The sequence below is a fragment of the Phytohabitans sp. LJ34 genome (assembly GCF_052068095.1).
In the GTDB taxonomy this organism is placed as follows: domain Bacteria; phylum Actinomycetota; class Actinomycetes; order Mycobacteriales; family Micromonosporaceae; genus Phytohabitans.
Genome location: NZ_JBQHDG010000019.1, coordinates 1 through 56,787, shown reverse-complemented (window position 1 = coordinate 56,787; position 56,787 = coordinate 1). Strand labels below are relative to the sequence as shown.

Sequence of the window (56,787 nt, the reverse complement as noted above, 5' to 3'; positions counted from 1 at the left end):
GCCCGCGACGTCGCCAGGCCGGGCGGCGACGACCGCGAGGTGGCCGAGTCGCTGCTCGGCCCGGTGTACGACTGGGTGCCCGACCTGGCCGAGCAGATACGCAAGCTTGCCGAGGTGCCGCGCCAGCCGCTGCGGCTCACCCCGCGGACGATCGCCGTCTTCTCGTTCTCCGGATCGCCGCTCGACGAGATCGACGGGGTGATCACCGCGACCCGGCACGCGATCCGCGAGTGCCGGGACTGGTCGGAGAGCCTGGCGTTCCGGATGAACCTCGCGGAGGCACAGCACCTCCGCTTCGGCCGCAGCGGTGACCTCGCCGACCTCACCGAGGCGATCACGACCGCCCGTGCGGTGATCGCGGAGACGGCGGCGTTCGACCCCAGGTACACCAACCGGCTCAGCACGCTCGGCGGCTTCCTCCAGGCACGCTTCGTGTCCACTATGGACACTGAAGACCTCGACGCGTCGATCCGGTCGTACCAGACGGCGCTGGCGGCCGCGCCCGGCGACCACGAAGACCGCCCGATGTACCTGTGCAACCTCGGGCAGACCCGGCTCTTGCGGTACGCGTACGTGTCGCAGGATCCCGCCGAGTTGGACGCGGCGCTAACGGAGATCAAGACCTCGGTGGACACGACCGCGCCGGACGACCCCGCCCTCGGCACCCGGCTGAGCGCACTGCACCAGGCACACCGCGGCCGCTACGAGGTCACCGGCGACGAAGCCGACCTGGCGGCGGCGCTGCGCGCGGCCCACGCGGCGGTCGAGGCGACCGCGCCCGATCACATGGACTACCTCGAGCGGATCCTCGACGTCGGCGCGATCCACCTGGCCCGATACGAGCGGACCGGCGACGAGGGAGACGCCACCGCGGCGACCGAGATCGCGCGGAGCATCCTGCGCGCGGCACCACCGGATCACCCGCTCCACGGGCTGGCCGCCGACGTGCTCGACCGCGCCCGCGGTCGCGCCCCGAACGCCTGATCGATCGCGAGCTATCGTCGGACCGTGCGCACCCCTCAGCAGATCCTGGCGGAATCCGCGGTCATCGCGGTGGTCGGGGCGTCCCGCGACCCCGAAAAGCCGGCACACACCGTGCCGCTCCAGATACAACGCCACGGCTGGCGGATCATCCCGGTCAACCCGTACGCGGACGAGCTGTTCGGCGAGAAGGTGTACCGGTCACTGGCGGACATCCCGGAGAAGGTCGATCTCGTCGACGTGTTTCGCCCGGCCGACGACGCGGTCGAGGTGGTCCGGGAGGCGGTCGCCGTCGGTGCGCTGGCGGTGTGGCTCCAGCTCGACATCGTCTCGCCCGAGGCGCGGCGGATCGCCACGGATGCCGGCATCGACTACGTGGAGGATCGCTGCATCGCGGTCGAGCGCGCCGTGGGCAATCTCACCCGCCACCCGGCCGCCTGAGTGGCGCCGGCGTCGCACAAAACCGGACTCGCGCCGGACGAAAGGTTTCCATACCCTGCCAAGCATGACCGTCCCGGCGAACCCACCACCCGGTCCGGAGCTCACGTGACCCGACACGTCCGTGAGGATCTGACCACCAGCGTGAGCAACGTCCAGGCCACGGCGCTGCTTCTGGGCATCGGCGCGTTCGCGCTGCGGGTGATCGTGGAGTTCGGCATCGAGCCGATGTCGTGGCGGCTGAGCTTCATGCCGGCGTTCGCGGTCTACGCGGCCGGCGCGGTGACGGCACTGGCCGTTCCCCTGCTGGCCTTCACCCGCCTGTGTCCGCGGCCGCGACCGGCCCCGCGGGCGCTGTTGCTCGCCATGGACCATGGCCGGCCGGCGTTCGTGACGCCGACGTCGCCATGGATGGTGGGGCCGTTCGTCATCATGCTGATGTTTCTGGCCGGCAACGGCCTGGCGACCGAGCGCGCGCCCGACGGTGAGGTGAGCATCTCGGCGGCCGGCTGGGTGCAGACGTTCGTGACCGTAGCGGTGATCTTCACGGTCGCGGGTTGGACGCTCTTCCGCGGACCGCGCGTGGAGCTGCGACCGGGCGGGCTGCTCGTGCGCACCGTGCGCACCCGGCTCGTGCGCTGGGAGTCGGTGCTTGCGAGCGGGCCACCGGCACCGGTGGAAAAGCCGCGCCAGATCTCGATCCTGGTCCGCCGGCGGCCCCCGGACTACGGCGCTTTCGTGGTACGCATCATGCACCGCTGGCTCGCCGTCGATGCCGCTTTCCTCGCCGGCGCGATCCGCCACTACGTCGACAATCCCCAGCACAGGGCCGATATCGGCACCCGCCAAGAGCTTGATCGCCTGGTCACCGTCCTGGATCTCTAGACAAGGTATCGATCGAGTTTCGGACACCAGAGTGGTGTATCGGCCCCCATCTGTGCCGTAGGTACATGTAAGACTCTTCGGGTGACGTTTCCGCCCCTCGACGAGCCGTCGCAGCAGCGACGCGCGGTTGTCTACGGGCGGGGAAACCAGGCGTCCGCGCACTACCGGCCGCTTCGCAAGGGCCGGCCGGTGCCCGAGCCCGCGGCCGACTCGGCCCCGACCGGTCGCGCCGCCAGGTTCGCCAACAAGCGGCGCTTCGTGCTCTTCGTGATGGCGTTGATCGTCGCGATCGCGGCTGGCACGGCGATCTTCGGCGTGGTGCTCGCCAACCCGGCGCATCAGGCGCAGTCGCCCGAGGTGCCCGCGCGCGTGGCGCCCGAGCCGGCGGTCCAGCCGCCACCGACGACGGGCCGAGGTGCGCCGGCCGAGCACGCGCCGCCGCCCGCCGGCAAGTCCGGGTCACCGCCGAGCACCGCGACGCCGCGCCGCAGCAGTGCCACCACCAAGCCGGCGGCGGATGCCGGCGGCGACGCGACAAAGCCCGCCCCGCCGTCGACGGCCTCGACGGTGTACTACCAGAACTGCAACAAGGCCGAACGGGCTGGCGCCGCGCCGCTCTACCCCGGCGATCCCGGCTACCGCGACAAGCTCGACAAGGACGGCAACGGCATCGCCTGCGACGAGAAAACGAAAGACAAGGGCTAGCACAGCGACGACTCGGGCTCCGTGGCCGGCCAAGCCCAAATTCCAAGATTTGAGCTACCGCGATGTCCGTCGTGGTCCATGCCGTTGCTCCCGCTGCCTCACCCATCCGCCGTTGGTCGCGCCCACCCACCGCTGCGTTCGACAGGCGCGGACGCGGGCAAATCAGCCGCCGCGACGGGCGTAACCCGCGGATCCAGAATCTCTTGAGAGCTTTCGCGGTCGGGGTGGGTGCGCTTGGCCACAATGCACGGTCAAATCCGAGACAGGACTTTTCCCAGGTCCATGTCAGCGGTAGACCGCATGCTCCCGCGGGCACCGCTCCCGGCCGGCGGCTCGCCCTGGCGAGCCGAGATCCCCGGCCGTCCACTGCCAGCTCCGCGCGACAAGCCCCACCACCGCCAGCATCCTGACACAGCGTCACCAGCTGCGGGGTCGGCCTTCGAGATCTAGAACGCTTAGGGTTGAAATAGCGCCCTAACTCTCCAAGATCTCGCACCGGACACCGTCCACGCCACCGCGGCGGTTACCCGCGGTGACAGCGCCTCTGTCCGGTCTGTTGCCCGTCGCTTCGGCATGGGGCATTGGGGACAAACGGACCACGCGCGGGGTGAGCGTGACCAGCGGCGGACGGGTGAGGCCGCGGGAAATGCACCCCAAGAAAACGCTCCGCTGCGCTCCACGTTTCCCCCGGGGGCCCCGCGCAGCGGTCGGGACCACGACGGAAATCGCGGTAGCCGAAATCTGCCTTTGAATCGAGCCCGAGACCGCGGCGACCCTGATCCCGAAAGGTCTCTAGGCGCGGTACTCCTTGAGCAGGCCGCGCGAGATGATCGTCTTCTGGATCTCCGAGGTGCCCTCGCCGATCAAGAGGAACGGCGCCTCGCGCATGAGCCGCTCGATCTCGTACTCCTTGGAGTAGCCGTAGCCGCCGTGGATGCGAAACGCCTCCTGCACCACCTCGGCGCAGTACTCCGACGCGAGCAGCTTGGCCATGCCGGCCTCGACGTCGTTGCGGGCGCCGGAGTCCTTGAGGCGAGCGGCGTTGACCATGAGGGCGTGCGCCGCCTCGATCTTCGTGCCCATCTCGGCGAGCTTGAACGCGATCGCCTGGTGGCCGGTCAGGGGTGTGCCGAAGGTCTGGCGCTGCTGGGCGTACGCGATCGCGAGCTCGAAGGCGCGGATGGAGATGCCGCAGGCGCGCGCCGCGACGTTGACCCGGCCGACTTCGATGCCGTCCATCATCTGGTAGAAGCCGCGGCCGACGCCGGCCTCGCCACCGAGCACAGTGGACGGTGGCACGCGCACGCCGTCGAGGATCATCTCGGTCGTCTCGACGCCCTTGTAGCCCATCTTCTCGATCTTCCCGGGGATGGTGAGCCCGGGCGCGGTCTCGCCGAAGCCCGGCTCCTTCTCCAGCAGGAAGGTCGTCATGTTGCCGTACACCGACTCCGCGCCGGTGTCGGTCTTGACCAGCGTGGCGACCACCGAGGAGTACGCGCCGTTGGTCAGCCACATCTTCTGTCCATTGAGGACATAGTCGGCGCCGTCGCGGATGGCCTTGGAGCGGATGGCCGCCACGTCCGAGCCGCACCCCGGCTCCGACATCGAGAACGCGCCGCGCACCTCGCCGGTCGCCATCCGGGGCAGCAGGCTGGCCTTCTGCTCGGGCGTGCCGTGCTGGGAGATCAGGTAGGCGACGATGAAGTGCGTGTTGACGATCCCGGAGATCGACATCCAGCCACGGGACAGCTCCTCGACCACGAGGGCGTACGTGAGCAGCGACTCGCCCAGCCCGCCGTGCTCCTCGGCGATGGTGAGCCCGAAGAGTCCCATCTCCCGCATGCCGTCGACGATGTCCGCCGGGTACTCGTCGGCGTGCTCCAGCCGCTGCGCGTGCGGGATGATCTCCTTGTCGGCGAACTCCCGCACGGTTTCCAGGATCGACCGCTGGACGTCGGTCAGACCGGGCGTCTGGGCGAGGCGGGCCATGGGTCCTCCCGGGTTCCTGTTCATTACCGGCAGGTAACTAAACGCTTGCTCAGTATGCTCCCATGGTCGGTCGCGCGGGACGTGTGTGAAAAGGTTCACCGGGCCTAGTAGCGTGCCGGGGGACAAGGAGGCAAACAGAATGACCGACCCATACCAGCCGCAGCAGCCTTACGACCCCAATCAGCCGCAGCAGCCGTACTCGGATCCGTACGGCACGCCGCAGCCCGGGTCGGGCGCGCCGTACGGCAGCCAGCCTGGGTCGCCGGGGCCGTCCTACGGGAGCCAGCCCGGTTCGCCCGCCTCGCCGTACAGCGGCCAGCCGTACACCGGGCAGGAGTACGGGGGCCAGCAGCCCTACGGCGGGCAGTACAGCACGCCGCAGTACGGCGCGCAGGGCTACGGCACTCCCCAGTACGCCGCCGGCGGATACCCGCCCCAGTCGAGCAGCACCAACGTCATGGCGATCCTGTCGCTGGTGTTCGCGTTCATCTTCGCACCGGTGGGCATCGTGCTCGGCCACATCGCGAAGAAGCAGATCAAGGAGCGCGGCGAGCAGGGCAGCGGCCTGGCCACCGCCGGGCTCGTGCTCAGCTACATCTTCACCGGTCTCACGCTGGCCTTCTGCTGCATCGGCGTGATCGCCGCGATCGCCACCGACGGCAGCGGCACCACCTACTGAGCCCGGGGCGCGGGCGCCGGCCTACCGAAACTGCGCCTCGCGCACGCTGTTGCCGCCGTCGACCACGAGCATCTGCCCGGTGATGTACGAAGCAGCCGGCGAGCAGAGGAACGTGATCGCGGCGGCGACCTCGTCCGGCGTGCCCGGCCGCCCGATCGGCGTGCCCAGACCCTGCTTGAGCTCGGCCACGGTGGACGCCGCGGTGTAGATCGTGCCGGGCGCGACGGCGTTGACGGTCACGCCGTCGGCGACCATCTCCATCGCCAGCGCGCGGGTGAGCCCGACGACGCCCGCCTTGGCAGCCGCGTAGGCCGCCTCGGTGGGCAGCGCGTTGATCGGGCCGGCGGTGGCGGCCAGGTTGACGATGCGCCCCCAGCCGCGCTCGGCCATGCCGCCGATGAACGCCCGGCTGCACAGGAACGCCGTGGTCAGGTTGCGGTCGATCTCGGCCCGCCACTCGTCGAACGTGAGCTGCGCGACCGGCCGCAACACCTCCGGGCTGGTGCGGCTCGCCAGGCCGGCATTGTTGACCAGCACCTCGACGTCGCCGAGCTGCTCGGCGATCGCGTCGGCCAGCGCGCCCACCTCGGACTCGTCGGTCAAATCGGCGACGAACCCGATGGCGCCGAGCTCCGACGCGCGCTCGTGGATGCGGCGGGTGGTGGACACGATCGCCACCCGGGCGCCGAGGTCGACCAGCCGGCGGGCGGTCGCGTAGCCGATGCCGTCGGAGCTGCCGGCGCCGGTGACCAGCGCCACCCGGCCGTCGAGGCGGAGCGAACCGTAGTCGGGCACGGTAGTGGTCGCGTCGTCGTCCATGCCCGCGATCCTGCCCGGTCCGCCCGGCGTGGGCAACGACGGGGTACCCCAACGGGTGGCCCCGGGCCGCTACCCTGACGGCCACCCTCTAACACGGAGATCGTCATGACGCACCCGCAGTCCGGCAACTGGAGCGACCCCTCCTGGCCGCCGCAGCCCGGCCAGCAGGACCCGGGCTACCCGGTGAGCGGCCAGCCGATCCCGGAGGGCTACGCGGCGCCGATGTATCCGGGGTACCCGCCCTACCAGCCCGCGCCGCCCACCAACGGGCTGGCGATCGCGGCGCTGGTCTGCTCGCTCGCCGGCCTCGCGACGTGCATCAGCGCACCGGTGGGCGCGATCCTGGGCCACGTCGCCCGCAAGCAGATCCGCGAGCGGGGCGAGGGCGGCGACGGCCTGGCGCTGGCCGGCATCATCGTCGGCTGGATCCTGACCGCCCTGCTGGTGCTGCTCATCGCGTTCTACGTCGTGATCATCATCATCGCGGTCAACAACGGCAACAGCAGCACGTACTAGATCACGATCCAGGCAGATTTCCCCGGTCCGCGTCAGCCGCGGACCGTATGCTCCCGCGGGCAACGCTCCGGTCGGCGGCTCGCGGGGCGAGCCGAAACCCCCGACCTCCGCTGCCGGGTCCGCGGGACAAGACCGGACCCCACGCCACTCAGCTGAGTTGATCGAGGCGCACGGGTGACAGGACCGGCAAGGGCCCCGCGGCACCGCGACCAGACGCGGGGGTGGGCGCGACCAGCGGCGGACGGGTGAGGCCGCGGGAGCAACGGTCCGGACCACGGCGGACGTCGCGGTAGCTCTCTGGATTCAGCTCTCGGGTGGGGTGAAGGTGGTCGTGCGGCGCATGCCCGCCGCGCGGCCCTTGGCGGCGACCACCAGCGCCATCTTGCGCGACGCCTCGTCGATCATCTCGTCGCCGAGCATCACCGCGCCCAGCCGCCCGCCCGCCTCGGAGGTGTAGTACTCGTACGCGTCGAGGATCAGCTCGGCGTGGTCGTAGTCGTCCTGGGCCGGGGAGTACACCTCGTTGGCCGCGTCGATCTGGCCCGGGTGCAGCACCCACTTGCCGTCGAAGCCGAGCGCCGCCGACCGCTTGGCCACCTCGCGAAAGCCGTCGACGTCACGGATCTGGAGGAACGGCCCGTCGATGGCCTGCTTGTCGTGCATGCGCGCGGCCATCAGGATGCGCATCAGGATGTAGTGGTACGGGTCGCCCGGGTAGTCCGGGATCAGCGCGCCGACCACGAGCGACCGCATGTTGATGCTGGCCATGAAGTCGGCCGGGCCGAAGATGATCGTCTCGACGCGGGGCGAGGCGACCGCGATCGCGTCCACGTTGACCAGACCGGCGGCGTTTTCGATCTGCGCCTCGATGCCGATCCGCCCGACCTCGAGGCCGAGTGTCTTCTCGATCTGGGTGAGCGTGAGGTCGAGCCACTCCACATGGGACGCCGACTGCACCTTCGGCAGCATCACGCAGTCGAGGTTGGCGCCGGCGCCTTCGACCACCTCGACCACGTCGCGGTACGTCCACGGCGTGGTCAGGTCGTTGACCCGGACCACCCTGGTCTTACGGCCCCAGTCGCCCTCGTTGAGCGCGGCCACGATGTTCTTGCGGGCATCCGGCTTGGCCAGCGGGGCCACCGCGTCTTCAAGGTCGAGGAAGACCTGGTCAGCCGGGAGTCCACGGGCCTTGTCGAGCATCTTGAGGCTCGATCCGGGCACCGCTAGGCAGGAGCGGCGCGGGCGTCCAACTGCCACCATCGAGGCTCCTTAGCGATCGGTAAGGCGCAGAACTACCCAACGGTAACCTCGCGCGCCGATCGGCGAGAACCAACCTGTGGAAGATGTCACGCCGGCTGTGGAGGCACCCGCCGGCTGGCCCGGGCGCCACCCACGACGACCACCGCGACGCCCACCACCAGCAGCGCCAGCCCGGGGTAGGCCGCGGCGCGCGGGACCTGCTCCAGCCACAGCCAGGCGATCAACGCCGAGCCCGGCACCTCGAGCAGGATCAGCATGCTGACCGTGGTCGCGGAGACCTTGTGCAGCGCGTAGTTGAACATCGAGTGGCCGAGCAGCTGGGCGCCCACCACGAGGCCCACGATCGCCAGCCAGGTGGTGTGGCCGTACCCGCCGAGGCGCACACCGCCCACGAGGCAGACCACCAGCAGCGCGGCGGCGCATACCGAGTAGCAGACAAGCGTGTACGTGGTGGTGCTGAGCGCCGCGCGGGCCCGTTCACCGAGGTCGGTGTAGACGGCGACCGCCACGGCGCCGGCCAGCGCCAGCAGGTCGCCGGCGATGGCACGGCCGGAGGTGCCGAGGTCGGCGCCGGTCGCGATCACCGCACCGGCCACCGCGATGCCGATGCCCACCCACATGACCGGCCGCAGCCGCCGACCCTGCGCGAGCGCGAGCAGGCCCTGCCACACCGGCTGGGTGGCGACCAGCGCGGTCGCGGTCGCCACCGAGGTGAGCTGGGCGCTCGGCATCCAGGTGGCGAAGTGGGCGGCGAGGGCGAGCCCGGCCAGCACGCTGTACCGGGCCTCGCGGCGGCGGTCGCCGGTGACCAGTGCCCGCAGCTCGTCGCGGCGGCGTACCAGGGCGGCCGGCCCCAACACGCCGAGCGCGAGGAAGTTGCGCCAGAACGCGATGGCCAGGGCGGGCGCGGCGGCGTACGCGATCAGGGGCGCCGATGACGACACCGAGACCACCGCCAGCCCGATCGCCGCCAGCGTGAGGGGATCTAGGCGGTGATGCACGGTGGTTTATCCTCACACGTAACTTCTTGCAGTTAACTGATTACCAACAGTGGCTGACAGTTCATACGTCGTGATCCCTATAAGCTCGCCCGATCCGTGCCTGGAGCACGGAAGGAGGCTGACCTATCGTGCCCGCGTACCGTGCGGTGCTTTTTGATTTTTTCGGCACTTTGACGCTCTCCGTGCGCCGCGGGCCGGCGCATACCGCCGTCGCCCAGGCGCTCGGCTGCGATCCGGATGCGCTGGTCGCCGTGCTCGACAGCTCGTTCTACGACCGGGCCCGCGGCGAGTACGGCTCGGCGGAGGAGACGATGCGGTGGCTGGCCGAACAGGTCGGCGTGCGCCCCTCGCGCCGCGCGCTCCGGGCCGCGCTGGCCGCCCGGCTTCTGGCGATGCGCACCGACACGAGACTGCGCCCGGACGCGGTGGCCACGCTCCGCGCGCTGCGCCGCCGCGGCCTGGCCACAGCCGTGGTGAGCGACTGCACGCACGAGCTGCCCCAGCTCCTGCCCACGATGCGGGTGGCCGGCTTGCTCGACGCCCGCGTGTACTCCGTCGAGATCGGACAGTGCAAGCCGCACCACGCGATCTACCTGGAGGCCTGCGTGCGGCTCGGTGTCCCGCCGAGCGACTGCCTCTACGTCGGCGACGGCGGCAGCCGCGAGCTGACCGGTGCCGCCCAGCTCGGCATGACGGCGGTGCGGCTCGCCGCCCCGGACCTCACCCACCACCTCGTCTTCAACGCCGAGCCCGGCTGGAACGGCCCCACGGTGACCAGGCTGTTCGAGCTGGTCCGCATGGTCGATCTGGCGCCGGTGCCGGTCGGTTGAGGCATGATGCCTCCATGGCGGATCCGGTGAACGATTTTCGACCTGAAGCCAGCGCTGCGGCGACTCCGACCGCGACCGGCGGCCAGGAGGGTCCCGGAGGACGGGTCGAAAAAAGTTCATTGGTGACGGAGGCGTTGAAGAAGGCGGCCGTCGCGTGGGTGTCGGTCGACGGCGGCCCGGCCCTCGCGCTGTGGTGCCTCCCGCTCGACGACGCGCTGTACATCGTGAGCGGCCCCGGCGAGCAGGCCGCGCCCGGCCTCGCGTACGCGGACGAGGCGCGCGTGAGCCTCCGCGGCGATCACGGTGGACGGATCGTGACCTGGCCGGCCGAGGTGACCCGGATCGACCCGCGCAGCGAGGAGTGGGCCACCGTGGTGCCCCAGCTCGCCGCCAAGCGGCTCAACGCGCCCGGCTCGGCCACCGCCCTGGCCGAGCGTTGGGCTGCCGAGTGCACGGTCAACCGGCTGGCGCCCGACGGCGACCCGGAAGCGCCGGGAGACGCGTCCGAGGCCGCGCCGCCGCGCGAGTCGCCCGCCGCCCGGCCCGCCAAGCGCCCCTTCCGCCTGCACCGGGTGCGTGGCGCTAAGGGACGTTGATCCGGCCCTCCGCCACCGGCACCACCTGGCCCGTCACGGTCGCGCGCACGGCCACGCCGCCGGCCGCCGTCACGGTGCAGTCCAGTGTGGACGGGCGCTGGATCTCGGCGCCCTGGCGCACCGAGTACGGCGACTCGCCCTCACCCGGCAGCAGGCCGCTCGCCACCAGCCACACCCCGAGACCGAGCGCGGCCGAGCCGGTGGCCGGGTCTTCCGCCACGCCGACGCCGGGGCCGAACATCCGCACGTGCGCGACGCTCGTGGTCGCGTCCCACCCCACGATCGTCACCACGTCGACGCCCTCACGGGCGGCCGCGCCGTGGTCCAGCGCCGCGCGGGCCACCGCCTCCGGCCGCACGGACAGGTACGGGAAGTCGATGCCGCAGCCCGCCAACCGCGGCGGCGGGCCGGCGAAATCGGCCGCGGTCAGACCGGCCGCCGCCAGCAGGGGCGCGGGGTCCAGCTCGGCGCCGACCGACGGGGTACCGCCGGTCAGCGTGGCCCGGCCGTCCCCGGTCACCTCGATCGGGAGCAAGCCCGCCCCGCACTCCTGGATGACCCGGCCGGGGCCGCCCGCCTGGACGACCGCCGCACCGACGCTGGGATGGCCGGCGAAGGGCAGCTCCACCCTCGGCGTGAAGATCCGCGCCCGGTACGTGGCCGCCGCCGGATCGGTGGGCGGCAGGATGAACACCGTCTCCGAGAGGTTGAACTCCCGCGCGATCGCCAGCAGCTGCTCGGTGGTGAGCTCTTGAGCGCCGAACACCACCGCGAGGGGGTTGCCGGCGAACGCGCGATCGGTGAAGACGTCAACGATCTGGTAGTCCAAGGTCGACATGCCTCCGCAGCCTATGGCACTACGCTGAGCTGGTGACCACGGCGACCAGGGTGTACGTCGCCCGGCTCGCCGGGCTCCCCGTGTTCGACCCGAACGGCGACCACGTCGGCCGGGTCCGGGACGCGGTCGTGCGGCTGCGCACCACCAACCGCCCGCCCCAGGTGGTCGGGCTGGTGGCGGAGATGCCGCTGCGCCGGCGGATCTTCCTACCGATGGGCCGCGTCACCTCGATCGACACCGACGCGGTGGTGCTCGGCACCGGCACGCTCAACCTCCGCCGGTTCGAAAAGCGTCCCAACGAGCTCCTGGTACTCGAAGACCTGCTGGACCGGCGGGTCACGATCGAGCCGGACGAGGTGCCGGGCGTCGTCGTCGACGTGGCGATGGAGCCCAACCGGCTCGGTGAGTGGTCGCTCGTCCGGGTCGCCGTCCGCGAGCACACCGGCCGCCTCGCCCGCCGCGGCCACCTCCGCGAGGTCGACTGGGTGCGGGCGCGCGGCCTCATCGGCGTACCGGACACGCAGGGCACCGCCAACCTGCTCGCCCTCCTGGAGGGCATGCGCCCGGCCGACCTGGCCAACGCGCTACAGGACATGACCGACGAGCGGCGCAACGAGGTGGCCGCCGCCCTCGACGACGAGCGCCTCGCCGACGTGCTCGGCGAGCTGCCCGAGCACGACCAGGTGGAGATCCTGGCCGCGCTCGACCGCGAGCGGGCGGCCGACGTCCTCGAGGAGATGGACCCGGACGACGCGGCCGACCTGCTCGCCGAGCTGCCCCGCGCCGAGCAGGAGGTGCTCTTCGAGCTGATGGAGCCGGAGGAGGCCGACCCGGTCCGCCAGCTGATGAAGTACCAGAAAGGGACGGCCGGCAGCATGATGACCTCCGAGCCGGTGATCCTCACGCCGGATACCACGGTGGCCGAGGCGCTGGCCCGGATCCGCGAGCCGCAGCTGCCGCCCGCGGTGGCCGCGCAGGTCTTCGTCGCCCGCGCGCCGATGGCCACACCCACCGGGCGATACCTGGGCATCGTGCACTTCCAGCGGCTGCTCCGGGAGCCGCCGGCCGAGATCCTCGGCGGCGTGCTCGACAGCGGCATCGACCCGCTGCGGCCGGAGACGCCGATGGTCGAGGTGACCCGGCGCATGGCGACCTACGACCTCGTCGCCCTGCCGGTCGTCGACGGCTCCAACCGCCTGGTCGGCGCGGTGACGGTCGACGACCTCCTCGACCACTCGCTGCCACCGGACTGGCGCGACCGGGATACCGCTTCGGGAGGTGTGAGTGGCTGAGACACGTCGCCCGGACCGGCTGGACCAGCCACGCGAGCCACGTCGGGTCCGCCTGCCGCGCTTCAACCCGGAGGCCTTCGGGCAGTGGTCGGAGGCCATCGCCCGCTACATGGGCACGGCGAAGTTCCTGGTCTACATGACCGTGGTGATCCTGCTGTGGATCGGCTGGAACGCGCTGGCGCCGGCCAACCTGCGCTTCGACCCGTACACGTTCACGTTCCTGACGCTGATGCTCTCGCTGCAAGCCTCGTACGCCGCCCCGCTGATCCTGCTCGCGCAAAACCGGCAGGCCGACCGGGATCGCTTGGGCCTGGAGCACGACCGCCGGCGGGCGGATGCGCAGAAGGCGGACACCGAGTACCTGGCGCGGGAGATCGCGGCCCTGCGGATCGCGCTCGGCGAGGTGGCGACGCGCGACTTCGTCCGTTCCGAGCTCCAGCGGCTGAGCGAGGAGATCGCGGAGTCCCAGAAACGGGCCCGCAAAGCCAAGAAGAAAGTCCCGTCCGAGCCCTACGACGAGCTGGACACCGACGGCCCTTAGGCGCCCGGGCGCTTGGAAAGGGTGGCGCCGCGCGCCCGCACTGGGAGCGCTGTGGCCAGGCGCGCGGCGTTCTACGCACAGGCCTTGGAAAGGGTGGCGCCGCGCGCCCGCACTGGGAGCGCTGTGGCCGGGCGCGCGGCGTTCTACGCACAGGCCTTGGAAAGGGTGGCGCCGCGCGCCCCAAGGGGCCAGGCGCGCGGCGTTCTACAACGATCGTCGCACCTCAGGGGGTACGGAGTCCAGCCGGAAACCGACAATATCCAAAAAGACCACACAGGCCCGACGAGTGACCTAAAATGCACACCCCGCCCGCCGAGGCCCGCGATCCGGCGGTATCGCCCGACGTAGCATGGCGTACATGTCCGCACCGGTAAGCACCATCGAGGAAGCGGTGCAGGCCGCTCTCGCCACCGTCGACGACCCGGAGATCCGCCGGCCGATCACCGATCTCGGCATGGTCCGCTCCGCTACGGTCGACGACGCCGGCGCGGTGAAGGTCGAGCTGCTCCTCACGGTCGCCGGCTGCCCGCTGCGCGACAAGCTCCGCACGGACATCACGGCCGCGGTGAGCGCGGTGCCGGGCGTGACGGCCGTCGAGATCGACTTCGGCGTGATGAGCACGGAGCAGCGGCAGGAGCTACAGACGCGGCTGCGCGGCGGCGCCACACCCGAGCCGGTGATCCCGTTCGCCCAGCCCGGCGCGCGCACCCGGGTGTACGCGGTGGCCAGCGGCAAGGGCGGCGTCGGCAAGTCCAGCGTGACGGTCAACCTGGCGGCCGCGCTGGCCGCCCGCGGCCTCTCGGTCGGCGTGGTCGACGCCGACATCTACGGGCACTCGGTGCCTCGCATGCTCGGCGCGGACGGCAAGCCCACCCGCGTGGAAGACATGATCATGCCGCCCCAGGCACATGGGGTGAAGGTCATCTCAATTGGCATGTTCACCTCGGGCAACGCCGCAGTGGTGTGGCGCGGGCCGATGCTCCACCGGGCGCTCCAGCAGTTCCTCGCCGACGTGTACTGGGGCGACCTCGACGTGCTGCTGCTCGACCTGCCCCCGGGCACCGGCGACGTGGCGATCTCGCTCGCCCAGCTGTTGCCCAACGCCGAGATCCTGGTGGTGACCACCCCGCAGACCGCGGCCGCCGAGGTGGCGGAGCGGGCCGGTGCGATCGCCCTTCAGACCCACCAGCGCCTCGTCGGCGTGGTGGAAAACATGTCCTGGCTGGAGCTGCCCAACGGAGAGCGGATGGAGATATTCGGCGCGGGCGGCGGTGCCACCGTGGCCGAGTCGCTCACCCGCGTGGTGGGGGCCGAGGTGCCGCTGCTGGGCCAGGTGCCGCTCGACACCCGGGTGCGGGAGGCGGGCGACGCCGGGCGGCCGATCGTGCTTGACGCGCCGGAAGCGCCGGCCTCGATCGCACTGCGGCAGGTGGCCGACCGCTTGGCCGTGCGCCGCGAGTCGCTGGTCGGCAAGCCGCTCGGCCTGCGCCCGTCCCGCTAGGCCCAGGTCGCGCCGACCGGCCCGTCTCGCTAGCGCCTCAGGTCGCGCACTCGCTAGCGCCTCAGGCCGCGCGCTCGCTGGGGCCTGAGGCCGCGGTCGCTGGGGCCTCAGGTCGCGTCGACGTCGAAGCGGCGCGGCCGGGTGGCGGGGGTCGAAGCCGGCGCCGGCGCCGGCGTGCGGATGTCGGCCGCCGCGGCGACGTCCTTCATCTCGTCCTTGACGCCGTCGAGGTCGGACTTGACCGTGTCGTAGATCCCCCGCAGCGGCTTGCGCAGCGCCTCTTCGTCTTCCTCGCTGAGCAGGTGCTTGCGGATGAACGCCTTCGGGTGCAGGTCTTCGAGCTGGATGTCGGTGCCGAGCTCGCGACTGAGGTCGCCGGTGGCGTTTCTGGCCATGTTGCGAAGGTTGCGCACCATGCGGAGGCCGTCGGAGATCACGTTGGGCAGCTTGTCGCCGAAGATGAGCAGCGCGAGCAGCAGGAGGGCGCCGATCTCCCACCAGTTGAGGTTTTCGAACACGCCAGGACCCCTCTCCACGCACCGGCGATGGAAAGAACCCTACTGGGCCGTCTGGCGGTGCGACCAGCGCCAGAGGGTCAATCCCTGAGCCAATGGTTCGCTCGCAGGCTCGCTCACTTCGCGTCCGCCGCCAACGTCACTGACGCGGACTCCCGGGAATTCCCCCGGCGGTACTCGACGGTCACCACCGAACCGGGCGCGTACTTGCGTACCAGCGCGATCAGGTCGGTGCCTTCCTCCACCTGCCGCCCGTCCAGCTTGGTGATCACGTCGCCGGCCCGCATGCCCGCGGCGGCCGCCGGACCGCCCGCGTCGACGGCGCTGAGCCGGGCGCCGCCGCCCGGGTTGCGGCCGCCGTTGTCGACCGTGGCGCCGATCACCGTACGGCGGGCCTTGCCGGTGTCGATGATGTCCTGCGCCACCCGCTTCGCCTGGTTGATCGGGATGGCGAACGCGAGGCCGATGTTGCCGGCCTGATCGTCGTCGACCGCGAGCGACTTGATCACCGAGTTGACGCCGACGACCCGCCCGCCGCCGTCGACCAGCGGACCGCCCGAATTGCCCTGGTTGACCGCGGCGTCGGTCTGGATGGCCGCGTAGTAGCGGACCTGGCCGCCCGGCTCGCCGGACTGGATCGTGCGGTCGAGCGCGCTGACGATGCCGGCGGTGACCGTGTTGGCGAGCGCCAGCGGCGAACCGAACGCGAGCACCGGATCGCCGACCGCGATGGCTTCCGAGTCGCCGAACTCGACGGGCACGAGGTTGGGCCGCGAGACCTTGATGACCGCGATGTCCGATTCGGCGTCATGTCCGACGATCGAGGCGGAGGCGGTCGAGCCGTCGTTGAAGACGACCGTGGCCCCGCTTGTCGCACCCTCGACCACGTGGTCGTTGGTGATCACATATCCGTCGGTGGTGGCCACGAAGCCGGAGCCGATGCTGGTGCCGCCCTTGACGGCCGCCCGCACCGTCACCACGCTGGGCGCCACGCGCTCGGCGACGCCGGCCAGCGAGTCCGGCGGGCGCTGCGCGGCCGGCGGCGCCTCATTGGGGTCGCCGAGGACCGTGCCGCCGCCGACGCCCCCGCGCAGCGCGAGCGCGTAGCCGAGGGATCCGCCCAGCGCGCCCGCCAGCAGCGCCGAGAAGACCGCGATGAACAGCACCGACCTCATCCCGCGCCGCGACACGGAGTCGGGATCGGTGACCGGCTCGGGCGCGTTACCCGGGCTCGGCGGCGTGGGCAGCACCACCGCGGCCGGTGCCCGCGGGTCCCGCCACGGGTCACCTAACGCGTCGGACCACCAGGGTGAACCGGCATCCTGAGGGGTCACCGGCGGCCTCGGCGGCGGCGACGAAGTCGCCGGCGTCGTGGTGCCGTCGGGCTGGTGCCAGTGCCAGCCGTCGGTCACGTTCGCAGCCTCCCAGTCGGTACTTCGGTTCATCCAGGATGGCACGGAAAGCCCAGAAGCATTCAGTGGATGCGCCGGCTCCCGTTCGGATACCCGCGCCCGTAGGCTGATACTCCGACCGGCACCCCGCAGCAGGAGGTCCACCATCGCCACGGTCGCACGCTTTGGCGGTCAGACGACGGCTCAGGCGCTCCAGTTCGCCGAGGGGTTCGTCGCCGAGGATATCGTCTTGCAGACCGCTCGCACGCTCGCCCGCGAGGTGGGGCTGGAGCCGGTGGCGCCCGGCGTCGGAGCCTCGTTGCGCCTGCTCGCGGCCGCTGGCGGCGCCCGCGCGGTGGTCGAGATCGGCACCGGCACGGGCGTGAGCGGCGCATGGCTGCTGCGCGGCATGCGCCCCGACGGCGTGCTGACCACGATCGATCTGGAAAACGAGCACCAGCGCATCGCGCGGCGCATCTTCCAGGAGGCGGGCTTCGCGCCGTCGCGTACCCGGATCATCACCGGACGCGCGTTGGACGTGCTCCCCCGGCTGGCCGACGGTGCCTACGACATGATCTTCGCGGACGCCGACCCGGCCGAGTACGGCGCCTGTGTCGACGCCGCGCTGCGCCTGCTCCGCCCGGCCGGCGTGCTCGCGTTGCACGGCGCGCTGGCCGGCGGCCGGATCGCCGACCCGGCGGCGCGCGACCTCGACACCGTGACGATCCGCGAGGTGGTCAAGGCGGTGCGGGAGAGCGAGGATTGGATCCCCGCGCTGCTCCCAGCCGGCGACGGCCTACTCGCCCTCGTCAAGCGAGCCTGACGACAGCGAGCCCGACGACAGCGAGCCTGACGACGGCGGGCCTGACGACGGCGGGCCTGACGGCGCGGGCAGCGCGGCGAGCCAGCGCAGCAGCGTCCGCACACCCCAACCGGTAGCACCCTTCGGCAGCACCCCGTCGGCGCTCTCCGACCACGACGGTGAGGACATGTCGACGTGCACCCAGCGGTCGCGCCAGTCGCCCACGAACTCGCGCAGAAACAGCGCCGCCGTCACCGAGCCGGCACCGCGGTCGGGTGAGCTGTAGAGGTCGGCGATGTCGCTGCCGAGATACTCGACGTAGTCGGCCGCCAGCGGCATCCGCCAGGCCTGCTCACCGGCCTCGGCCGCGGCGCCGATGAGGGCGGCGGCGAGCTCGTCGCTCTCGCTGTAGAGGGCCGCGGTCCGCTTGCCGAGAGCCACCGCGTTGGCGCCGGTCAAGGTCGCGAAGTCGACCAGCAGGTCGGGTGAGAGCCGCTCCACCGCGTACGCCAGCGCGTCGGCCAGCACCAGCCGGCCCTCGGCGTCCGAGTTGGTCGTCTCGCTCGTGATCCCGCCGTAGTGGCGCACCACGTCACCCGGGCGGAACGCCGAGCCGCTCAGCAGGTTTTCCGCGAGCGGGGCGAGCGCGGTGACCCGTACCGGCAAATCCAGGGCGGCCGCGCCGAGCGTGGCCGCCATGATGGCCGCGGCACCGCCCATGTCCTTGCGCATGAGCCTCATGCCCTCGACCGGCTTGAGCGAGATGCCGCCGGTGTCGAACGTGATGCCCTTGCCGACCAGCACCACGTGCATCTCGGCGCCGGCCGGCTGCCAGGAGAGCTCGAGGAGGCGGGGCGGGCTGGCCGAGCCACCGCCCACCGCCAGGATGCCGCCGAAGCCCTCAGCGGCGAGCTGATCCGGCTCCCGCACGGTGACGCTCAGGCCGGGCCGCCCGCCGGCCGCCTCGACCACCTGGCCGGCGAACCAGGCCGGGTTCTTCAGCGACGAGGGGGTGTTGGTCAGGTCGCGGGCCAGGCGGGTGGCGTCCGCAGTGGCGACCGCCGTCGCCAGGGCCGACTCGTAGCGCGCGGGGTCATCGACCACCACGGTCACGTCACACTCCACGGCCGGCTCGTCGCGCATGGAGAACCGGTACGCCGCGAGCAGCATCCCCTCGGCGAGCCCCCGCACGGCCTCTGGCGGCGCACCGGCCGGCATGGCGACAGTGATCGACATCTCATCCGCGAAAGCCCTGCTGACGGCGGCTCCGGCGGCCCGCCAGCCGGCCTCGTCACCACTGCCGGCATGGGCCAGCAGGAGGTGACGCAGGGCTCGCGTCGCGCCCGCCTCGTCGTCGAGGTCGGCCAGCAGCTCCGCCGCGCCGGCGCGCGCGTCTTCCGGCAGGTCGTACGCCGTCGGCGGAAGCACTGACCCGACTACGGGCAGGGCGACGGCGCGCGCGGCGCCTGGTTCGGCCGCGACGCGGATGGCCATCACTGGGGAGACCTCCAGGTTTACGACAGAGAGACCCGCCGGCACGGCCGCAGCGCCGCACCGGCGGGTCCATCCAACCAATAGCTATCCGGCGGCGGCCTTCAACGCGTCACCGAGCGCGTTCGCCTCGTCGGGAGTCATCTCGACGACGAGCCGGCCACCACCCTCCAGCGGAACCCGCATCACGATGCCCCGGCCCTCCTTGGTGACCTCCAGCGGACCATCGCCCGTCCGCGGCTTCATCGCCGCCATCTTGTCTCCCCTCAGACCTCTACACCTGGGTCGGTGGGTCTCCCCACAGCCACTCCGTCAGCGTCACCGCGCTCACGGCCCGCGGTGCCGACCAACGATTTTCCCTGATGAAACCCGCTGAGCCCAAACTGAAGCCGGATTGATGTGACAACATCTAGCTTATCGTGAAGGCGGCTGTCACAATGTCCCGTCATGCAGGCTCGGTCGGCCCTATTTGACCTCTACGGCGACTACCTCCGCCCCCGGGGCGGGCGGGCACCCGTCGCCGCCCTGGTCAGGCTGCTTTCCCCGCTCGGGATCGCGCCGCCGGCGGTGCGCACTGCCGTGTCCCGTATGGTGCGTCAAGGGTGGCTTCATCCGCTACGACTTTCGGCCGGACCCGGCTACCTGCTCACCCCCAAAGCCGCCCGCCGCCTGGATGAGGCGGCCTCGCGGATCTACCGCACCGGCAAGATCAGCTGGGACGGGCGCTTCGATCTGATCGTGCTCGATCCGCCGGCGTCCCGGCGCGATCGGCAGCGGCTCGGCTCCAACCTCTCGTTCCTCGGATACGGCGCGCTCGACGAGCGCACCTGGGTGGCGCCCCGTCCCGGCGAGGACGTCGACGGCCTCCTGAGCGAGTCCGGCATCCGGCACGAGCGCTTCAGTGCCAGCCACGCGATGGGCGGTCCGGGCGCGATGGGCGTGGTCCGCCGGGCCTGGGACCTGTCCGAGATCGGTGCGGCGTACGAGCGCTTCGTCGCCGAGCAGCGCGACGCGCTCGGCCAGGTCACCGCCCGCAGCAGCGACGAAGAGGCATACGCGGCGCGATTCCGGCTCGTGCACGCCTGGCGTACCTTTCTGTTCCGGGACCCGCAACTGCCGCCGGCCCTGCTCCCCGAGCGCTGGGCCGGCACCAGCGCGGCGGCCTTCTTCGACCGCCACGCCGCCCGGCTGCGGCCGGCGGCCGACCGGTACGTGGATCTCTGCCTGGATCAGAAGAAGGGCGCGCAACCGTGACTGAACCACTTCTCGTCGAGCGTGACGGCGCCGTCGCCACGGTCGTCCTCAACCGGCCCGACTCGCTCAACTCCCTGGACACCGCCCTCAAGGTCGCACTGCGCGACACGCTGGGCGAGCTGGAGCAAGACCGGTCGGTCCGGGCGGTGGTGCTGACCGGCGCGGGTCGGGCGTTCTGCGTCGGGCAAGACCTCCGCGAGCACGTGGCCACCCTGGACACCGGCACCAACGACCCGCTGGGCACCGTGCGCGCCCACTACAACCCGATCGCCGCCCGCCTGGCCGGCATGCCCAAGCCGGTGATCGCCGCGGTCCGCGGCACCGCCGCCGGCGCCGGCGCCTCGCTCGCGCTGCTGGCCGACTTCCGGATCGGCGGGCCGAAGACCACCTTCCTGATGGCCTTCGCCAACGTGGGGCTGGCCGGCGACACCGGCGTCTCCTGGTCGCTCCCCCGGCTCGTCGGCCACGCGAAGGCGGTCGAGCTGCTCATGCTCGCCGAGCCGGTGTCCGCGACCGAGGCGCAGCGGCTGGGCCTGCTCACCCGCCTCGTCGACGACGACGAGCTGGTGCTGTCGACCGCGCAGGAGCTGGCCGCCCGGCTCGCCACGGGCCCGACGGTGGCCTACGGGGCGATCAAGCGCCAGCTCTCCGTCGGCGACGCGGGCACCCTCTCCGAGGCGCTCGCCGCCGAGGCGCAGGCCCAGGCGATCTGCGGCGCCACCGCCGACCACCGCAACGCCACCGCCGCCTTCGTGGCCAAGGAGAAGCCAGTTTTCGAAGGGCGTTAGAACCTTTCGAGATTTGAGCTACCGCGACGTCCGTCGTGGTCGAGGCCGTTGCTCCCGCGGCCTCACCCGTTCGCTGTTGGTCGCGGTTTAACTGCTCCGAGTAATCGAGGCGACGGTGCTCGTGCCCCGGGAATTCGAGATCTTGGAGAGTTAGGGCGCTATATCAAACCCCAAGTCTCCTAGATCTGAAAGTTCGCCCGCCCGTGCGCTTACATTGCGGCGGCAGCTGGACATTGTCCAAGGCTTGACGGCGAGCGTGGATCGCGAAGCGGAACCCTGGCGGGCTTGACGCGCGGGGCTGGCAGCGTGGGCCGGGGACTTCGGCTCGCCCCGCGAGCCGCCGGCCCGCGCGGTCTCCGGCGGGAGCGACGGCCCGCCACTGACGCGGACCCGGGACGATCTTCGAAGGTATAGCTGGGATGACGCGCACGTCAGAGCCTTTGTCAGACTAAGCTGAGTGATCTTCGTCTTCTTCTTCGGGGTCGAGGTTGGCTTCCTCGCCGAGCACGAACGCCTGCATGGCCAGCTCGTCGCCGGCCGGGGAGACGAAGGCGGGCAGCTCGCGCGGGCCGAGCTCCATCACGTAGGTCCAGAAGACGCGCACCGCCTCCGCCGGGGAGGATGCCTCGATCGGGAGGTCGAGGCTGACCATCCAGGTGGTGCGGTCGACGGCCGGCCGGAGGCTGTCCGTGATCGCCTGGAAGGTCTCCGGGTCGACCGGGGCCACCGGCTGGTCGAGCGCGAGTCGTTCGGCCGGGACGGGCTCGTCGAAGGTCCTGCGCGTGTACGTGACGACCAGCGGCTCGTCGTCGCTGGGCGCGGGGTCGTCGGGGTCGCGCTCGGAGCCCACCGGGCGCACCAGGCCCAGTGCCACCACGGCGGGCCGCTCGTGGCCGGCCACCACCAGCACCTCGTCGCCGGGCTTGGGGCGGGGCTGGCCAATGCCGGTCAGCTCCAGCGTGTCGTGATGGAAAAGCCGCTCCGCCTCGTGCCGTTCATCCGAGATGACCACCGTCCAGTGCCCCATGGCGCCATCCCATCACGGCATCTTGACGTGGCACCCGTCGAGGTGGTCGTCGACCATGCCGGTCGCCTGCATCAGCGCGTACGCGGTCGTGGGGCCGACGAAGCGGAAACCGCTCTTCTTCAGCGCCTTCGCCATCGCGGTGGACTCGGGGGTGAGCGCGGGCACCTCGGCGAACGACTTCGGGCGGCGGGCGCGTGGCGGGGGCGCGTACGACCACAGCAGCGACGCCAGACCGTCTGGCAGGTCGAGCGCGGCGCGGGCGTTGTGGATGGCGGCCTCGACCTTGGCCCTGTTGCGCACGATGCCCGGGTCGGCGAGGAGCCGCTCGATCTTGGCCTCGCCGTACTTGGCGACGGTCTCGATGTGGAAGCCGTCGAACGCGGCCCGGAAAGACTCCCGCTTGCGCAGAATGATCAGCCAGGACAAGCCGGACTGGAACGCCTCCAGCGTGACCTTCTCGTAGAGGCCGTCGTCGGTGCGCACCGGCCGGCCCCACTCGTCGTCGTGGTAGGCGATGTATTCGGGTGTGCGGCCGCCCCACCCGCAGCGGGCCAGCCCATCTGCCCCGATCACGAGGTCGGACATTAGATCTTTCCCGCCTCCACGAGCCGGGCGAACTTCTTCAGCGCCTGGGTCAGGCTCACCTTGGAGCCCGGCCACAGCACCGGCCACGCTACGCGCCCGGCCACGCCGCCCGGCAGGTGAAACCACTCGTGCCACACCACCTGGGTGCGGCCCTCGCCCATCGGGGTGCAGCGGAAGACGCCCGGACCGCGCAGGAGGCGGCCGAAGTGCACCACACGCACCTCGTACGGCGGGTCGACGCGGACCACACGCATCTCGTCGCGCAGGGTGGCCGGGCCGAGGGCCGTGACCGCCTCGACGAGGCTGCCCTCGCCGCCGTCACCCTCGACCACGCGCACCTTGGTGAACGGGATCCAGTCGGACTGCCGCTCCCACGCCGTGAACGCCTTGAAGACCGACTCGGCCGGCGCGTTGACGATGACCGTCGCGGTCACCTCGCCCGAGCCGGGCTGAGCCGCGGAGCGAAGGTTTTCCTCGGTCATGCCCTCTCGTCCCGGTCGGGGAGGACGCGGCGGGCGTCCGAGTCGGTGGCGTCGTCCGGCTCGTCTTCGGTCTCGTCTGCCGCCTCGGCCTCCTCTACCTCGGCGTCGACCGGGTCGGAGGCATCGGTGTCGATCTCGTCGTCGGTGTCGTCGCCGATCACCTCGTCGGCGGTGACGGCCGCGCCCGTGACGACGGGGCCCGGCACCGCCGCGGCGGTGGCCGTCGCGACGCCCTCTTCCTCGTCACGCTCCGTGGTGTCGCGGTGGTGGCGCGGCGCCGAGACGTCGCCGAGGTCGACCACGCCGGACGCCGGGCTGCCGTAGCCCTCGCCGGGCGCGCCCGCACCGGCCGGCACCAGGGCGGCCTCGCGGGCCCGACGCAGCGCGTCGGCGTCGGTGGCGCGCCCCTCGCGCAGCGCCGTGACCTCGGCCTCCAGCACGCCGATGAGCTCGTCCTTGTATCCGATGTCGTAGGCCGCCCGGCGCAGCGCCTGGTCGACCTGGGCCATCCGGTAACCCCGCACGGTGGTGTCGAACCGGACCGCGGAGACATCGGCCTCCATCAGCGGCCTGGTGCCCGGCAGCGGCACGGCACGGCCATCCGGCTCGGCTGTGCCCAGACCCGAGTCACCGCCGGTCACCAGCACGGTGACCCCGAAAACGACAGCGGCGACGGTCAACGCCACGACGACGAGGAGGAGTACCTGACCCATGGACCGATCGTGGCACGGCCGGGCGCGGCGGGCGACCCCGCCACCCCGGTCTAAGTTTCATGGGGTGGACGATCTCCGCCTGGGTGAACGGGTGTTCGGGCCCGGTGAGCTGGTCGTGATGGCCATCGTCAACCGCACGCCCGATTCGTTCTTCGACCGAGGCTCGACCTTTTCCCCGGACGCGGCACTCCGCGCGGTCGCCCAGGCGGTCGACGAGGGCGCCCAGATCGTCGACATCGGCGGGGTCAAGGCCGGGCCGGGCGCCGACGTGGACGTGCCCGAGGAGATCCGCCGTACGGTCGGCACGATCACCGCGGTCCGGGCCGAGTACCCCGAGCTGGTGATCTCGATCGACACATGGCGGGCCGAGGTGGCTCGGGAGGCGGTCGCGGCCGGGGCCGACCTGGTCAACGACACCTGGGCCGGCGCGGACCCGGCGCTGGCCGAGGTGGCCGCCGCCACCGGTGCCGGGCTCGTCTGCGCGCACGCGGGTGGGCTGCGGCCGCGTACCCGGCCACACCGGGCGGCCTTCGACGACGTCGTCGCGGACGCCCTCACGACCGTCACCAGGCTCGCCGAGCGGGCCCGTGACCTGGGCGTACGCCCGGACGGCATCCTGATCGACCCGGCGCACGACTTCGGCAAGAACACCCGGCACTCGCTGGAGCTGACCCGGCGGCTCGGCGAGCTCGTCGCCACCGGGTGGCCGGTGCTCGTCGCGCTCTCGAACAAGGACTTCGTCGGCGAGACGCTCGACCTGCCGGTGGGCGAGCGGCTCTCCGGCACGCTCGCCGCGACCGCGGTGTCAGCCTGGCTCGGCGCGCGGGTCTTCCGCGCCCATCAGGTGCGACAGACCCGCCAGGTGCTGGACATGGTGGCCTCGATCAGGGGCGACCGCCCGCCGGCGGTGTCGCGACGAGGACTGGCCTAGGACCCTAGGTCCAGCGCAGGATGCGCTTGCGCCACGCGTACAGGATGCCGAGCGCCAGCACAGCGACGAAGATCGCCATCTCCACCACGGTCGTCATGCCGAAGCCCGGGCGGTCGAAGATCACCGCCCACGGAAACAGGAACACGGCCTCGACCGCAAAGAGCACATATAGATAGGCATAGACGTAATAACGGATCTGGGCTTGTGCCCAGTCACCGCCGACGGGGTCGACACCGCACTCGTACGTCTCGCGCTTGCCGGCGGGCTCCGCGGGGCTCGCCGGGCTGAGCAGGCGGTTGGCCGAGAACGCCCCCACGAAGACCAGGACGGCCGCGAGCAGCAGCAACCCGAGAGTGGCGTAGGACCCGAGATAACCGTCCACGGCCCGCAGCGTACCGCGTGATCTTCCGCAGGCGTGCGGTTCAGGTCTCATGCGGCGGACAGGTTACAGATGACGTGAGTCGTTCGACGTACGCTCATTGGTGGACTGAACTTAGGCGGATGGGCACACCAGGTGCACCCCGCCGCTGCCGGCTCGCAAGGAGGTCAGGGGTCAGTGACCAAACAGGTCCGCCAGCTGGATCGGGTGGTCATCCGGTTCGCTGGCGACTCAGGCGACGGCATGCAGCTCACCGGTGATCGTTTCACGTCGGAAACCGCTCAGCTGGGCAACGACATCTCGACGCTGCCCAACTTCCCCGCCGAGATCCGCGCGCCCGCCGGCACGCTGCCCGGCGTGTCGAGCTTCCAGGTGCACTTCGCCGACTACGACATCCTCACCCCCGGCGACGCGCCCAACGTGCTCGTGGCGATGAACCCGGCGGCCCTCAAGGCCAACCTCGGCGACCTGCCGCGCGGCGCGGACATCATCGTCAACACCGACGAGTTCACCAAGCGCAATCTGGCCAAGGTCGGCTACGCGGCCAACCCGCTGGAAGACGGCTCGCTCGACGGTTACTCGGTGCACCCGGTGGGGCTGACGAGCATGACGGTCGGCGCGCTGGCCGAGCACGCCGTTTCGAAGAAAGACGCCGAGCGCGCCAAGAACATGTTCGCGCTGGGCCTGCTGTCGTGGATGTACTCCCGGCCGTACGAGTCGACGATCCGCTTCCTGGAGCGCAAGTTCGCGGCCCGCCCCGAGCTCGTCGCGGCCAACATCGCCGCGTTCAAGGCCGGGTGGAACTTCGGCGAGACGACCGAAGACTTCGGCGTGCGTTACGAGGTCAAGCCGGCCAAGATGCCGCCGGGCACCTACCGCAACATCACCGGTAACGCGGCGCTCGCGCTGGGCATCATCGCCGCCGCCGTCCGCTCCAAGCTGCCCGTCTTCCTCGGCGCCTACCCGATCACGCCGGCCTCGGACATCCTCCACGAGCTGAGCAAGCACAAGCGCTTCGGCATCACGACCATGCAGGCCGAAGACGAGATCGCGGCGATCGGCGCGGCCCTCGGCGCGGCGTACGGCGGCGCGCTCGGGATTACCACCACCAGCGGGCCGGGCGTCGCGCTCAAGGGTGAGACGATCTCGCTGGCCGTGGCCCTGGAGCTGCCGCTCGTCGTCGTCGACGTGCAGCGGGCCGGCCCCTCGACCGGCATGCCCACGAAGACCGAGCAGGCCGACCTCAACATGGCACTCTTCGGCCGGCACGGCGAGGCGCCGGTGGCGGTCATCGCGCCGCGCTCACCCTCCGACTGCTTCCACGCGGCCATCGAGGCGGCCCGGATCGCGCTGACCCACCGCACGCCGGTGATCCTTCTCTCCGACAACTACGTGGCCAACGGCTCCGAGCCGTGGCTGCTGCCCGAGGTCGAGTCGCTGCCCGACCTCCAGGTCGAGTTCGCCACCCAGCCCAACGGCGAAGACGGCAGCACCTTCCTGCCCTACCTGCGCGACCCGCAGACGCTGGCCCGGCCGTGGGCCATTCCGGGTACGCCGGGGCTGGAGCACCGGATCGGCGGCCTGGAAAAGGCGGACAAGACCGGCGACATCTCGTACGACCCGGCCAACCACGACTTCATGGTGCGCACCCGCGCCGCCCGCATCGAGGCGATCGAGGTGCCCGACCTGGAGGTCGAAGACCCCGACGGCGACGCGCGCGTGCTGGTGCTCGGCTGGGGCTCGACGTACGGGCCGATCGGCGCCGCCTGCCGGGCCCTGCGCCAGCGCGGTCAGGCCGTGGCCCAGGCCCACCTTCGCCACCTCGCGCCGATGCCGCGCAACGTCGGCGAGGTGGTCCGCCGGTACGACCGCGTGGTCATCCCGGAGATGAACCTGGGCCAGCTCGCCCATGTCATCCGGGCCCGCTACCTCGTCGACGCCATCCCCTACAACCAGGTCCGCGGCCTGCCGTTCACCGCCGCCGAGCTGGAGACCATGCTGGAAGAAGTGGTTAAGAATGCCTGAGCCCGTCGCGCTGAAGCTCACCACCAAGGACTTCAAGTCCGACCAGGAGGTGCGGTGGTGCCCGGGGTGCGGTGACTACGCGATCCTCGCGGCCGTGCAGTCGTTCATGCCCGAGCTCAACATCCCGCGCGAGCGGATCGTCTTCGTCTCCGGGATCGGCTGCTCGTCCCGCTTCCCGTACTACATGAACACGTACGGGATGCACTCGATCCACGGCCGCGCCCCGGCGATCGCGACCGGCCTCTCGGTGAGCCGGCCCGACCTGTCGGTCTGGGTGGTCACCGGCGACGGCGACGCGCTCTCGATCGGCGGCAACCACCTGATCCACGCCCTCCGCCGCAACGTCAACCTCAAGATCCTGCTCTTCAACAACCGGATCTACGGGCTGACCAAGGGCCAGTACTCCCCGACGTCGGAGATCGGCAAGATCACAAAGTCGACGCCCGCCGGCTCGGCCGACTCGCCGTTCAACCCGCTGTCACTGGCGCTCGGCGCGGAGGCGGCGTTCGTGGCACGGACGATCGACTCCGACCGCAAGCACCTCCAGTCGGTGCTGCGGGCGGCCGCCGAGCACAACGGCTCCGCCTTCGTCGAGATCTACCAAAACTGCAACATCTTCAACGACGGCGCGTTCGAAGAGCTCAAGGACCCGGGCACCCGCGACGACTACCTCATCCGCTTGGAGCACGGTGAGCCGATCACGTTCGGCAAGGACGGGCAGTTCTGCGTCGTACACCCGCCGGGCGGCTTCGGGCTCGAGGTGCGCGAGACGGCGACTGTCTCGCCCGAGGAGATCGTCGTGCACGACGCCGGCGTGACCGAGCCGGCGTACGCCTTCGCCCTCTCCCGCCTCCCCGGCATCGACCTGCGCAACACGCCGATCGGGGTCTTCCGCAACGTCTCCCGGCCGTCCTACGACAACCTGGTGCAGAGCCAGCTCGACGCGGCCAAGGCGAAGGCGACCGGCACGCCCGAGGAGCAGCTCGCCGGCCTCCTGACCGGCGGCGACACCTGGACGATCATCTAGAGAGCTTCCTGGGTCGAGCGTTCCAGTCGAAACGGAGATTCGGGCTACCGCGACGTCCGCGGTGGTCCGGACCAATGCCACCCACCGCTCCCCCCGGGCCTCACCCGTCCGCCGCCGGTCACGCTCACCCTCCACGGCCGCGCGGGCCCGGCCAGGAACGGGGTGTGCGCGCGGATCCCTTTGCTCTGCTTCCCCATGATGGGCACCCCCACCCAAGAACCATTGACCCGCCGGCCGCCTCCTATAAGGGAGCAGAGCAAAGGCGCCGCGAACACCACCCACCACCTCGGGCCATCGGCCCGCGGGACGGCGGGCGACCTGGACGCACAGACGGACAGCGCGACCGCAAAGGGCTCAGCGCGACCAACGGCGGACGGGTGAGGCCGCGGGAGCAACGGTCGGGACCACCGCGGACGTCGCGGTAGCTCAAATATGTGAAATAGCCATGGACCGACGGCGACCCTCACGGCCGCTAGATTTCCGAGTTGTCAGCGGTTGCGCTGGCGGTAGGTGATAGTCGCCGCCTCGATGCGGTTGCGCATCCGCTGGTCGCGGGAGATGGCCCGCTTGCCCTTCTGGTAGAGGTAGACACCGCCGCCGACCACGAGGGCGCCCACGATCAAGTACACGGCTATGCCCAGCAGCGCCTTGAGCAGCGCGATCGCGAGCCAGCCCACCGCTACCACGGCGACGACACCCACCGCGGTCCAGGCCAAGAAACGTCCCATAGACCCAGGGTCCTCCTCGCCCGCAACCGCCGCATCGGGGAAAACCCCGGCATCGGGGCCTTGCGCTCAGCGGCGCCGCTGTGAAAATTTCCTTCTATCGACGAGCAGGAGGCGGCGAATGTTGTCGAGTAGACGGCCCCTTAGAAGAGCGCTGGTCGCGGCGCTGGTCATCGCCGGCGGGCTCATGGTGCCGGCGGCACCCGCGAGCGCCGCGGCGACGACCCCCACGTGTACGGCCGACCCGGCCACTCCCAAGCGGCAGTTTCGGGCGATGTGGATCGCGAGCGTCGCCAATATCGACTGGCCCAGCGCGCCTGGGCAGAGCGAGGAGAAGCTCAAGGCCGAGTACCGCGGCTGGCTCGACCTCGCCCAGCGGCTCAACCACAACGCGGTGATCGTGCAGGTGCGACCCACCGCCGACGCGTTCTGGCCCTCGCCGTACGAGCCGTGGTCGGAGTGGCTCACCGGCGCCCGCGACGGCGCCTCGCCCGGCTGGGACCCGCTGAAGTTCCTGGTCGCCGAGGCGCACGCGCGCAACCTGGAGTTTCACGCGTGGTTCAACCCGTACCGGATCTCGATGCCGCAGGGCGCCGGGCCGGACATCGCCAAGCTGGCGCCCAACCACCCGGTCCGGCAGCACCCGGAGTGGGCGGTCGCCTACCCGGTCAACGCGGCCGGTTCGCGGCTCTACTACAACCCGGGCATCCCCGAGGTGCGCGAGTTCGTACAGCGGGCGATGCTCGACGCGGTCACGAAGTACGACATCGACGCGGTGCACTTCGACGACTACTTCTACCCGTACCCGGCCGCGGGACAGGACTTTCCCGACGAGGCGACGTTCGCCCAGTACGGTGCGGGCTTCGCCAGCAAGGCGGACTGGCGGCGCCACAACATCGACCTGCTGGTCCGGGAGTTCGGCGCGAAGGTGAAGGCCGCCAAGCCGTGGGTGAAGTTCGGCATCAGCCCCTTCGGCATCTGGCGCAACAAGGCGGCCGACCCGCTCGGCTCGGAGACCAACGGCACCCAGTCGTACGAGGCGAACTTCGCCGATACCCGCAAATGGGTCAAGGAAGAGTGGATCGACTACATCCTGCCCCAGGTGTACTGGCACATCGGGCTGGCCGTGGCCGACTACGCCAAGCTGGTGCCCTGGTGGGCGGACGTGGTCGCCGGCACCCGCGTGCACCTCTACGTCGGGCAGGCCGACTACAAGATCGCCGATCCGGCGCAGCCGGCGCCCTGGCAGGATCCGGCCGAGATGTCCCGCCACCTGACCTTCAACCGCGACTACCCCGAGGTGGACGGCAACGTGCACTTCAGCGCGGTGCAGGTACGGGCGAACAAGCTCGGCGCCACCGACATCTACGCCGCCGAGCACTACTCACGGCCGGCGCTGGTGCCGGAGATGCCGCACCTGGACCGGAAGGCGCCGCTGCCCCCACTGGTGACCGGGGCGTCCCGGGCGGCGGACGGTCCGGTCACGCTGCGCTGGAAGCAGCTGCTGGGCCCGGCCACGTCGTACGCGGTGTACCGCTTCGACGGGATCACCCTCCCCGGACGCTGCGGCTTCGCCGACGCCGCACACCTCGTCGGCACCACCCGTGGCACGTCCTTCGTGGACACCTCGGCGGCGCCCGGCACTCGGTACACGTACTACGTCACCGCGCTGGACCGGCTGTGGAACGAGAGCCTGCCCAGCTTGCCGTGGCCCGTGATCCATTAACCGTTCCACCTGCGTCTACGACATTTATTGATTTAAGCAAGGCTATGCCCCGACACTGAGGACACCTTGGTTTACCCACCGGTAACCAAGTCGTATCCCCCTTCCATCCCCATGGAGGAAACGTGTCCCGTCGGGTCGCAACTCTGCTCGTGGCCGTGTCCGCCGCCCTGCTCACCCTGCTGGGGCTGGCGGGCCCGGCCGTCGCCGCACCGTCCGACAAGCCGGTCGTCCTGTCCAACTGGACGCAGACCAGCGCGACCAGCTACAGCGCCTGGAACTCCGCCCGCCAGAACCAGGGCGCGTGGGCGGCGTACGGCTTCGACTGGTCGACCGACTACTGCTCGTCGAGCCCCGACAACCCCCTCGGGTTCGACTTCACCCTCTCCTGCTACCGGCACGACTTCGGCTACCGCAACTACAAGGCGATCGGGCAGTTTCCGGCCAACAAGCCGCGGCTGGACAGCGCCTTCTACGAGGACCTGAAGCGCAAGTGCAACACGTACAACTCGGTGGTGCGGCCGGCCTGCCTGGCGCTCGCCTGGACGTACTACCAGGCCGTGTCGGTCTTCGGCTCGGTGAGCCGGGCCCAGATCGACGCGGCGGCCAAGCTGCTCCCCGCGCGCTGACCGCCTGCTCGTCCCCAAGAGGGCTGCCCTGTTCCCGTCAGGACGGGTACAGGGGAGCCCTTCTCAGAATTCACGCCCAAGAGGGCTGCCCTCTTGGGGCTCGGGGGCTCGGGGGCGGAAAGTGTCAGGCGGCGAAGCGGCGGGAGCCTACCGCCATGTCCGGGTGGTCGACGGCCAGCGCCAGCGCGGCGGCCTCTTCGACGGTGAGCGCGCCGCCCTCGGCGTACGCGGCGTCGAAGGTCGCGTCGCCCAGCGCCGCCCGCACGGCCGCCTGCTGCTCGGCCCAGTAGGCGCCGAACCGGCCCGGCGTGCTGCGCAGGGCCGACCGGGTGGCCTGGGCCGCGCCGAAGAGGCGGGCCGCGGTCAGCGAGTCGCCGCCGAGCGCGCAGCGGACCGCGATCGCGCAGATCGTGTCGCAGGCGCGGCTGTGGAAGCCGTAGGTCATCCGGGACCGCAGCGCCACCACCAGGTGGTCGTGGGCGGCGACGAGGTCACGGCGGCCGAGGGCGACCATGCCGAGCAGGAAGTCGACGCTGCGCCGGCCCCGCTCGGCCGGGCGGGCGGCCTCCAGCGGCCGGGCGCCGGCGAGCACGTCGGCGGCCTGGTCGAGCGCGCCACGGCGCCACAGCAGCTCGGCGAGGGTGTAGACGGCCAGCAGCGCGTCGCTGGCCACCCCGCTGGTCTCGGCCCACGCGATCACCTCGCGGCAGACCCGCTCGGCGTCGTCGTGCTGGCCCATGTCGACCAGCGAGCCACCCCGGCCGGTGAGCACGCGAGCCAGCAGCCCGGCGTCGCCGGCCTGCCGCGCCGCGGCCTCGGCCCGCTGCGAGAAGCGCAGCTCCTCGGCCACCTCACCGTCGGCGCCGGCGTGCAGCGAGTGCATGTGGTACGCCGCCGCGAGCTCGGCCTCGGGAATCGGCTCACCGGTCTCGGCGATCCGCCCGTACAGCCGGAACAGCCACAGCCGGCCCTCCCGGGCCAGACCCCGCTCGCGCCACCACTGGTCGAGGCCGCTGGCCAGGCGCAGGCCACCCCGGGCGCTGCCGCCCGTGGCGGACCAGCGCAGCGCGGCGCGCATCTCGTCGGCGAGCGAGTCCAGCGCGTACAGCGAGAGCGTCACCGGGCGGTGGTCCGGACCCAGATGTGCCTTGTCGAGCGCGTGCAGCGACCACGCCACGTGGCGGTCGCGGGCGCCCCGCTCCTCGCCGGCCTCGGCCAGCCGCCGGGCCGCGTACGCCCGGATCGGGTCGAGCATGCGGTAGGTCGTGCCGGACGCGTGCGGCTCCGCCTGGATCATCGACTTGTCGACGAGCACCGACAGCGGGTCGAGCGGGTCGTCGTCGAGCAGCCACTCCACGGTCGGCAGGTCGACCGGCCCGGCGAAGACCGACAGCCACCGCAGCAGCCGGGCCGCTCGCGGCCCCAACGTGCGGTAAGACCACGTCACCGTCGCCTGGATCGTCGCGTGCCGCTGGGTCGCCGAGCGGACCGCCGCCTCGGCCCGGCGGGCCGCACCGGCCTGGGCCAGGTCGACCGTCGCCAGCTGGCTGGCCACCCACCGGCCCTCGCCCGCGTACGTGCCCTCGGGGTCTTCGCGGCCGGCGTCGAGCGCGCCCAGTACGTCGTCGAGGCGCTCGGCGAGCTGGCTGGCCGACAGCACCCGCAGCCGGGCCGCGGCCAGCTCGATCGCCAGCGGCAGCCCGTCGAGCCGGGCCACCACCCGCTGGAGGTCGTCGGCCTCGGTGGGCTCCGAACGGCGGCCACCGCGCGCCGAGGTCGTGCGGTCGAGCAGCAGCGACACCGCCTCGCTCGGCCCGCCGGCCGGGCCCGGCCGCACGGACAGCGGTGGGATGCGCCACACCGTCTCACCAGGCAGGTTGAACGGCTCGCGGCTGGTCGCCAGCACCCGGACGGCACCGCCGCCGGTCAGCAGCCGCGAGATCACCTCGGCCGCCGCGGACAGCTGCGCGTCACACGTGTCGAGCACCAGCAGCATCCGCCGCGACGCGGCGAACTCCACCAGCGTGTCGACCACCGGGCGGCCCGGCTCGGGCCGCAAACCCAGCACCGCGGCGATCGCGAACGCCACCAGGCCCGGGTCGGTCACCGACGCGAGATCGACGAACCAGACCCCATCCTGGTACGTGTCGACGAGTCCACCGGCCATCTCCACCGCGAGACGGGTCTTGCCCGCGCCGCCGGCGCCCACGACCGTCACCAGACGGTGGTCGGCCATCAAGCTCGACAGCTCTGACCGCTCGGCGTGCCGCCCGACGAACGAGGTCACCTGGGTCGGCAGGTTGTGCGCGAGCGCGTCAGCCGTACGCGGGCGCGGGAACTGCCGCTCCAGGCCGGGCGCGACGAGCTGGTAGAGCCGCTCGCGGTCGTCGAAGCCGCGCAGCCTGTGCAGGCCCAGGTCGAGCAGGGAGGCCTCGGGCGGCAGCGGCGCCGCGTAACGGGCGGTCGCCTCCGAGCAGAGCACCTGCCCACCGTGCGCCGCGGCGGCGATCCGGGCCGCGCGGTGCACCTCGGGGCTCGCGTACTCACCGTTGACCGCCTCGGCGTGACCGGTGTGCAGGCCCATCCGGACCTTCGGGGTCGACTCCGGCGACGGCCACTCGTGGGTGGCGAGCGCCCGCTGTGCGGTCGCGCAGGCCTCGATGGCCGCCGCCGCGTCGGTGAAGGCTACGAAGAAGGAGTCGCCCTCGGTGAACAGCTCCGTACCGTCGCTTTCGGACAAGGTACGGCGGAGCAACCGTCTGTGCTCGCTCAGCACCGGACGGTAGCCCGCACCGAGCATCCGGGCCAATCTGGTCGAGCCCTCGATGTCGGTGAACATGAAAGTCACCAAGCCACTCGGCAAGTTGTGTGCCGGCACGCGTGGAACCTCCGCCCCCCTGGAAGTCGCGGTTTATGCTCCCGTACCCCCGCAACCTGGCACATCGTAGGAACGGCCGGTACAGACCTGCCCCCACGGCCGTAGCCAGGGGTGATCACAACCAAGCAGCAGCCAACGAGAGGGGTGTGTCGGGGGTGTTACGGCTGACGTAACGACGACAGGCGGAACGGGTTGTGGCACGACGGGTCAGAAATACCCGCCTTCCGGCCCTATCCGCAGCCGCAGCCGCCGCCACAGCAACCCCCGCCACCCGAGGCGGCCGGGCCGGGACTGGACGTGAAGCCACCGCCACGGCCGGTGACGGCGACGGTGGAAAGCAGCTTGACCGTGTCGGCGTGGCCCTGCGGGCAGCTCGCAGGCTCGCCGGACTCGGTCATCGGGCGGTTGACCTCGAAGGTGTCGCCACAGGCGCGGCAGCGGAACTCGTACCGGGGCATGCCAGACAGGGTACGACCGCCGCGCTGCCCAGCGCGATGCGCCATACTCGACGCGTGGCGGACGGGGAGGCGACACCAAAGCGGCCCCTGCGTTCGGCGGCGCCCGAGTGGGCTGGGCCGCTGGGCAGTTCGGGCGCGGCCCCAGAGGAGGCGGCGCCCGCGGCCGACAAGCTCACACCGGAGAAGGCGGCCGCGCCGGAGCAGCGGGAGCCGGATCCGAGCGCGCCCGTGACGCCCGAGCAGCGGGAGCCGGGCACGCCCGTGACGCCCGAGCCGGGTGAGGCCGAGGCCGCGCCGCCGGAGACCGCCAAGGGCGAGACCACGAAGGCCGACGTCGAGCCGCCGTCGGAGTGGGCACGGCCCGCGGATGGCCACGCCACGGGCGAGGAAAAGGGTGAGGCGGCGCCTGGGGCGACGCCTCCCGCAACCGGCTCCGGCACCACCGAGTCGCCTGCCGACCGGCCCACGGTCACCGTGGCGGCCGCCGCGCCGGTCGTACCAGAAACTCCTGCTGGACCGCGACGGCGAGTGCGGTTCGCTCATGGTTTTCGGCGCGCGCCGCGGGCGGGCGACGTGGCGCGCGGCGTGCGGGCCTGGTCCGGGCGGCCGAGTGGACGGCTGACGCTGCCGGCCGTGCTGCTGCTCGTGCTGGTCATCGCCGCCGCGGGCGCGGGCGCGATCGCGATCCCGATGACCGCCGGCTCACGCAAGGCGGCACCGGAGGCCACCGTCGGCGGCGACCTCACGCCGGCGCCGACGCTCTCCGACGGCCAGGTGCCGCTGCCGTCGACCGGGCCGCCGGTCACCGGCGGTGTCACGCCCTCGCCGGGTGCGACGGTGACCACCGCGCCCCCCGCGGGTGCTCGCCCGGCCGACGTGCTCGCGGCGTGGGCCACCCAGACCGGCGGCAAGGTCGATGTGCCGTGGGTGGCGATGCAGGCCTACGGATACGCGGAGCTGGTCATCAACGAGACCCGGCCGGGGTGCAAGCTCAAGTGGACCACCCTCGCCGCGATCGGCAAGGTCGAGTCCAACCACGGCCGCTACAACGCCACGCTCGGTAACGACGGCGAGTCGACGCCCCGCATCCTCGGGCCGGTGCTCAACGGCACCGGCAACACCCAGCGGATCGACGACACCGACGACGGTGTGCTCGATGGCGACACCACGTTCGACCGGGCCGTCGGCGCGATGCAGTTCATCCCGTCGACCTGGCAGACCCACAAGGTCGACGCGGACAACGACGGCCTTACCGACATCAATGACATCGACGACGCGGCCCTCGCCGCCGGTAACTACCTGTGTCAGGGCGGCCGCAACATGGATCTCGCCACCGACTGGTGGAACGCGATCCTCTCCTACAACGACGTGCGGGTTTACGCCCAGGACGTGTTTGACGCGGCAAACGAGTACGGTACGAAGAGTCGCACTTAGCGTCACCTCTCAGGCACTTTGAAGAACAAGGCCCTTCCCCTCACCTTCGGTTGACGGCAAGCTGTACGGGTGATGGTGCGCGAGTGGGATCCGCGGACCGCGTCACCCGCCGAGATAGAGTCCCTCCTGGACACTCTCAATGCGGTGCTCGCGGCCGACCTCCCTGAAGATCCCCAATGGCAGGACTCGTTCCTGCGGGAGTACCAGTCGGAGACCATGCCGGGCGAGCGGCGGATCTCCTGGGTGGCCGAAGACGAGTCGGGCCGCCTTCCGGGCCATGCCAATGTGCTTTTGCTCGGCGACATCGGCGTGGTCGAGCTCTTCGTCCACCCGTCGGAGCGCCGCACCGGTCTGGCCCGCACGCTGCTCACCAAGGTTGTTCGGAGGGTCTACGACGAGGGTTTTTCCGCGATCGGTGTCGAGGTGGTCGGCGGCACGCCGGCGGTGAAGTTCTACGAGTCGCTCGGCTTCGCCCGTGAGTACGTGGAGACACGCAGCGTGCTCAAGCTGTCCACGGTGGACTGGCTGGCGGTCGGCGAGACGGCCGGCAGCGTCAGCAACGGCTACCGGGTGGAGTATTTCCCGGGCGGTCCCACCGACGATCTGATCGAGGGATACGCCGTGGCCAAGGCGGCGCTGCGCGACGTCGACGACGGCGACCTCGACCTGCGGCCCAGCTCCTACGATCCGCAGCGGCTCCGCGACAGCCTCGCCTGCCTGCACCGCCGCGGTATGAAGCCGTACATCGTGCTGGCGATCCACGAGCGCACCGGGGCGGTGGCGGGGCTGACCGAGGTGGTCGTGCCGGCACAGCACCCGACCCGCGCCGACCAGTACGACACGATCGTGGTGCCCGAGCATCGCGGATACGGCATCGACCGGGCGATCAAGGCACGCATGCTCTTCGAGCTCCGCTCGGCCGAGCCCCGCCTCACCGAGGTGCAGACGTGGAACGCGCCAGACAATGAGCCGATGCTGAAAGTAAACGCGGAGCTGGGATTCATGGCCGATCGGGAGTGGTACGAGTACGGTGCGGACGTTCCAGAGCTCCTGCACCGCCTAGATCCGAAAACGTGACATGTAACTGACACCCAGGCGATAGACGGGCGACGGATCGACCACTTAACGTGCGTTGATCTCCCGTCTCGCCTGGAGGATGCATGCGCCGCCAGTTGTGCGCTCTGGTCGCGATCACGGTCGCCTCGGTCGGGCTCTTCCCGGCCGCGGCGTCCGCCGCGCCCACCGACCTGTTCATATCCGAATACATCGAAGGATCGTCAAACAACAAGGCGATCGAGATATACAACGGCACCGGCGCCCCGATCGACCTGGCGGGCGGCGGATACGCGCTCCGCATGTACTTCAACGGGGCCACCACGTTCACGAGTTTCGCGCTGACCGGCACAGTGGCCGACGGCAACGTCTTCGTGTTCGCCCACTCCGCCGCCTCGGCCGCGATCCTCGCCCAGGCCGACCAGACCACCGGCTCGGGCCTCTTCAACGGCGACGACGCGGTCGTGCTGGTCAAGGGCTCTGACGTCCTCGACTCGATCGGCCAGGTCGGCGTCGACCCCGGCGCGGAGTGGGGCACCGGCGTCACCAGCACGGCCGACAACACGCTGCGCCGGCTCACCGCCCCCGACACCGACACCGCCGACGCTTTCGACCCGTCGGCTCAGTGGGAGGGATTCGCGACCGACGCGTTCGACGGTCTCGGCGCCTACGGCGCGAGCGCCTCGCTCGACTGCGGCGCGACGTTGACCACCTCCGCCGGTGTCGCCGCGACCCGGGAGGTGACCGCGACCGACCCCGACGACACGATCGTCGACCTGGCCGTCACCGCGCCGCACGCCGCCATCACGCGGACCTCGTTCACGCCGGCCACCGCGCCCGGCGGCACCGCCACCGCAGTAGTGACCGCCGGCACCGAACTGCCCGCCGGCACGTACCCGGTGACGGTCACCGCCACCGACGCCGACGGCTCGACCGCCACCTGTGGCTTCACCGTGCAGGTCACGACCGTGCTCTCGGTCGGCGAGGTGCAGGGCCAGACCACCGACGCCGAAGACGGCAAGTTCGACCGTTCGCCGCTCGCGCCGGCGTCCGGCAACGGCACGAGCAGCACGCTGTACGACGTGCGCGGCGTGATCACCCAGCGCACGCTGGCCCGCGAGTCGGACGGCGACACCCTGTACGGCTTCTTCCTTCAGAGCCGCACCGGCGCGACCGACGGCGACCCGCTCACCTCCGACGGCATCTTCGTCTTCATGGGCACCTTCACGTCGCTGATCGGCGGGTACGTGCCGGTCGTCGGCGACGAGGTCGTGCTGCGCGCCCGGGTCTCGGAGTTCTTCAACCTGACGCAGCTCTCCAGCGCCTCGCTGGTGCGCGTGATCGACAGTGGTGTCACCGACGTGGCCGTCACCGACGCGCGGCCGCCGGTCGACCTCGCCGCCGCCGACCGGTTCTGGGAGCGGCACGAGGGCGAGCAGATCCGGGTACGCGCCGGCAGCGGCGTGGTCAGCGGGCGGGACGTCTTCGCCTCCACCGCCGACGCCGAGGTGTGGCTCGTCGACAAGGACTCCGCGCTGCTCGACCGGAGCAACCCGTTCGGCCGGCGGGTCTTCCGCGACGCGCACCCCAGCGACAACGTGCCCGGCCAGCTCTTCGACGACGGCAACGGCGAGCGCATCATGCTCGGCAGCATGGGCGTGAAGTGGGCCGCGCAGGACAGCACCACGCTGCTCCCACCGGCGCACACGTTCGACACGCTGAACGGCGACGCGGTGGGCGGCCTCTACTTCTCCTTCGAGAAGTACGGCGTGCAGGCCGTTTCGGCTTCGTTCGGCGAGGGCACCTCGCCGGCCGGCAACGCACCGCCCAAGCCGGCCGCGCGTGACCGCGAGTTCGCCGTGGCGACGTACAACGTGGAGAACCTGTACGACTTCCGTGACGACCCGTTCGACGGCTGCGACTTCACGGGCAACACCGGCTGCCCCGGGGTGCGCCCGCCGTTCGACTACGTGCCGGCCTCCGAGGAGGAGTACCAGACGCAGCTCGGCCACCTCGCCGACCAGATCATCAAGGACCTGCACGGTCCCGACCTGATCCTCGTGCAGGAGGCCGAAGACCAGGACATCTGCACGGTCTCCGGCACCTCGCTGGTCTGCGGCACGGTCGACAACGCCGACGGCGCGCCCGACACGCTCCAGGAGCTCGCGCTGCGCATCCGCTCGGCCGGCGGCCCCGCCTACGCGGCGGCGTACGACCGGAATGGCGCGGACGACCGCGGCATCACGGCCGCGTTCCTCTACCGCACCGACCGGGTGTCGCTCGCCCCGGCCACCGCGGGCGACCCGGTGCTGGGCTCGGCCCCCGCCGTGTCGTACCGGGCGCCCGGTCTGGCGTACAACGCGGACGTGCAAAACCCGAAGGCGCTCAACGCCGACCTCCCCGACGACGTGGACACCTCCACCGGCGTGGACGGCTCGAACGTCTTCACCCGCGCGCCGCAGGTCGGCAAGTTCACCGTCGCGGCCGCACCCGGCTCGTCCGACAAGTTCACGGTGTGGGCGGTCAGCAACCACTATTCGTCCACACCGGACGCTCGCATCGGGCAACGCCGCGAGCAGGCCGCCTACGGTGCCGCGATCGTGACGGCCATCGGCGCCGGCGCGCGCGTCGTCTACGGCGGTGACCTCAACGTCTTCCCGCGCCCCGACGACCCGGTGCAGCCGGTCTCCGACCAGCTCGCCCCGCTGTACGACGCCGGGCTGCACAACCTGTGGGAAGACCTCGCGGCGGACGTGCCCGAGTCGGCATACTCGTACGTCTTCGAGGGCCAGGCCCAGACACTCGACCACCTCTTCGTCAGCCCCGCGCTCCGCGGTGACCTCGTGCAGATGCGGGCGGCCCACGTCAACGCGGACTGGCCGGCGGACTACGACGGAGACGGCTCGCGCGGCTCCAGCGACCACGACCCGCAGGTCGCCCGCTTCCGCTCCAAGCCGACGCTGTCCATCGCCGACGTCTCCGTCGTCGAGGGCAACCGCGGCGAGACCCCGATGACCTTCACGGTGACCGCCTCCCGCCCGCTGCCCCAGCCGGTAGTGCTGTGCGCCGCGACGGTCGGCGTCACCGCCCTGCCCGGCTCCGACTACGACACACTGGTGCGCTGCACCGTGATGCCGGCCGGCGCCACGACCGCCACCTTCACCGTGTCGGTCAACGGCGACCGTAAGCGCGAGGCCGACGAAAAGCTGGCGCTCGTGGTCGGCTCACTGCCCGGCCAGTGGTCCAGCGACCCGATCGCCTACGGCACGATCCTCAACGACGACTGATGCGGTGTGGTCCCTGCCAGGCTCCGCCCTGGCAGGGACCCTTTTTCAGAAGGACCCGTCGTCCACCCACGGCGGCGGCGGCACACCGCGATGTTGCTTCGCCCGCACCTCCCACTGGCTCCGCCGCCTCTGCATGTCGCGGTGTGCCCGGCTCCGGCGAAACGTCTCCGGAGGCCGGGCGAGCCCGTAGGTGTCGGCCCACCACTCGCCAAGCTCCGGATCGAGGATCGTGTCGAGGTGCGCGGGATATCGTCGCCCAGCCCCATCCCGAACATCCTGAAAGTCGGCCATCGGTCGCACGATCCGCCCGCCCTGGTCGACCACAGCGAGGTAGAGGCCCGCGACACCAAGGATGCGCGCGAGCAGATCGACGCTCGGCTTCATGTCGCCGGTCTCCACCTTGCCGATCGTGGACGGTGCCACCCCGGTCGTACGAGCCATCTCCCGCTGGCTCATATCCGCTATCCGCCGAGCGCGCCGCACCAGGCCGGCCACAGGGAAGTCACGCACGCGAGACCCATCTGGCGACGGCTCGGGTGTGGAACCCACACACCGAAGCTCCCACGTCCACTGACCGTCTACAAGCGCCTGTGGATAACCACCGGCTGCTCTGGGGAGCCTTCGAGTGGGGATGGGGTATGTGTGCGGGCTCCTTTGCTCTGCTTCCGTAGAGGAAGCGCCCACCGCTCGGACGGCAGCCGCCCCAGCACCCTCCTGCTTCCTACAGGGCAGCAGAGCAAAGGCGGTCGGCGGCAGATGGTCCGCCGGAAGGCCGTCCGGGGCCTTGTCACCGCTTCCTATGGGGGAGCAGAGCAAATGCGGTTGGAACAAGCACCCCGCCCCCGCGGGCAGGTGGCGCCTTGCGGCGCGCAGCAGCCTGAGCGGTGTCCGGCCTAGTAGCGGGCGCGGAGGGCGGCGGCCGCGTCGAGGGCCCAGTAGGTAAGGATGATCTGGGCGCCGGCCCGCCGGATCGAGGTCAGCGTCTCCAGCATCGCGCGGTCGCGGTCGAGCCAGCCGTTGGCGGCGGCCACCTCGACCATCGCGTACTCGCCGGAGATCTGGTAGGCGGCTACCGGCACGTCGAAGGTCGCGTGGACGGCGGCGATCACGTCGAGGTACGGCAGGGCGGGCTTGACCATCACGATGTCGGCGCCCTCTTCGACATCGAGGGCGACCTCGCGCAGGGCCTCGCGCAGGTTGGGCGGGTCTTGCTGGTAGGTGCGACGGTCGCCGACCAGCGAAGACTCCACCGCCTCGCGGAAGGGGCCGTAGAACGCCGAGGCGTACTTGGCGGCATACGCGAGGATCGCCACCTGCTGGTAGCCGGCCGCGTCCAGCGCCTTGCGGGCCACGCCGACCTGGCCGTCCATCATGCCGGAGGTGCCGACGACGGCCGCACCCGCGGCTGCCTGTGCGACCGCCATCTCGGCGTAGATGGCGAGCGTGGCGTCGTTGTCGACCGAGCCGTCCGGCGCCAGCACGCCGCAGTGGCCGTGCGAGGTGAACTCGTCGAGGCACAGGTCGCTCATCACGACGGTGGCGTCGCCGACCTCGGCGGCCACGTCACGCAGCGCGACGTTGAGGATGCCGTCGGGGTCGGTGCCGGCCGAGCCGGTCTCGTCCTTGGACTCGGTGGCGGGCACGCCGAAGAGCATGATGCCGCCCAGGCCGGCCTGGGCCACCTCGACCGCGGCCTTGCGCAGCGAGTCGCGGGAGTGTTGCACGACGCCGGGCATGGAGGCGATCGGGCGCGGCTCGGTCAGACCCTCCTTGACGAACATCGGGAGGATCAGCTCGGACGGGGCCAGCCTGGTCTCCTCGACCAGCCGGCGGATGGCGGGCGTGCGGCGAAGCCGCCGCAGCCGTACGTCAGGGAAAGGCATCAGCGGAACCTCAGCGCTGTGGGTCCCTGCACCTTCGAGCCGCGGCGCTGTTTGGCTGGCATGGCGGCCAGCTTTTCGCGCAACTCCACGGCGTATCCGGCGAGGGCCTCGACAAGGTCTGGCACGGACGCGTGAGCGGGCTGGACGTCGACCCGGAGGCCGAACTCCGTCGCCGTCTCAGCCGTCTTCGGGCCGATCACGGCGACCACGGTGCGGGTGTGCGGCTTGCCTGCGATACCCACCAGGTTACGCACGGTAGAGGACGACGTGAAGAGGACCGCATCGAAGCCGCCCGATTTAATGGCGTCCCTGATCTCGGCGGGCGGCGGGGCGGCGCGCACCGTGCGGTAGGCGGTGACGTCGTCGACCTCCCACCCGCGCTCGCCCAGGCCTGCCGCCAGCGTCTCGGTGGCGATGTCGGCGCGCGGCAGCAGCACGCGGCCGACCGGGTCGAGCACCTCGTCGTGCGGCGAGAACTCGGCCAGCAGGCCCTCGCTCGACTGCTCGCCCGTTGGCACGAGCTCGGGCTGGATGCCGAACGCGCGCACCGCGTCGGCCGTCGCCTCGCCGATGCAGGCGATCTTTACACCGCCGAAGTGGCGGGCGTCCAGGCCGTGCTCGGCGAACTTCTCCCATACGGCGCGCACCGCGTTGACCGAGGTGAAGATCACCCAGGCGTAGCGGCCGTCGACGAGGCCCTTGACCGCCCGCTCCATCTGGGCCGGTGTGCGCGGTGGCTCGACCGCGATCGTCGGCACCTCGCACGGGATCGCCCCGTAGGCGCGCAGTGCCTCGCTCATCACGCCGGCCTGCTCCTTGGTGCGGGGCACGAGCACCTTCCACCCGTACAGCGGGCGGTTTTCCCACCAGCTCAGCTTGTCGCGGTGGGCGACGCCCTGGCCCAGGGTGAGCACGACGCGGCCGGTGAAGCCGAGCGCGGCAGCCACGAAGCTGTCCACGGTGGACGAAGTGGTGTACTGCGTCTCGCCGGTGCCGTCGCCGGTCACGCCGACCGCAGTCTCGCCGTCCACCCCGGCGGCGAGCAGGCCGTCGCGTACGGCGGCGAGGTCACCCGCGTCGACCGCGAGTGCGAGCGAACCGCGGGCGATGCCGGCGGCGAGCGCCTCGAAGTCCAACGTGGACACGTCGTCGACGTCGGCGGCCGTGCGGACGCCGGGCAGCGGGACACCCGCGTAGGTGGCGACGCCCTCGGCCTGGCCCACGCCGGGCACTACCTCGAAGTGCACGGCGGTACGCGCGACCGCCTGCACCTCCTTGACGACCGAGTCGTGGCCGAACGGGTCGCCGGCGACAAGGTGTACCGCTTGCAGGCCGGAACGGGCCGCGGAGAGCAGCACCTTGGCCACGTCGCCCGGCGCCCCCTCGGCCGGGCTGAACTGGGTGTCGCTTTTGGCTTCCGCCCGGATCGCGTCGAGCAGCGGCTCGGAGACGCCGCGGTCGTACACGACCTGGTCGGCCTCGGTAAGCGCGGCGTGCGCCCGGCGGGTCAGCAGGCCGGGGTCGCCGGGACCGGCCCCGACGAAGGCAATCCGGCCTGCGGGCTTACGGGTGCGACTCATTTTCTGTGCTCCCAAGTAGGGTCTCGGCGCCGCTCTCGACGAGATCGGCGGCGAGAGCCCGTCCGATCTCCGCCGCGGCGGCGGGCGTACCGGTGCGGGACAGGCGGATGTCTCGGGTGCCATCCGGGCTGATCACCGCACCGCGCAAGTAGATCTCTTCACCGCTGTCGCCCTCGGCGACCTCGGCGAAGGCGGCCACCGGAGCACTGCACCCGGCCTCCAGTGTGGCCAGCATCGACCGCTCCGCGGTTACCGCGGCGCGGGTCGATGCGTGGTCGAGCCTCCCCAGCAGCTCGACCAGGTCTTCGTCGTCGATCCGGCACTCCACGGCCAGCGCACCCTGAGCCGGGGCGGGCAGCATCAGCATCGGATCGAGGGTCTCGGTGATCTCGGCGGTGCGGCCGAGGCGGGCGATGCCGGCACGGGCCAGCACGACGGCGTCGAGCTCGCCGCTGCTGACCTTGCGCAGCCGGGTGTCGACGTTGCCCCGGATCGGCACGACCTCCAGCTGGAGCCCGAGCGCGCGCAGCTGCGCCATCCGGCGCAGCGCGCCGGTGCCGATGCGGGCGCCTGGCGGCAGCTCCGCGAGCGTGCGACCTTCGCTGGCCACGAGCGCGTCGCGCGGGTCCTCCCGCGGTGGTACGGCCGCGATGTGCAGACCGCCGGCGGGTGCGGTGGGCAGGTCCTTGTAGGAGTGGACCGCGAAGTCGATCTCCTTGGCGGTCAGCGCGTCGCGCAGGGCGGACACGAAGACGCCCACGCCGAGCTGCTGCACCGGTGCGCTCGACTGGTCGCCGGCGGTCACGATCTCGACCAGCTCGACGTCACGCCCGGTCGCCGCGCGCAGGGCGTCGGCGACGTGGTGGGACTGGGCCAGGGCGAGCGCGCTGCCCCGGGTGCCTAGCCGCAAGGTCACAGCTCCTCCAGATCGGGCACCTCGCCGGCCTGGGCGCTGCGCGGCACCTCGAGGTCGAAGAGCTCGCGCAGCAGTGCCGTGTACTGGTCGCCACCCGGCTCGGCGGCGAGCTGGCGCACGCGGACGGTCGGCGAGTGGAGCAGCCGCTGCACGACGCGGTGCACGGTGTGCGCCACGTCTGCGCGCTGCTCGTCGCTCAGGTCGGGGCGGCGCTGGGACAGCCGGCGCAGCTCGGCGGTGACCACGTCGTCGGCGCGGGTGCGCAGCGCGGCGACGGTGGGTGCGACGTCGGCGCCGCGCATCCAGCCGAGGAACGCATCGACCTCGGCGGCCACGATCGCCTCGACCGCGGCCTCGTCGGCGGCGGCGGGGCCGGTGCGCAGGCTGGCGGCGAGGCGGTCGATGTCGATCACCACGACGCCCGGCACCTCGGCCGCGGCCGGCTCGACGTCGCGCGGCACGGCGAGGTCGAGGATGACCAGCGGCTGGTCACGCCCCTCGACCGCGCGGGCCACCGCCTCGCGGGTCAACACGTGCTCGGTCGAGGCGGTGGCGGTGGCCACGACGTCGACCGCGGACATCGCGGCGGGCAGGTCGGCGAAGGGCACGGCGGTCGCGCCATACGCCGTCGCGAGCCGCTCGGCCCGCTCGGCGCGGCGGTTGGTCACGGTCAGCGGGCCGGCACCGGAACGGGCGAGCGTGGCCAGCGAGAGCGAGCCCATCGCGCCCGCACCGATCACCAGCGCCGGGCGGCCGGCCAGGTCGGCGGCCGGGTGCTCGCAGTCGATGCCGAGCAGGCACTCGTGGTCGTCGGCGAGCGCGGACGCGGCCACGCCGAGCGCGGCGGTCACCACGCTCTGGCCGGCGCGGTCGATGCCGGTCTCGGTGTGTGCCCGCTTGCCGACCCGCAGCGCCTGCTGCATAAGCTCGTGGAGCAGCCGGCCGGCGCTATCGTGGTCGATCGCCGCCTGGTAGGCCTCGCGGAGCTGGCCCAGGATCTGCGCCTCGCCGACGACCATCGAGTCGAGCCCGCTCGCCACCCGGAAGGCGTGCCGCACGGCGGCGGCGTCATAGTGCACGTACAGGTGCTCGGCCAGCTCGTTGGCGGTGCGCCCAGCCTGCTCGCCGAGCACCGAGCAGATCTCGGTGAGGCCGCCGTGGAAGCCGTTGACCGCCGCGTACACCTCTACGCGGTTGCACGTGGAGAGCACGACCGCCTCGCTCACGTACGCCTGGGCGAGGAGCCGGTCGAGAACGGTGGCGAGGCCGGCCGGCGCGACGGCGATCTGCTCGAGGATCGAGACCGGCGCAGTACGGTACGACGCGCCTACGACGATGAGGTTCACGTGCCGACCGCCTCCTCCGTCCCGGTAGCGGAGAGCCCACCCGGCAGCGCCGTCAGGCCACCCGTGGGGCCGGTGGCCGGCAGAGAGGTGAGCGATGCCTTGCGGTGCTCGTGGAACGAGAGGATCTGGAGCTCGATCGCGAGATCGACCTTGCGGACGTCGACCCCCTCGGGTACCGAGAGTACGCAAGGAGCGAAGTTGAGAATGCTCGTCACGCCCGCGGCGACCAGCTGGTCGGCGACGCTTTGCGCGGCACCGGCCGGAGTGGCGATCACGCCAATGGCGATCGACTCGGCGGCGGCGATCTCCGCGAGGTCTTCGATATGGCGCACGACCAGCCCGTTTATCCGCTCACCAACCCGCGAGGGGTCGGCGTCGAAAAGGGCGGCGATGCGGAATCCACGGGTGGCGAAGCCGGCGTAGCCCGCAAGAGCGTGACCGAGGTTACCCACGCCGACGAGCGCCACCGCGCGACGCTGCGTGAGACCCAACACATACTCGATCTGCTCGATCAGCAGGGCCACGTCGTAACCGACACCACGCGTCCCGTATGAACCCAGGTGTGACAGGTCTTTGCGCAGCTTGGCCGAGTTGACCCCCGCGGCGCTGGCCAGGCCCTCGCTGGAAACGGTGTCGTGGCCGGACTCGGCGAGGTTGTGCAGTGCACGGAGGTACTCCGGAAGGCGGGCCACCGTGGCCTCGGGCAGGTCCGGAAGGGCCGGGACCGCACCGGGCTGCCCGGACTGACCGCCGGGGCGCTGCTGACTCATGTGACTCCGTGCTCCGTGGGGAACCCACCGTCGACAGGCTTGGAGGCCTGTGCTAGCGGGGCGCTACGAACTAACAGACTAGGCGCTTGTGAAGTCGTGCACAAATCGCGATCTTGATCAAGCGACTCAGCCGCCGAGGTACGCCAGCACCGCCAATACGCGCCGGTGCTGCTCCTCGTCGGGCGGCAGTTGAAGCTTGGTGAAGATGTTGCGTACATGCTTTTCTACCGCACCATCACTCACCACGAGAATCCTCGCGATTGCTGTGTTCGACCGGCCCTCCGCCATCAGCGCCAGCACCTCCCGCTCGCGCGGAGTCAGCTCGCGCAGCGGGTCGTCGCGGCGCCGCCGCACCAGCAGCTGGCTCACCACCTCGGGGTCGAGCACGGTGCCACCGGAGGCGACCCGGCCGACCGCGTCGAGGAACTCCGCGATCGCGGCCACCCGGTCCTTGAGCAGATAACCGACCGCGCCGGCCCGGTCGGCGAGCAGGTCGTCGGCGTACGACACCTCGACGTACTGGGAGAGCACCAGGATGGGCGTGCGCGGCACCCGCGCGCGGGCGGTCACCGCCGCGCGCAGTCCCTCGTCGGTGTGATTGGGCGGCATGCGCACGTCGACGATCGAGATGTCCGGCCGGTGCTCCTCGATCGCCGCGACGAGGCTGTCTCCGTCGCCCACCGCGGCGACGACCTCGTGCCCGTTTTCGGTCAGCAGCCGGACGAGGCCCTCCCGGAGGAGGACCGCGTCATCGGCGATCACGACGCGCATGGGGCTTTCTAGCTTGTCGCCAGTCAGCATGGCAACTCGGCGCGTACCTCGGTCGGGCCGCCCACCGGGCTGAGCACGTCGAGCCTGCCGCCGTTCGCGGTCAGCCGGTCGGCGATGCCGGCCAGGCCGTGCCCCTTGGAGACGTGCGCGCCACCGTCGCCGTCGTCGATGATGTCGATCTTCAGGTGGTCGCCCGCCCGGGAGACGACCACCCAGCACTCGGTGGCGCCGCTGTGCTTGGCCACGTTGGTGAGCGCCTCGGCCACCACGAAGTACGCCGTGGTCTCCACCGACGGCTCCAGCCGGCCCAGCTTGGGGTCGATGGTGAGGTCGACCGGGATCACGCCGCGGGCGGCCAGCGCGGCGAGCGCGCTCGGCAGGCCCCGGTCGACGAGGATCGGCGGCGCGATGCCCCGGGAGAGCGCCCGGAGCTCGGCGAGCGTGTCGCGGGTCTGGCTGAGCGCCTCGTCGAGCGTGCGCCGGGCCGCCTCGGGGTCGGTCTCCATCTGCTGCTGCGCCCGGCCCAGGTCCATGGCCAGCCGCACGAGCCGCTGCTGCGGGCCGTCGTGGATGTCGCGCTCGAGGCGGCGCAGCGCGTTGGCCTCGGCGGAGACGGCCGCCCGCTTCTGCTCCTCCAGCACCGTGATCCGGTTGCGCATCTCGGCCACGCCGGTCAGCAGCGCCTTGCCGAAGCTCGCCTCCAGCACCGCGCACCCCCGCACGACGACCGGCAGCGTGATCAGGAAGAACAGGCCGAACGCGGTGTACATGGCGATGCGGGCGCCGATCGAGTCGCCGAGGCCGAGCAGCTCGGCAAGATCCTGGTCGTCCGGGCCGTTGGGGATCGCCCAGGCGTACGACCAGTAGGTGAGGCCGCCGATCGTGCCGGCCCACCAGGTGACCGTGACGCAGAACGAGAAGACCGTGACCGGGAACTTGACGATGCCGTGGGCCAGGTCGAGCCAGGACTGGGCGTCGACGATCGGCGTGATCACGCGACGCCACACGCCGGCGCCCTCCTCGGCGCTCCGGTACTGCGGCCGGACCCGGTCCTGGCGCAGTACGAGCGGCATGCGCAGCCGCTCGATGTCGGCGAACCCGCGGGCCGCGTACAGCGCGCCGGCCAGGATCGGCAGGCCGATGACGGTGATGCCGAGCCCGGTACCGAGGGCCAGCCCGGTGATCAGCACGACGAACGAGGCCACCGCGATCGGGAAGCCCAGCAGTACATAGCCGGTGTCGGCCGCCAGTTGGCGGAGCATGGGACGGCGGGCGCTCGGCTGTGCGCTGGCGCTCGTGAGTGCGGTGGTGGTCATGTCATCGACGCTAGGCATCGGGCTGGCTGGCTCCCATCCCGTCGGCTGGCCTCTTGGCGGTAGGGCTTTCCCTACTACACCATCTAGGCGGCCGCCGCGAGGCGCACGGCTTCCACGAGGGAGTCGGCCACCGGTACGCCGACCGCGCGCAGCCGGGCCGGGTCGGTGAAGCCGCCGGTGTAGAGCACGCAGCGGGCGCCGACCGAGGCGGCCGCGTCGGCGTCGTCGACCGAGTCGCCGATCAGCACCGCCGTCGAGCCCTCCACGCCCAGCTCAGCCAGGTGGCGGGCGAGGTGCTCGGCCTTGAGGTCGCCACCGACCGTGCCCCGCAGCCCGTCGATCCGGGCCAGCAGGGCGGTGAGGCCGCGCCGCTCGACCTCGGGTACGAGCTCGTCGTGAAACCACATGGAGAGCAGCGACTGCGTGCCGGACCAACTGGTCATGGCGGCCTGGGCGTCGGCAGCCAGCCCGCACGTGGTCAGGCCCAGCCGGTACGCGTCGTGGAAGATCTTGTCGAGCCGGCCGAACTCGCCCTCTTCGAGCGCCCGCCCCAGCACGTCGGCGTAGAACTCGGCGACCGGCCGGCGGAAGGCGAGGCGGTGTGCCTCGGCGCTCAGCGCCGGCCCGGAGAGGCTGGCGAACACCGCGTTCGTCGAGGAGACGACCAGCGGAAGATCATCGAGAAGAGTGCCATTCCAATCCCACACCAGGTGCGCTCTCGTCACCCGGAAACTTTACTGGGCGGCCCGCAGATCGCGGAGAAGGCGTTCTTCCTCCACCCGCCAGTAGCCGTGCTCCTTGCCGTCGAGCAGGGTCACCGGCACGCGGTCGCCGTACTCCGCTTCAAGCTCGCGGTCGGACTCCACGTCGACCTCGACCCAGCGCTCGCCGGTGGCGGCCGCGACCCGCTCGATCGCCTCCTTGGCGACGTCGCAGAGATGGCAGCCGGAACGCGTGATCAGCGTCAGCCGGGCATCGCTCACTGGACGGCCTCCGAGCGCAGCAACGTCTTGCGCACCTTGCCGGTCGGCGAGTGCGGCAGCGACGGCACGAACTCGATCGCGGTCGGGCTCTTGAACCGGGCCAGGTTGCGCTCGCAGTGCCGCTGAAGCTCGGCCACGGTCAGCTCGCTGCCCGGCTCACGCACCACGTACGCCTTCACCGTCTGACCGGTTTGCGGGTGCGGCGCGCCGAGCACGGCGGCCTCGGCCACGCCGGGGCAGGCCTGGATCACCAACTCCACCTCGTGAGGGTAGACGTTGAACCCGGAGACCAGGATCAGCTCACCCAGGCGGTCGACGAGGAAGAGGTCGCCGTCGGCGTCCGCGTAGGCCACGTCGCCGGTCGCCCACCAGCCCTCGCTGCCCGGCCCGTCGCGCCCGTCCGGCCAGTACCCGGAGAAGAGGTTGGCGCCGCGCACCACGATCTCGCCGGGGTCGGTGCCCGGCGACTCCAGCTCGACCAGCAGCTCGTCTTCGGCGTCGGGGTCGACCGTGCCGTCGCGCCAGATGTCACCGCCGTCGGCGGCCACCAGCCGCAGCTCCACGCCCGGGATCGGCTGCCCGATCGAGCCGATCTTCGGCGCGCCGCTCAGCATCGTCGAGGTGAGCACGGGCGCGGTCTCGGTCAGCCCGTACCCGACGAAGACCTGGCGTCCGGTCGCGTCGGCGATGTGCGCCGCGGTGGCCGGCTCGAGCGGCGCGGCGCCGCACACCACCAGCCGCACCGAGCCGAACGCGCCGCCCAGCTCGGGCCGCGCCGCCCAGCCCGCGTACATCGAGGGGACGCCGACCACGGCCGTGACCGCGTGGCGGTCGATGGTCTCCAGCGTGGCGGCCGGGTCGAACCGCTCCACCAGCACGCCGCACGCGGCGTGGAAGGCCACCGCGCCGAGCCCCGAGTTGAGCCCGTAGGCGTGGAACAGTGGCACGGCCAGCAGCAGCACGTCATCCGGCCCGACGACCGAAGGCACGCGCGCGACCTGCACGTGGTTGGCGATCAGCGCGCGGTGGGACAGCATCGCGCCCTTCGGGCTGCCCTCCGTGCCCGAGGTGTAGAGGAGCACGGCCAGGTCTTCACCGCCGGACTCGCCGGCCGGCGGCGGGCCGTCCAGGTCCGACATCTCCACGTGTACCGCCGAGAGCGCGGGCAGCTCGCCCCGGATCCCGTCGATCGTGTCGCGGACCTGCTCGGTGCAGACGAGCGCGGCGGCGGCCGAGTCGGCGAGGACATGGCGCAGCTCGCGGGCGGTGTACTCCGGGTTGATCGGCACCGCGGCGAGCCCGGCCCGCAGCGCGCCGAAGAGCGCGACCGCGAAGTCGGGTGTGTTGTGCAGTGCGATCGCCACCCGCGCCGGGTGTCCCATGGTGTCTCGGCCGACGACGAGCGCGCCCAGGCCGCGGGCCGCCTTGTCCACCCTGGCGTCGAGCTCGCCCCAGGTAACGGTCTCGCCGCGCCAGACCAGCGCCGGCCGGTCGGCACCCACACGCGCCGCACGGCGCACGTAGTCGGCCAGGTTGTGGGCGGTTGCGTCGGCATCGGCTGGTTCGTGCACGCTCACAGGGTAGTGTGACGCGCCTTACTTCGGTGTCGTCTGATGTTCACATCGGGCGCACCTGCGTCAGGTACACCTGCTTAGGCTCGAAGACGCACGAACGGGGTGCGCGCGGCGTGTCGCGCTGGTCGTCACCCGAACGGGGGCTCCGTTACCCCTGTCGGGTGTCCGACGCCGCACACGGTGTGCGACAGATGCGCCCACGATCGGTAAATAATTCGGCTCTGTGTAACGGACTCCGCACACGTGGGTGATGTTGGCCCTATTATCTCTGGGTCGGCTCACCCCTTTTGCCGTGAGTCGACACCCCTCACCCCGAGGAGGCCGCCGTGCCCGTTAACGCACCGCACCAGCACCTCATGGGTGTGTGTCGCCCTATGGCGCGTCCTGTCCCGCTGGTAGGGGACCGCGCCAGACCCGGCACATGCCCGATGATGGCGCTGCGCGGGGTCACGGAGGAGGGGCAGTGACGGCCTACACGTACCAGGAGCTGTACGCGCAGATGGCACTCGCCCAGGGTCTGCGGACTCTGCGCCTGGCCATGAACGACATGGGCACCAGGCACACCCGCAACAGGACGCCACACGTCAACGAGACTCCCGGGCGCCACGTGCCGGGCTCCAACGCGAAGCCGGTCGGCGGCCGCGTCGTCGCGCCGGGCCGCCCGTCGATGCCGGCCCAGCCGGCGCAGGGGCACAACCCAGCCGACCCGGGTGCGCGGTCGGGTGGCGACACCGACACCGCGGTGTTGCCGGTCGTCGAGACCGGTCCACCCAGCGGGGGCAGCACGCCACCGACGAGGTACCCCGACCGCCCCGACCCCACCGACGCGGCCGCCGAGGTGTGGGCGCTGGTCGAGCGGGCACAGGCCGGCGAGGCCGAGGCGTTCGGCCTGATCTACGACCGCTACGTCGACACCGTCTTCAGGTTCGTCTACTTCCGGGTCGGCAACCGCCAGCTCGCCGAAGACCTCACCTCCGACACCTTCCTGCGCGCCCTCAAGCGCATCGGCAGCTTCACCTGGCAGGGCCGCGACCTCGGCGCCTGGCTGGTCACGATCGCCCGCAACCTTGTCGCCGACCACTTCAAGTCCGGCCGCTACCGCCTCGAGGTGACGACCGGCGACGTCCTGGACGCCGACCGCGAAGACCGCGGGCCGGAGGGCAGCCCCGAGGCCGCCGTCGTCGACCACATCACCAACGTCGCCCTGCTGACCGCCGTCAAGCAGCTCAACCCCGAGCAGCAGGAGTGCATCGTCCTCCGCTTCCTGCAAGGCTTCTCCGTCGCCGAGACCGCCCAGGCGATGGGTAAGAACGAGGGGGCCATCAAGGCCCTTCAGTACCGGGCGGTACGCGCACTCGCCCGGCTGCTGCCGGACGGGTTCCAACCGTGATCCTCCTCACTCTTCGTAATTGCGCTTCGCGCGCACCCGTAACCGGTCGTGCCCACCCTGCGTTTGTATTGGTGCGACCGGCGGTGGCGCTGACATCCCCCCTGGCCCATCACGCGGTATCCGCTGCCGTCGCACCGGTCGGCGAGGACGCCGGCCGCGCAGCCGTGACCAGCGAAGGGAGGTGCCCGCGGTGACCACTAACGTCTTCTACCGCCGGCGCGCCGAGCGCTTCGCGCAGCTCCTCGACGAGGCCGGCGGCGGACGCCGACACCACGTGCGCGACCGTGCCGACGAGGAGCTCGCCGAGCTCATCGCGGTCAGCGACCATCTGATCGCCGTAAAGCCGCAGGTCGAGATCGACCCCGACTTCCGCACTGGCCTACGGGCGATGCTCGTGGCCAAGGCGGAGCGCGACGGGATAGGCGCGACCGCGGTCGAGGCACCCGAGCCCGACTTCACCGCGGAGACCCGGCCACGGTTCACCGGTCGCCGGATCCGCGCCCGCGGCGCCGTGATCGTCGGTGTGGCGGTCGGCGCGATCGCCGTCTCCGGCATGTCCGCGGCCAGCGAAAACGCGATGCCCGGCGACGCGCTGTACGGCGTCAAGCGCTCCACCGAGCGGGCCCAGCTCGCGCTCGCCAGCTCCGACGTCACCCGCGGCCAGCTCTTCCTCGACTTCGCCCGCACGCGGCTCGCCGAGGCGGGGGCGGTGCGCGACACGGCCGGGTTCGCCGGCGTGCTCGACGACATGGATGGCGACACCCGCGAGGGCGCCAAGCTGCTGCACGGCGCGGCGATCGCCCGGCGCGACGCGACCCCGCTCGACGCGGTCGACACGTTCGTGAGCGGGCAGCGCCAGCAGATCACCAAGATGCTCGACCGCCTGCCGACCGCGAGCCGCGACCGGGCGGTGACGTCGCTGGCCGTGCTCGACCAGGTCAGCCAGCGTTCCAAGGCCCTGCGCACCACGCTCGAGTGCGGCGACGCGGCCACGGTCGGCGCCGACGCACTCGGCCCGAAGCCGGGCACCTGCTGGTCGGCGCCGAGCCAGGGCCGTCCGGGTCCGGCCTCGGATCCGGACAGCTCGCAGCGTGAGGGCACCAAGCCGGCGCCGGAGCGTTCGGAGGGCGCCGGCGCCAAGCCCGCGGGCGGCGAAGCCACCCAGCCACCGGGCACACCCGCTCCGGGTGGCTCGGCGCCGGCCGGCCAGCCGGAGCCCAGCCCGTCCAGCACCGACGACGGTCTCCTCGACGGCCTGGGACGCATTCTCGGTGACCTGCTGGGCTAGGGACGGCCTCCGCTTTAGGGGTGATTCAGGACCCTGTTGGCTACCCTCCCTAGGAGGGAGCCAGAGGGAGGTCCACGCGTGGCGCGCACCCGCAGGGTCGGCGGAAAGTCCAAGAAGGTGACTGTCAGCACCGACGCCTATGGCCACACCGCGGGCTGGGCCGCCACCGATCTGGAGGCGGCCCTGGCCGTCCCGCCAGACAGCGAGGCCGCCGCGTTCTTCGACGTCGACAACACGATGATGCAGGGCGCCTCGATCTACTGGTTCGCCCGCGGGCTCGCCTCCCGTAAGTACCTGACGACCGGCGACCTGGCCCGGTTCGCCTGGCAGCAGGCCCGCTTCCGGCTGCTCGCCCGGGAAAACGCCGGCGACATGTCCAAGGCCAAGGCCACCGCGCTGGCGTTCGTCGAGGGCTGGCGGGTCGACGACATGGAGCGCCTCAGCGAGGAGATCTTCGACGAGCTGATGGCCGAGCGGATCTGGGCCGGCACCCGGGCGCTCGCCCAGCTCCACCTCGACGCCGGCCAGCGGGTCTGGCTGGTCAGCGCGGCGCCGGTCGAGCTCGGCCGGGTGATCGCCGAGCGGCTCGGCCTCACCGGCGCGGTGGGCACGGTCGCCGAGGTGCAAGACGGCGCGTACACCGGGCGGCTGGTCGGCGACCTGATGCACGGCCCGGCGAAGGCGGACGCGATCCTCCAGCTGGCCACGGTCGAGGGCCTCGACCTGTCCCGCTGCACGGCGTACAGCGACTCGTCCAACGACATCCCGATGCTGTCGATCGTCGGTAACGCGGTCGCCGTCAACCCGGACAGCGCGCTGCGTGCCGAGGCCCGCGAGCGGGGCTGGGAGGTCCGCGACTTCCGCACCGGCCGCAAGGCCGCCAAGATCGCCGTACCGACGACCGCCGCCACCGCGGTGCTGTTCGGCGCCGTAGCGGCCGGGGTAGCCATGCGCCGCCGCCGGTCCCGCCGATGACCTTGACGGCCGGGCGACCGGTGGTGCCCGCGCCACGATCCGGCCGGCGTCCCAGCCCTCGACGGACGGTCGGCCTGGCCGGCCTCGGCGTCGCGCTGGCGGCGGCCGGCACGCTGCTGGCCCTCTCGCCCGACCACGAGCCGCCCGCCGGCCCCCAGCCGCCACGCACGGTCGCCCAGGTGTGGCCGGACGCCGAGCGCGCCGATTTCTCCGGTTCGTCCTACAGCCCGGCCTACTTCCTCGACGCCAAGACCTCGCTCGGCACGGCACCCGACGCGGACGGCACCCACCAGCGACTCGTGCTGCGCGGCGCCGACGGCTCCCTGCGCGAGCTGCGCAGCCTGCCGGCCGAGGCCACACCACAGTTCGGTGGCTTCGTACGCGACGGTGACCAGGTCGCCTGGACGGAGTCGGTCAGCGGCGCGGACGGCACCGCCCGCACCCAGATGTGGGCCGCCGACGTGGCGAGCGGCGCGGCGCCCCGCATGCTCACCGAGGACACCGGCGACGTGGTGCTCTTCAACTCCCAGTACGACATGGTGATCGCCGCCGGCCGCCTGCACTGGGTGTCGGTCTCGCCGCAGGGCGACACGAAGACCGAGATCCGCTCGGTGCCGCTCACCGGCGGCCCGGTCTCGGTGCGCACCGAGCCAGGCGCCTGGGCGCTGTCGGCGTGGCCCTGGCTGGTGAGCGCCGGCAGCGGCCAGACCGGCCCGGTGCAGCTGCGCGACCTGGACACCCGGCAGGTCCGCACCGTGCAGGCCGCGTCCACCGAGCTGGCCACCTGCGGCCCGGCCTGGTGCCGCGTGCTGGTACTCGCCGGCGACGGCCCCTCCCGCATCGACCTGATGCGCCCGGACGGCACCGACCGCCGCCGCATCGCGGGCGGCGCGGCCACGGCCTCCGTGATCGACGTGGCGCTGCTCGACAGGTTCGAGGTGCTCTCACAGAGCAACGGCGACCAGAGTGCGCCGATCAGCGCGCAGCAGCTGCTGCTCTACGACCTGAAGGAAAAGCGAGTCGTCGTGGTGGCCGACGGCGTCGGGATCGTGCAGAGCCGCGGCGGGCTGCTCTGGTGGTCGACCGGCAACAACGAAACGACCGCCTGGCACACGTTGGACCTACGCACACTCAGGTAGAGGATCCGCCCCAATAGCCAGATTTACCCCCGTCCGCGTCACTTGCAGACCGTATGCTCCCGCGGGCACCGCTCCGGCCGGCGGCTCGCCAGGGCTCGCCGAAAACCCCGGCCTCCGCTGCCGGCTCCGCGGCACAAGCCCACCCCGACCCCGCAGCGTCTGAGGCCGCGCCGCCAGCGGCGAGGAACGCACAGTAAGCAGATGGGACGCGAGACTTCGCGCCACTCACCTCGTCGCGGCGATCACTCAGCGCGACGAGGGTAACCACAACCAACAGCGAATGGGTGAGGCCGCGGGAGCAACGGCCTGGGCCACGACGGACAGAGATGATGTTTGTGAGCACCTCCCGTCGGGGGTCTGACCCTACGACGGACTGACTTCGGGTCTT

53 protein-coding genes and 1 pseudogene (1 of these 54 only partly in view) are annotated in these 56,787 nt (G+C 71.5%); 26 read left to right on the top strand and 28 right to left on the bottom strand.

Annotated features, from left to right (window positions below; genetic code table 11):
* The 4 genes from ACTMTJ_RS30495 to ACTMTJ_RS30480 all read left to right on the top strand — a co-directional run.
* Positions 1–984, top strand: the 3' portion of a protein-coding gene (locus tag ACTMTJ_RS30495) for a hypothetical protein (protein WP_441221981.1). It extends 192 nt beyond the left edge of the window; 984 of the gene's 1,176 nt are visible here — the last part of the coding sequence; its start codon lies off the left edge, out of view; it ends in the stop codon at positions 982–984.
* A 24-nt stretch (positions 985–1,008) separates the two neighbouring features.
* Positions 1,009–1,422, top strand: coding sequence for a CoA-binding protein (locus tag ACTMTJ_RS30490; protein ID WP_441221979.1), 414 nt, complete (start codon positions 1,009–1,011; stop codon positions 1,420–1,422).
* A gap of 105 nt (positions 1,423–1,527) precedes the next feature.
* Positions 1,528–2,304: a hypothetical protein gene (locus tag ACTMTJ_RS30485; protein WP_441221977.1), complete on the top strand. Its 777-nt coding sequence runs from the start codon at positions 1,528–1,530 to the stop codon at positions 2,302–2,304.
* 81 nt (positions 2,305–2,385) lie between these two features.
* Positions 2,386–3,009 carry an excalibur calcium-binding domain-containing protein gene (locus tag ACTMTJ_RS30480; protein WP_441221975.1) on the top strand — a complete coding sequence of 208 codons (624 nt, stop codon included), beginning with the start codon at positions 2,386–2,388 and terminating at the stop codon, positions 3,007–3,009.
* Between the two features lie 792 nt (positions 3,010–3,801).
* Here ACTMTJ_RS30480 and ACTMTJ_RS30475 read toward each other — a convergent pair.
* A complete protein-coding gene (locus ACTMTJ_RS30475; protein ID WP_441221973.1) occupies positions 3,802–4,998 on the bottom strand; it encodes an acyl-CoA dehydrogenase family protein in 1,197 nt (398 codons plus the stop codon).
* Between the two features lie 139 nt (positions 4,999–5,137).
* On the opposite strand from ACTMTJ_RS30475, the gene ACTMTJ_RS30470 reads away from it, so the two are divergent.
* Positions 5,138–5,677, top strand: a complete 540-nt coding sequence (locus tag ACTMTJ_RS30470; RefSeq protein WP_441221971.1) for a DUF4190 domain-containing protein — start codon at positions 5,138–5,140, stop codon at positions 5,675–5,677.
* A 21-nt stretch (positions 5,678–5,698) separates the two neighbouring features.
* Here the strand turns inward: ACTMTJ_RS30470 and ACTMTJ_RS30465 are convergent, their stop codons facing one another.
* A complete protein-coding gene (locus ACTMTJ_RS30465) occupies positions 5,699–6,496 on the bottom strand; it encodes an SDR family NAD(P)-dependent oxidoreductase (protein WP_441221969.1) in 798 nt (265 codons plus the stop codon).
* A 105-nt stretch (positions 6,497–6,601) separates the two neighbouring features.
* Here ACTMTJ_RS30465 and ACTMTJ_RS30460 point away from each other — a divergent pair, with 105 nt between their 5' ends.
* Complete coding sequence (locus tag ACTMTJ_RS30460; RefSeq protein WP_441221967.1) at positions 6,602–7,012, top strand: DUF4190 domain-containing protein; 411 nt, start codon at positions 6,602–6,604, stop codon at positions 7,010–7,012.
* A gap of 303 nt (positions 7,013–7,315) precedes the next feature.
* On the opposite strand, the gene ACTMTJ_RS30455 is transcribed toward ACTMTJ_RS30460, so the two are convergent.
* Together ACTMTJ_RS30455 and ACTMTJ_RS30450 are read right to left on the bottom strand one after the other, a co-directional pair.
* Entirely contained in the window at positions 7,316–8,272 is a 957-nt protein-coding gene (locus ACTMTJ_RS30455; protein WP_441221965.1) for an HpcH/HpaI aldolase/citrate lyase family protein, read from the bottom strand.
* Positions 8,273–8,358: 86 nt separating this feature from the next.
* Positions 8,359–9,273, bottom strand: coding sequence for a DMT family transporter (locus tag ACTMTJ_RS30450; RefSeq protein ID WP_441221963.1), 915 nt, complete (start codon positions 9,271–9,273; stop codon positions 8,359–8,361).
* A 128-nt stretch (positions 9,274–9,401) separates the two neighbouring features.
* On the opposite strand from ACTMTJ_RS30450, the gene ACTMTJ_RS30445 reads away from it, so the two are divergent.
* Positions 9,402–10,103: an HAD family hydrolase gene (locus ACTMTJ_RS30445; protein ID WP_441221961.1), complete on the top strand. Its 702-nt coding sequence runs from the start codon at positions 9,402–9,404 to the stop codon at positions 10,101–10,103.
* Between the two features lie 119 nt (positions 10,104–10,222).
* Positions 10,223–10,699, top strand: coding sequence for a hypothetical protein (locus ACTMTJ_RS30440; protein ID WP_441221959.1), 477 nt, complete (start codon positions 10,223–10,225; stop codon positions 10,697–10,699).
* Here the strand turns inward: ACTMTJ_RS30440 and ACTMTJ_RS30435 are convergent.
* The gene (locus ACTMTJ_RS30435) at positions 10,686–11,537 is read right to left on the bottom strand and encodes a PhzF family phenazine biosynthesis protein (protein WP_441221958.1); all 852 of its coding nucleotides are present in this window, start codon (positions 11,535–11,537) and stop codon (positions 10,686–10,688) included. The two genes, ACTMTJ_RS30440 and ACTMTJ_RS30435, sit on opposite strands and share 14 nt — an antisense overlap.
* A 32-nt stretch (positions 11,538–11,569) precedes the next feature.
* Here ACTMTJ_RS30435 and ACTMTJ_RS30430 point away from each other — a divergent pair, with 32 nt between their 5' ends.
* From ACTMTJ_RS30430 to ACTMTJ_RS30420, 3 genes are all read left to right on the top strand, one after another.
* A complete protein-coding gene (locus ACTMTJ_RS30430) occupies positions 11,570–12,829 on the top strand; it encodes a magnesium transporter MgtE N-terminal domain-containing protein (protein WP_441221956.1) in 1,260 nt (419 codons plus the stop codon).
* Complete coding sequence (locus ACTMTJ_RS30425) at positions 12,822–13,370, top strand: DUF1003 domain-containing protein (protein ID WP_441221954.1); 549 nt, start codon at positions 12,822–12,824, stop codon at positions 13,368–13,370. Before ACTMTJ_RS30430 ends, ACTMTJ_RS30425 begins: the two co-directional genes overlap by 8 nt.
* A gap of 358 nt (positions 13,371–13,728) precedes the next feature.
* On the top strand, positions 13,729–14,871 hold the full coding sequence (locus ACTMTJ_RS30420; protein ID WP_441221952.1) for an Mrp/NBP35 family ATP-binding protein: 1,143 nt from the start codon (positions 13,729–13,731) through the stop codon (positions 14,869–14,871).
* Between the two features lie 107 nt (positions 14,872–14,978).
* On the opposite strand, the gene ACTMTJ_RS30415 is transcribed toward ACTMTJ_RS30420, so the two are convergent.
* Together ACTMTJ_RS30415 and ACTMTJ_RS30410 are read right to left on the bottom strand one after the other, a co-directional pair.
* On the bottom strand, positions 14,979–15,389 hold the full coding sequence (locus tag ACTMTJ_RS30415; protein WP_441222256.1) for a preprotein translocase subunit TatB: 411 nt from the start codon (positions 15,387–15,389) through the stop codon (positions 14,979–14,981).
* A 113-nt stretch (positions 15,390–15,502) separates the two neighbouring features.
* The gene (locus ACTMTJ_RS30410) at positions 15,503–16,831 is read right to left on the bottom strand and encodes a S1C family serine protease (RefSeq protein ID WP_441221950.1); all 1,329 of its coding nucleotides are present in this window, start codon (positions 16,829–16,831) and stop codon (positions 15,503–15,505) included.
* Between the two features lie 190 nt (positions 16,832–17,021).
* Here ACTMTJ_RS30410 and ACTMTJ_RS30405 point away from each other — a divergent pair, with 190 nt between their 5' ends.
* Positions 17,022–17,600, top strand: coding sequence for an O-methyltransferase (locus ACTMTJ_RS30405; protein ID WP_441222255.1), 579 nt, complete (start codon positions 17,022–17,024; stop codon positions 17,598–17,600).
* Between the two features lie 69 nt (positions 17,601–17,669).
* On the opposite strand, the pseudogene ACTMTJ_RS30400 reads toward ACTMTJ_RS30405, so the two are convergent.
* Both ACTMTJ_RS30400 and ACTMTJ_RS30395 read right to left on the bottom strand, forming a co-directional pair.
* Positions 17,670–19,076: pseudogene (locus ACTMTJ_RS30400) on the bottom strand (leucyl aminopeptidase family protein); the annotation flags it as partial.
* 81 nt (positions 19,077–19,157) lie between these two features.
* Complete coding sequence (locus ACTMTJ_RS30395) at positions 19,158–19,325, bottom strand: DUF3117 domain-containing protein (protein ID WP_007455245.1); 168 nt, start codon at positions 19,323–19,325, stop codon at positions 19,158–19,160.
* 192 nt (positions 19,326–19,517) lie between these two features.
* Between ACTMTJ_RS30395 and ACTMTJ_RS30390 the strand changes: the two genes are divergently transcribed.
* Positions 19,518–20,324, top strand: a complete 807-nt coding sequence (locus tag ACTMTJ_RS30390) for a PaaX family transcriptional regulator (RefSeq protein WP_441221948.1) — start codon at positions 19,518–19,520, stop codon at positions 20,322–20,324.
* The gene (locus ACTMTJ_RS30385) at positions 20,321–21,112 is read left to right on the top strand and encodes an enoyl-CoA hydratase-related protein (RefSeq protein ID WP_441221946.1); all 792 of its coding nucleotides are present in this window, start codon (positions 20,321–20,323) and stop codon (positions 21,110–21,112) included. Before ACTMTJ_RS30390 ends, ACTMTJ_RS30385 begins: the two co-directional genes overlap by 4 nt.
* A 448-nt stretch (positions 21,113–21,560) precedes the next feature.
* Here ACTMTJ_RS30385 and ACTMTJ_RS30380 read toward each other — a convergent pair whose 3' ends face one another.
* From ACTMTJ_RS30380 to ACTMTJ_RS30365, 4 genes are read right to left on the bottom strand one after another with little or no spacing between them, the layout of a single operon-like run.
* Positions 21,561–22,139 (bottom strand): hypothetical protein, encoded by a 579-nt coding sequence (locus ACTMTJ_RS30380; protein ID WP_441221944.1) that lies wholly within the window; start codon positions 22,137–22,139, stop codon positions 21,561–21,563.
* Positions 22,140–22,151: 12 nt separating this feature from the next.
* Complete coding sequence (locus ACTMTJ_RS30375) at positions 22,152–22,724, bottom strand: DNA-3-methyladenine glycosylase I (protein ID WP_441221942.1); 573 nt, start codon at positions 22,722–22,724, stop codon at positions 22,152–22,154.
* Complete coding sequence (locus tag ACTMTJ_RS30370) at positions 22,724–23,206, bottom strand: SRPBCC family protein (RefSeq protein WP_441221940.1); 483 nt, start codon at positions 23,204–23,206, stop codon at positions 22,724–22,726. The genes ACTMTJ_RS30375 and ACTMTJ_RS30370 overlap by 1 nt, the downstream gene beginning before the upstream one ends.
* Entirely contained in the window at positions 23,203–23,919 is a 717-nt protein-coding gene (locus ACTMTJ_RS30365; RefSeq protein ID WP_441221938.1) for a DivIVA domain-containing protein, read from the bottom strand. Before ACTMTJ_RS30365 ends, ACTMTJ_RS30370 begins: the two co-directional genes overlap by 4 nt.
* A gap of 118 nt (positions 23,920–24,037) precedes the next feature.
* On the opposite strand from ACTMTJ_RS30365, the gene folP reads away from it, so the two are divergent.
* Complete coding sequence (folP, locus tag ACTMTJ_RS30360; protein WP_441222254.1) at positions 24,038–24,850, top strand: dihydropteroate synthase; 813 nt, start codon at positions 24,038–24,040, stop codon at positions 24,848–24,850.
* A gap of 4 nt (positions 24,851–24,854) precedes the next feature.
* Here the strand turns inward: folP and ndhC are convergent, their stop codons facing one another.
* A complete protein-coding gene (ndhC, locus tag ACTMTJ_RS30355) occupies positions 24,855–25,232 on the bottom strand; it encodes an NADH-quinone oxidoreductase subunit A (RefSeq protein WP_441221936.1) in 378 nt (125 codons plus the stop codon).
* Between the two features lie 174 nt (positions 25,233–25,406).
* Here ndhC and ACTMTJ_RS30350 point away from each other — a divergent pair, with 174 nt between their 5' ends.
* Positions 25,407–27,254: a 2-oxoacid:acceptor oxidoreductase subunit alpha gene (locus ACTMTJ_RS30350; protein WP_441221935.1), complete on the top strand. Its 1,848-nt coding sequence runs from the start codon at positions 25,407–25,409 to the stop codon at positions 27,252–27,254.
* The gene (locus tag ACTMTJ_RS30345; protein ID WP_441221933.1) at positions 27,247–28,281 is read left to right on the top strand and encodes a 2-oxoacid:ferredoxin oxidoreductase subunit beta; all 1,035 of its coding nucleotides are present in this window, start codon (positions 27,247–27,249) and stop codon (positions 28,279–28,281) included. Before ACTMTJ_RS30350 ends, ACTMTJ_RS30345 begins: the two co-directional genes overlap by 8 nt.
* A 488-nt stretch (positions 28,282–28,769) precedes the next feature.
* On the opposite strand, the gene ACTMTJ_RS30340 is transcribed toward ACTMTJ_RS30345, so the two are convergent.
* Positions 28,770–29,009, bottom strand: coding sequence for a hypothetical protein (locus ACTMTJ_RS30340; RefSeq protein ID WP_441221931.1), 240 nt, complete (start codon positions 29,007–29,009; stop codon positions 28,770–28,772).
* A gap of 118 nt (positions 29,010–29,127) precedes the next feature.
* Between ACTMTJ_RS30340 and ACTMTJ_RS30335 the strand changes: the two genes are divergently transcribed.
* Together ACTMTJ_RS30335 and ACTMTJ_RS30330 are read left to right on the top strand one after the other, a co-directional pair.
* A complete protein-coding gene (locus ACTMTJ_RS30335; protein WP_441221929.1) occupies positions 29,128–30,732 on the top strand; it encodes a glycoside hydrolase family 10 protein in 1,605 nt (534 codons plus the stop codon).
* A 122-nt stretch (positions 30,733–30,854) separates the two neighbouring features.
* Positions 30,855–31,358, top strand: a complete 504-nt coding sequence (locus ACTMTJ_RS30330; protein WP_441221927.1) for a phospholipase — start codon at positions 30,855–30,857, stop codon at positions 31,356–31,358.
* A 124-nt stretch (positions 31,359–31,482) separates the two neighbouring features.
* Here the strand turns inward: ACTMTJ_RS30330 and ACTMTJ_RS30325 are convergent, their stop codons facing one another.
* Both ACTMTJ_RS30325 and ACTMTJ_RS30320 read right to left on the bottom strand, forming a co-directional pair.
* Entirely contained in the window at positions 31,483–34,197 is a 2,715-nt protein-coding gene (locus tag ACTMTJ_RS30325; RefSeq protein ID WP_441221925.1) for an adenylate/guanylate cyclase domain-containing protein, read from the bottom strand.
* 269 nt (positions 34,198–34,466) lie between these two features.
* Positions 34,467–34,694, bottom strand: a complete 228-nt coding sequence (locus tag ACTMTJ_RS30320) for an FmdB family zinc ribbon protein (protein ID WP_441221923.1) — start codon at positions 34,692–34,694, stop codon at positions 34,467–34,469.
* A 54-nt stretch (positions 34,695–34,748) separates the two neighbouring features.
* Here ACTMTJ_RS30320 and ACTMTJ_RS30315 point away from each other — a divergent pair, with 54 nt between their 5' ends.
* From ACTMTJ_RS30315 to ACTMTJ_RS30305, 3 genes are all read left to right on the top strand, one after another.
* Entirely contained in the window at positions 34,749–36,128 is a 1,380-nt protein-coding gene (locus ACTMTJ_RS30315; RefSeq protein WP_441221921.1) for a lytic murein transglycosylase, read from the top strand.
* A 72-nt stretch (positions 36,129–36,200) separates the two neighbouring features.
* Entirely contained in the window at positions 36,201–37,205 is a 1,005-nt protein-coding gene (locus ACTMTJ_RS30310; protein ID WP_441222253.1) for a GNAT family N-acetyltransferase, read from the top strand.
* Between the two features lie 83 nt (positions 37,206–37,288).
* Positions 37,289–40,468: a lamin tail domain-containing protein gene (locus ACTMTJ_RS30305; protein ID WP_441221919.1), complete on the top strand. Its 3,180-nt coding sequence runs from the start codon at positions 37,289–37,291 to the stop codon at positions 40,466–40,468.
* 45 nt (positions 40,469–40,513) lie between these two features.
* Here ACTMTJ_RS30305 and ACTMTJ_RS30300 read toward each other — a convergent pair whose 3' ends face one another.
* The 11 genes from ACTMTJ_RS30300 to ACTMTJ_RS30250 all read right to left on the bottom strand — a co-directional run bounded on the left by ACTMTJ_RS30300 (position 40,514) and on the right by ACTMTJ_RS30250 (position 51,604).
* Positions 40,514–40,978 (bottom strand): helix-turn-helix transcriptional regulator, encoded by a 465-nt coding sequence (locus ACTMTJ_RS30300; RefSeq protein ID WP_441221917.1) that lies wholly within the window; start codon positions 40,976–40,978, stop codon positions 40,514–40,516.
* Positions 40,979–41,361: 383 nt separating this feature from the next.
* Positions 41,362–42,351, bottom strand: coding sequence for a porphobilinogen synthase (gene hemB / locus ACTMTJ_RS30295; RefSeq protein ID WP_441221915.1), 990 nt, complete (start codon positions 42,349–42,351; stop codon positions 41,362–41,364).
* Positions 42,351–43,931, bottom strand: coding sequence for a uroporphyrinogen-III synthase (locus tag ACTMTJ_RS30290; protein ID WP_441221913.1), 1,581 nt, complete (start codon positions 43,929–43,931; stop codon positions 42,351–42,353). Before ACTMTJ_RS30290 ends, hemB begins: the two co-directional genes overlap by 1 nt.
* Positions 43,915–44,847 (bottom strand): hydroxymethylbilane synthase, encoded by a 933-nt coding sequence (hemC, locus tag ACTMTJ_RS30285; RefSeq protein WP_441221911.1) that lies wholly within the window; start codon positions 44,845–44,847, stop codon positions 43,915–43,917. The genes ACTMTJ_RS30290 and hemC overlap by 17 nt, the downstream gene beginning before the upstream one ends.
* Positions 44,844–46,193 (bottom strand): glutamyl-tRNA reductase, encoded by a 1,350-nt coding sequence (locus ACTMTJ_RS30280; protein ID WP_441221909.1) that lies wholly within the window; start codon positions 46,191–46,193, stop codon positions 44,844–44,846. Before ACTMTJ_RS30280 ends, hemC begins: the two co-directional genes overlap by 4 nt.
* The gene (locus tag ACTMTJ_RS30275) at positions 46,190–46,963 is read right to left on the bottom strand and encodes a redox-sensing transcriptional repressor Rex (protein ID WP_441221907.1); all 774 of its coding nucleotides are present in this window, start codon (positions 46,961–46,963) and stop codon (positions 46,190–46,192) included. The genes ACTMTJ_RS30280 and ACTMTJ_RS30275 overlap by 4 nt, the downstream gene beginning before the upstream one ends.
* A 126-nt stretch (positions 46,964–47,089) precedes the next feature.
* Positions 47,090–47,734, bottom strand: coding sequence for a response regulator transcription factor (locus ACTMTJ_RS30270; protein ID WP_441221905.1), 645 nt, complete (start codon positions 47,732–47,734; stop codon positions 47,090–47,092).
* 23 nt (positions 47,735–47,757) lie between these two features.
* Positions 47,758–49,050: a sensor histidine kinase gene (locus tag ACTMTJ_RS30265; protein WP_441221903.1), complete on the bottom strand. Its 1,293-nt coding sequence runs from the start codon at positions 49,048–49,050 to the stop codon at positions 47,758–47,760.
* An 83-nt stretch (positions 49,051–49,133) separates the two neighbouring features.
* On the bottom strand, positions 49,134–49,775 hold the full coding sequence (locus tag ACTMTJ_RS30260) for an HAD family hydrolase (protein WP_441221901.1): 642 nt from the start codon (positions 49,773–49,775) through the stop codon (positions 49,134–49,136).
* 9 nt (positions 49,776–49,784) lie between these two features.
* Positions 49,785–50,033 (bottom strand): glutaredoxin family protein, encoded by a 249-nt coding sequence (locus tag ACTMTJ_RS30255; protein ID WP_441221899.1) that lies wholly within the window; start codon positions 50,031–50,033, stop codon positions 49,785–49,787.
* Positions 50,030–51,604 carry an AMP-binding protein gene (locus ACTMTJ_RS30250; protein WP_441221898.1) on the bottom strand — a complete coding sequence of 525 codons (1,575 nt, stop codon included), beginning with the start codon at positions 51,602–51,604 and terminating at the stop codon, positions 50,030–50,032. Before ACTMTJ_RS30250 ends, ACTMTJ_RS30255 begins: the two co-directional genes overlap by 4 nt.
* Before the next feature lie 541 nt (positions 51,605–52,145).
* On the opposite strand from ACTMTJ_RS30250, the gene ACTMTJ_RS30245 reads away from it, so the two are divergent.
* From ACTMTJ_RS30245 to ACTMTJ_RS30230, 4 genes are all read left to right on the top strand, one after another.
* Positions 52,146–52,997: an ECF subfamily RNA polymerase sigma factor, BldN family gene (locus ACTMTJ_RS30245; RefSeq protein ID WP_441222252.1), complete on the top strand. Its 852-nt coding sequence runs from the start codon at positions 52,146–52,148 to the stop codon at positions 52,995–52,997.
* Positions 52,998–53,187: 190 nt separating this feature from the next.
* On the top strand, positions 53,188–54,285 hold the full coding sequence (locus ACTMTJ_RS30240; protein WP_441221896.1) for a DUF5667 domain-containing protein: 1,098 nt from the start codon (positions 53,188–53,190) through the stop codon (positions 54,283–54,285).
* Positions 54,286–54,363: 78 nt separating this feature from the next.
* Positions 54,364–55,260 (top strand): HAD family hydrolase, encoded by an 897-nt coding sequence (locus ACTMTJ_RS30235; protein ID WP_441221894.1) that lies wholly within the window; start codon positions 54,364–54,366, stop codon positions 55,258–55,260.
* A complete protein-coding gene (locus tag ACTMTJ_RS30230; RefSeq protein WP_441221892.1) occupies positions 55,257–56,399 on the top strand; it encodes a hypothetical protein in 1,143 nt (380 codons plus the stop codon). The genes ACTMTJ_RS30235 and ACTMTJ_RS30230 overlap by 4 nt, the downstream gene beginning before the upstream one ends.
* The last annotated feature ends 388 nt before the right edge of the window (positions 56,400–56,787 follow it).

Excerpts from the sequence above, each read along its gene's own strand:
- ACTMTJ_RS30290 (WP_441221913.1), bottom strand. The coding sequence starts at position 43,931 with ATGAGTCGCACCCGTAAGCCCGCAGGCCGGATTGCCTTCGTCGGGGCC.
- ACTMTJ_RS30345 (WP_441221933.1), top strand. The coding sequence starts at position 27,247 with ATGCCTGAGCCCGTCGCGCTGAAGCTCACCACCAAGGACTTCAAGTCC.
- ACTMTJ_RS30395 (WP_007455245.1), bottom strand. The coding sequence starts at position 19,325 with ATGGCGGCGATGAAGCCGCGGACGGGCGATGGTCCGCTGGAGGTCACC.
- ACTMTJ_RS30265 (WP_441221903.1), bottom strand. The coding sequence starts at position 49,050 with ATGACCACCACCGCACTCACGAGCGCCAGCGCACAGCCGAGCGCCCGC.
- ACTMTJ_RS30275 (WP_441221907.1), bottom strand. The coding sequence starts at position 46,963 with ATGAGTCAGCAGCGCCCCGGCGGTCAGTCCGGGCAGCCCGGTGCGGTC.
- ACTMTJ_RS30305 (WP_441221919.1), top strand. The coding sequence starts at position 37,289 with ATGCGCCGCCAGTTGTGCGCTCTGGTCGCGATCACGGTCGCCTCGGTC.
- ACTMTJ_RS30320 (WP_441221923.1), bottom strand. The coding sequence starts at position 34,694 with ATGCCCCGGTACGAGTTCCGCTGCCGCGCCTGTGGCGACACCTTCGAG.
- ACTMTJ_RS30245 (WP_441222252.1), top strand. The coding sequence starts at position 52,146 with ATGAACGACATGGGCACCAGGCACACCCGCAACAGGACGCCACACGTC.
- ACTMTJ_RS30380 (WP_441221944.1), bottom strand. The coding sequence starts at position 22,139 with ATGGGGCACTGGACGGTGGTCATCTCGGATGAACGGCACGAGGCGGAG.
- ACTMTJ_RS30370 (WP_441221940.1), bottom strand. The coding sequence starts at position 23,206 with ATGACCGAGGAAAACCTTCGCTCCGCGGCTCAGCCCGGCTCGGGCGAG.
- ACTMTJ_RS30410 (WP_441221950.1), bottom strand. The coding sequence starts at position 16,831 with ATGAACCGAAGTACCGACTGGGAGGCTGCGAACGTGACCGACGGCTGG.
- folP (WP_441222254.1), top strand. The coding sequence starts at position 24,038 with ATGGCCATCGTCAACCGCACGCCCGATTCGTTCTTCGACCGAGGCTCG.
- ACTMTJ_RS30270 (WP_441221905.1), bottom strand. The coding sequence starts at position 47,734 with ATGCGCGTCGTGATCGCCGATGACGCGGTCCTCCTCCGGGAGGGCCTC.
- ACTMTJ_RS30365 (WP_441221938.1), bottom strand. The coding sequence starts at position 23,919 with ATGGGTCAGGTACTCCTCCTCGTCGTCGTGGCGTTGACCGTCGCCGCT.
- ACTMTJ_RS30390 (WP_441221948.1), top strand. The coding sequence starts at position 19,518 with ATGCAGGCTCGGTCGGCCCTATTTGACCTCTACGGCGACTACCTCCGC.
- hemB (WP_441221915.1), bottom strand. The coding sequence starts at position 42,351 with ATGCCTTTCCCTGACGTACGGCTGCGGCGGCTTCGCCGCACGCCCGCC.
- ACTMTJ_RS30475 (WP_441221973.1), bottom strand. The coding sequence starts at position 4,998 with ATGGCCCGCCTCGCCCAGACGCCCGGTCTGACCGACGTCCAGCGGTCG.
- ACTMTJ_RS30455 (WP_441221965.1), bottom strand. The coding sequence starts at position 8,272 with ATGGTGGCAGTTGGACGCCCGCGCCGCTCCTGCCTAGCGGTGCCCGGA.
- ACTMTJ_RS30340 (WP_441221931.1), bottom strand. The coding sequence starts at position 29,009 with ATGGGACGTTTCTTGGCCTGGACCGCGGTGGGTGTCGTCGCCGTGGTA.
- ACTMTJ_RS30325 (WP_441221925.1), bottom strand. The coding sequence starts at position 34,197 with ATGTTCACCGACATCGAGGGCTCGACCAGATTGGCCCGGATGCTCGGT.
- ACTMTJ_RS30435 (WP_441221958.1), bottom strand. The coding sequence starts at position 11,537 with ATGTCGACCTTGGACTACCAGATCGTTGACGTCTTCACCGATCGCGCG.
- ACTMTJ_RS30460 (WP_441221967.1), top strand. The coding sequence starts at position 6,602 with ATGACGCACCCGCAGTCCGGCAACTGGAGCGACCCCTCCTGGCCGCCG.
- ACTMTJ_RS30310 (WP_441222253.1), top strand. The coding sequence starts at position 36,201 with ATGGTGCGCGAGTGGGATCCGCGGACCGCGTCACCCGCCGAGATAGAG.
- ACTMTJ_RS30420 (WP_441221952.1), top strand. The coding sequence starts at position 13,729 with ATGTCCGCACCGGTAAGCACCATCGAGGAAGCGGTGCAGGCCGCTCTC.
- ACTMTJ_RS30465 (WP_441221969.1), bottom strand. The coding sequence starts at position 6,496 with ATGGACGACGACGCGACCACTACCGTGCCCGACTACGGTTCGCTCCGC.
- ACTMTJ_RS30470 (WP_441221971.1), top strand. The coding sequence starts at position 5,138 with ATGACCGACCCATACCAGCCGCAGCAGCCTTACGACCCCAATCAGCCG.
- ACTMTJ_RS30230 (WP_441221892.1), top strand. The coding sequence starts at position 55,257 with ATGACCTTGACGGCCGGGCGACCGGTGGTGCCCGCGCCACGATCCGGC.
- ACTMTJ_RS30335 (WP_441221929.1), top strand. The coding sequence starts at position 29,128 with ATGTTGTCGAGTAGACGGCCCCTTAGAAGAGCGCTGGTCGCGGCGCTG.
- ACTMTJ_RS30375 (WP_441221942.1), bottom strand. The coding sequence starts at position 22,724 with ATGTCCGACCTCGTGATCGGGGCAGATGGGCTGGCCCGCTGCGGGTGG.